Source organism: Mesobacillus stamsii (assembly GCF_030814065.1).
Lineage (GTDB): Bacteria > Bacillota > Bacilli > Bacillales > Cytobacillaceae > Mesobacillus > Mesobacillus stamsii.
Window position 1 is genome coordinate 57,672 of the sequence record NZ_JAUSUN010000001.1, and the last position, 57,671, is coordinate 115,342.

At 40.8% G+C, this 57,671-nt stretch carries 60 protein-coding genes, 1 pseudogene and 2 other annotated features (2 of these 63 cut by a window edge); of the genes and pseudogenes, 17 read left to right on the forward strand and 44 right to left on the reverse strand.

What is annotated here, in order from left to right; all coding sequences use genetic code 11:
- Positions 1–677: pseudogene (locus J2S25_RS00285) on the reverse strand (recombinase family protein); its annotated part reaches 478 nt to the left of the window's first position; the annotation flags it as partial.
- Between the two features lie 417 nt (positions 678–1,094).
- The gene (locus J2S25_RS00290; RefSeq protein ID WP_307190933.1) at positions 1,095–1,532 is read right to left on the reverse strand and encodes a peptidylprolyl isomerase; all 438 of its coding nucleotides are present in this window, start codon (positions 1,530–1,532) and stop codon (positions 1,095–1,097) included.
- A gap of 449 nt (positions 1,533–1,981) precedes the next feature.
- On the opposite strand from J2S25_RS00290, the gene J2S25_RS00295 reads away from it, so the two are divergent.
- A complete protein-coding gene (locus tag J2S25_RS00295; protein WP_307190934.1) occupies positions 1,982–2,473 on the forward strand; it encodes a VanZ family protein in 492 nt (163 codons plus the stop codon).
- Entirely contained in the window at positions 2,463–2,942 is a 480-nt protein-coding gene (locus J2S25_RS00300) for a GNAT family N-acetyltransferase (RefSeq protein WP_307190935.1), read from the forward strand. The genes J2S25_RS00295 and J2S25_RS00300 overlap by 11 nt, the downstream gene beginning before the upstream one ends.
- 102 nt (positions 2,943–3,044) lie before the next feature.
- Here J2S25_RS00300 and mug read toward each other — a convergent pair whose 3' ends face one another.
- The 5 genes from mug to fdhF (J2S25_RS00325) all read right to left on the reverse strand — a co-directional run bounded on the left by mug (position 3,045) and on the right by fdhF (J2S25_RS00325) (position 8,336).
- Positions 3,045–3,563 carry a G/U mismatch-specific DNA glycosylase gene (gene mug / locus J2S25_RS00305; RefSeq protein WP_307190936.1) on the reverse strand — a complete coding sequence of 173 codons (519 nt, stop codon included), beginning with the start codon at positions 3,561–3,563 and terminating at the stop codon, positions 3,045–3,047.
- A 52-nt stretch (positions 3,564–3,615) separates the two neighbouring features.
- The gene (locus tag J2S25_RS00310; protein ID WP_307190937.1) at positions 3,616–3,834 is read right to left on the reverse strand and encodes a hypothetical protein; all 219 of its coding nucleotides are present in this window, start codon (positions 3,832–3,834) and stop codon (positions 3,616–3,618) included.
- Between the two features lie 57 nt (positions 3,835–3,891).
- Positions 3,892–4,713, reverse strand: a complete 822-nt coding sequence (gene fdhD, locus J2S25_RS00315; protein WP_044394737.1) for a formate dehydrogenase accessory sulfurtransferase FdhD — start codon at positions 4,711–4,713, stop codon at positions 3,892–3,894.
- A gap of 130 nt (positions 4,714–4,843) precedes the next feature.
- Positions 4,844–5,398: a helical membrane plugin domain-containing protein gene (locus J2S25_RS00320; RefSeq protein WP_044394735.1), complete on the reverse strand. Its 555-nt coding sequence runs from the start codon at positions 5,396–5,398 to the stop codon at positions 4,844–4,846.
- On the reverse strand, positions 5,391–8,336 hold the full coding sequence (fdhF, locus tag J2S25_RS00325; protein WP_439117477.1) for a formate dehydrogenase subunit alpha: 2,946 nt from the start codon (positions 8,334–8,336) through the stop codon (positions 5,391–5,393). Before fdhF (J2S25_RS00325) ends, J2S25_RS00320 begins: the two co-directional genes overlap by 8 nt.
- A gap of 201 nt (positions 8,337–8,537) precedes the next feature.
- Here fdhF (J2S25_RS00325) and J2S25_RS00330 point away from each other — a divergent pair, with 201 nt between their 5' ends.
- Positions 8,538–8,684 carry a hypothetical protein gene (locus tag J2S25_RS00330; protein ID WP_307190939.1) on the forward strand — a complete coding sequence of 49 codons (147 nt, stop codon included), beginning with the start codon at positions 8,538–8,540 and terminating at the stop codon, positions 8,682–8,684.
- Between the two features lie 56 nt (positions 8,685–8,740).
- Here J2S25_RS00330 and J2S25_RS00335 read toward each other — a convergent pair whose 3' ends face one another.
- From J2S25_RS00335 to J2S25_RS00355, 5 genes are all read right to left on the reverse strand, one after another.
- Positions 8,741–8,983, reverse strand: coding sequence for a hypothetical protein (locus tag J2S25_RS00335; protein ID WP_044394728.1), 243 nt, complete (start codon positions 8,981–8,983; stop codon positions 8,741–8,743).
- Between the two features lie 121 nt (positions 8,984–9,104).
- Positions 9,105–9,293 carry a hypothetical protein gene (locus J2S25_RS00340; RefSeq protein ID WP_044394726.1) on the reverse strand — a complete coding sequence of 63 codons (189 nt, stop codon included), beginning with the start codon at positions 9,291–9,293 and terminating at the stop codon, positions 9,105–9,107.
- A 191-nt stretch (positions 9,294–9,484) separates the two neighbouring features.
- Positions 9,485–10,417 carry a c-type cytochrome gene (locus J2S25_RS00345; RefSeq protein WP_307190940.1) on the reverse strand — a complete coding sequence of 311 codons (933 nt, stop codon included), beginning with the start codon at positions 10,415–10,417 and terminating at the stop codon, positions 9,485–9,487.
- 332 nt (positions 10,418–10,749) lie between these two features.
- Entirely contained in the window at positions 10,750–11,595 is an 846-nt protein-coding gene (locus J2S25_RS00350) for a YihY/virulence factor BrkB family protein (protein ID WP_307191038.1), read from the reverse strand.
- Positions 11,596–11,724: 129 nt separating this feature from the next.
- Positions 11,725–12,480: a TraR/DksA C4-type zinc finger protein gene (locus tag J2S25_RS00355; RefSeq protein ID WP_307190941.1), complete on the reverse strand. Its 756-nt coding sequence runs from the start codon at positions 12,478–12,480 to the stop codon at positions 11,725–11,727.
- Positions 12,481–12,630: 150 nt separating this feature from the next.
- Between J2S25_RS00355 and J2S25_RS00360 the strand changes: the two genes are divergently transcribed.
- Positions 12,631–13,401 carry a hypothetical protein gene (locus J2S25_RS00360; protein ID WP_307190942.1) on the forward strand — a complete coding sequence of 257 codons (771 nt, stop codon included), beginning with the start codon at positions 12,631–12,633 and terminating at the stop codon, positions 13,399–13,401.
- A gap of 32 nt (positions 13,402–13,433) precedes the next feature.
- Here the strand turns inward: J2S25_RS00360 and J2S25_RS00365 are convergent, their stop codons facing one another.
- The 3 genes from J2S25_RS00365 to J2S25_RS00375 all read right to left on the reverse strand — a co-directional run bounded on the left by J2S25_RS00365 (position 13,434) and on the right by J2S25_RS00375 (position 19,707).
- On the reverse strand, positions 13,434–14,198 hold the full coding sequence (locus tag J2S25_RS00365) for a LysM peptidoglycan-binding and 3D domain-containing protein (RefSeq protein ID WP_307190943.1): 765 nt from the start codon (positions 14,196–14,198) through the stop codon (positions 13,434–13,436).
- 270 nt (positions 14,199–14,468) lie between these two features.
- Positions 14,469–16,529, reverse strand: coding sequence for a formate dehydrogenase subunit alpha (fdhF, locus tag J2S25_RS00370; RefSeq protein ID WP_307190944.1), 2,061 nt, complete (start codon positions 16,527–16,529; stop codon positions 14,469–14,471).
- A gap of 1,012 nt (positions 16,530–17,541) precedes the next feature.
- Positions 17,542–19,707, reverse strand: a complete 2,166-nt coding sequence (locus J2S25_RS00375) for a PAS domain S-box protein (protein WP_307190945.1) — start codon at positions 19,705–19,707, stop codon at positions 17,542–17,544.
- Positions 19,708–19,992: 285 nt separating this feature from the next.
- On the opposite strand from J2S25_RS00375, the gene yhfH reads away from it, so the two are divergent.
- The gene (gene yhfH, locus J2S25_RS00380; protein ID WP_307190946.1) at positions 19,993–20,118 is read left to right on the forward strand and encodes a protein YhfH; all 126 of its coding nucleotides are present in this window, start codon (positions 19,993–19,995) and stop codon (positions 20,116–20,118) included.
- Between the two features lie 99 nt (positions 20,119–20,217).
- On the opposite strand, the gene J2S25_RS00385 is transcribed toward yhfH, so the two are convergent.
- Together J2S25_RS00385 and J2S25_RS00390 are read right to left on the reverse strand one after the other, a co-directional pair.
- Positions 20,218–20,376, reverse strand: coding sequence for a hypothetical protein (locus tag J2S25_RS00385; RefSeq protein ID WP_307190947.1), 159 nt, complete (start codon positions 20,374–20,376; stop codon positions 20,218–20,220).
- A gap of 11 nt (positions 20,377–20,387) precedes the next feature.
- Positions 20,388–20,591 (reverse strand): YozQ family protein, encoded by a 204-nt coding sequence (locus J2S25_RS00390; protein ID WP_307190948.1) that lies wholly within the window; start codon positions 20,589–20,591, stop codon positions 20,388–20,390.
- Positions 20,592–20,823: 232 nt separating this feature from the next.
- Here J2S25_RS00390 and J2S25_RS00395 point away from each other — a divergent pair, with 232 nt between their 5' ends.
- Positions 20,824–20,994: a XapX domain-containing protein gene (locus tag J2S25_RS00395; protein ID WP_307190949.1), complete on the forward strand. Its 171-nt coding sequence runs from the start codon at positions 20,824–20,826 to the stop codon at positions 20,992–20,994.
- A 237-nt stretch (positions 20,995–21,231) separates the two neighbouring features.
- On the forward strand, positions 21,232–21,831 hold the full coding sequence (locus tag J2S25_RS00400) for an SCO family protein (protein ID WP_044395694.1): 600 nt from the start codon (positions 21,232–21,234) through the stop codon (positions 21,829–21,831).
- Between the two features lie 79 nt (positions 21,832–21,910).
- On the opposite strand, the gene J2S25_RS00405 is transcribed toward J2S25_RS00400, so the two are convergent.
- Positions 21,911–22,048: a hypothetical protein gene (locus tag J2S25_RS00405; protein ID WP_198528213.1), complete on the reverse strand. Its 138-nt coding sequence runs from the start codon at positions 22,046–22,048 to the stop codon at positions 21,911–21,913.
- A gap of 306 nt (positions 22,049–22,354) precedes the next feature.
- On the opposite strand from J2S25_RS00405, the gene J2S25_RS00410 reads away from it, so the two are divergent.
- The 3 genes from J2S25_RS00410 (at position 22,355) to modB (ending at position 25,825) form a co-directional block, all read left to right on the forward strand.
- On the forward strand, positions 22,355–23,974 hold the full coding sequence (locus J2S25_RS00410; RefSeq protein WP_307190950.1) for an ABC-F family ATP-binding cassette domain-containing protein: 1,620 nt from the start codon (positions 22,355–22,357) through the stop codon (positions 23,972–23,974).
- Between the two features lie 405 nt (positions 23,975–24,379).
- Positions 24,380–25,153: a molybdate ABC transporter substrate-binding protein gene (gene modA, locus J2S25_RS00415; protein ID WP_044392537.1), complete on the forward strand. Its 774-nt coding sequence runs from the start codon at positions 24,380–24,382 to the stop codon at positions 25,151–25,153.
- Between the two features lie 6 nt (positions 25,154–25,159).
- Positions 25,160–25,825 (forward strand): molybdate ABC transporter permease subunit, encoded by a 666-nt coding sequence (gene modB, locus J2S25_RS00420; protein WP_307190951.1) that lies wholly within the window; start codon positions 25,160–25,162, stop codon positions 25,823–25,825.
- Between the two features lie 82 nt (positions 25,826–25,907).
- Here the strand turns inward: modB and J2S25_RS00425 are convergent, their stop codons facing one another.
- Together J2S25_RS00425 and J2S25_RS00430 are read right to left on the reverse strand one after the other, a co-directional pair.
- Positions 25,908–26,558, reverse strand: coding sequence for a DUF4352 domain-containing protein (locus J2S25_RS00425; RefSeq protein WP_307190952.1), 651 nt, complete (start codon positions 26,556–26,558; stop codon positions 25,908–25,910).
- A gap of 64 nt (positions 26,559–26,622) precedes the next feature.
- Positions 26,623–28,011 (reverse strand): alkaline phosphatase, encoded by a 1,389-nt coding sequence (locus J2S25_RS00430; RefSeq protein WP_044392531.1) that lies wholly within the window; start codon positions 28,009–28,011, stop codon positions 26,623–26,625.
- Between the two features lie 298 nt (positions 28,012–28,309).
- On the opposite strand from J2S25_RS00430, the gene pflB reads away from it, so the two are divergent.
- From pflB to yidC, 5 genes are all read left to right on the forward strand, one after another.
- Positions 28,310–30,535, forward strand: a complete 2,226-nt coding sequence (gene pflB / locus J2S25_RS00435; RefSeq protein WP_307190953.1) for a formate C-acetyltransferase — start codon at positions 28,310–28,312, stop codon at positions 30,533–30,535.
- Between the two features lie 75 nt (positions 30,536–30,610).
- Positions 30,611–31,351, forward strand: coding sequence for a pyruvate formate-lyase-activating protein (pflA, locus tag J2S25_RS00440; RefSeq protein ID WP_307190954.1), 741 nt, complete (start codon positions 30,611–30,613; stop codon positions 31,349–31,351).
- A 92-nt stretch (positions 31,352–31,443) separates the two neighbouring features.
- Entirely contained in the window at positions 31,444–32,178 is a 735-nt protein-coding gene (locus J2S25_RS00445; protein ID WP_044392526.1) for an urease accessory protein UreH domain-containing protein, read from the forward strand.
- A 264-nt stretch (positions 32,179–32,442) separates the two neighbouring features.
- On the forward strand, positions 32,443–32,727 hold the full coding sequence (locus J2S25_RS00450; protein ID WP_044392525.1) for a hypothetical protein: 285 nt from the start codon (positions 32,443–32,445) through the stop codon (positions 32,725–32,727).
- 25 nt (positions 32,728–32,752) lie between these two features.
- Complete coding sequence (gene yidC / locus J2S25_RS00455; RefSeq protein ID WP_044392524.1) at positions 32,753–33,532, forward strand: membrane protein insertase YidC; 780 nt, start codon at positions 32,753–32,755, stop codon at positions 33,530–33,532.
- A gap of 18 nt (positions 33,533–33,550) precedes the next feature.
- On the opposite strand, the gene J2S25_RS00460 is transcribed toward yidC, so the two are convergent.
- The 9 genes from J2S25_RS00460 to J2S25_RS00500 all read right to left on the reverse strand — a co-directional run bounded on the left by J2S25_RS00460 (position 33,551) and on the right by J2S25_RS00500 (position 38,808).
- A complete protein-coding gene (locus J2S25_RS00460; RefSeq protein ID WP_307190955.1) occupies positions 33,551–33,901 on the reverse strand; it encodes a fluoride efflux transporter FluC in 351 nt (116 codons plus the stop codon).
- Entirely contained in the window at positions 33,898–34,287 is a 390-nt protein-coding gene (gene crcB, locus J2S25_RS00465; RefSeq protein ID WP_307190956.1) for a fluoride efflux transporter CrcB, read from the reverse strand. The genes J2S25_RS00460 and crcB overlap by 4 nt, the downstream gene beginning before the upstream one ends.
- 16 nt (positions 34,288–34,303) lie before the next feature.
- Positions 34,304–34,885, reverse strand: coding sequence for a GNAT family N-acetyltransferase (locus tag J2S25_RS00470; RefSeq protein ID WP_307190957.1), 582 nt, complete (start codon positions 34,883–34,885; stop codon positions 34,304–34,306).
- A 109-nt stretch (positions 34,886–34,994) separates the two neighbouring features.
- A complete protein-coding gene (locus tag J2S25_RS00475) occupies positions 34,995–35,201 on the reverse strand; it encodes a DUF6501 family protein (RefSeq protein WP_307191039.1) in 207 nt (68 codons plus the stop codon).
- Positions 35,202–35,270: 69 nt separating this feature from the next.
- On the reverse strand, positions 35,271–35,474 hold the full coding sequence (locus tag J2S25_RS00480) for a hypothetical protein (RefSeq protein WP_307190958.1): 204 nt from the start codon (positions 35,472–35,474) through the stop codon (positions 35,271–35,273).
- A gap of 104 nt (positions 35,475–35,578) precedes the next feature.
- The gene (locus J2S25_RS00485) at positions 35,579–36,247 is read right to left on the reverse strand and encodes an SOS response-associated peptidase (protein WP_307190959.1); all 669 of its coding nucleotides are present in this window, start codon (positions 36,245–36,247) and stop codon (positions 35,579–35,581) included.
- A gap of 106 nt (positions 36,248–36,353) precedes the next feature.
- A complete protein-coding gene (locus J2S25_RS00490) occupies positions 36,354–36,623 on the reverse strand; it encodes a hypothetical protein (RefSeq protein WP_044392515.1) in 270 nt (89 codons plus the stop codon).
- A gap of 190 nt (positions 36,624–36,813) precedes the next feature.
- The gene (locus tag J2S25_RS00495; protein ID WP_307190960.1) at positions 36,814–37,383 is read right to left on the reverse strand and encodes an NAD(P)/FAD-dependent oxidoreductase; all 570 of its coding nucleotides are present in this window, start codon (positions 37,381–37,383) and stop codon (positions 36,814–36,816) included.
- 291 nt (positions 37,384–37,674) lie between these two features.
- Entirely contained in the window at positions 37,675–38,808 is a 1,134-nt protein-coding gene (locus J2S25_RS00500; protein ID WP_044392511.1) for an MBL fold metallo-hydrolase, read from the reverse strand.
- A 291-nt stretch (positions 38,809–39,099) separates the two neighbouring features.
- Between J2S25_RS00500 and sda the strand changes: the two genes are divergently transcribed.
- Entirely contained in the window at positions 39,100–39,234 is a 135-nt protein-coding gene (gene sda / locus J2S25_RS00505) for a sporulation histidine kinase inhibitor Sda (RefSeq protein ID WP_044392509.1), read from the forward strand.
- Between the two features lie 49 nt (positions 39,235–39,283).
- On the opposite strand, the gene odhB is transcribed toward sda, so the two are convergent.
- From odhB to J2S25_RS00570, 13 genes are all read right to left on the reverse strand, one after another.
- Positions 39,284–40,528, reverse strand: coding sequence for a 2-oxoglutarate dehydrogenase complex dihydrolipoyllysine-residue succinyltransferase (odhB, locus tag J2S25_RS00510; protein WP_307190961.1), 1,245 nt, complete (start codon positions 40,526–40,528; stop codon positions 39,284–39,286).
- Positions 40,515–43,361, reverse strand: a complete 2,847-nt coding sequence (locus J2S25_RS00515; RefSeq protein WP_307190962.1) for a 2-oxoglutarate dehydrogenase E1 component — start codon at positions 43,359–43,361, stop codon at positions 40,515–40,517. The genes odhB and J2S25_RS00515 overlap by 14 nt, the downstream gene beginning before the upstream one ends.
- Before the next feature lie 271 nt (positions 43,362–43,632).
- On the reverse strand, positions 43,633–43,872 hold the full coding sequence (locus J2S25_RS00520) for a hypothetical protein (RefSeq protein ID WP_044392504.1): 240 nt from the start codon (positions 43,870–43,872) through the stop codon (positions 43,633–43,635).
- 110 nt (positions 43,873–43,982) lie between these two features.
- Positions 43,983–45,065, reverse strand: coding sequence for a tRNA 2-selenouridine(34) synthase MnmH (gene mnmH / locus J2S25_RS00525; RefSeq protein WP_044392502.1), 1,083 nt, complete (start codon positions 45,063–45,065; stop codon positions 43,983–43,985).
- A 124-nt stretch (positions 45,066–45,189) separates the two neighbouring features.
- Positions 45,190–45,768, reverse strand: a complete 579-nt coding sequence (locus J2S25_RS00530; protein ID WP_044392501.1) for a hypothetical protein — start codon at positions 45,766–45,768, stop codon at positions 45,190–45,192.
- A 118-nt stretch (positions 45,769–45,886) separates the two neighbouring features.
- Positions 45,887–46,651, reverse strand: coding sequence for a tryptophan synthase subunit alpha (gene trpA / locus J2S25_RS00535; RefSeq protein WP_044392500.1), 765 nt, complete (start codon positions 46,649–46,651; stop codon positions 45,887–45,889).
- On the reverse strand, positions 46,651–47,856 hold the full coding sequence (trpB, locus tag J2S25_RS00540) for a tryptophan synthase subunit beta (protein WP_044392498.1): 1,206 nt from the start codon (positions 47,854–47,856) through the stop codon (positions 46,651–46,653). Before trpB ends, trpA begins: the two co-directional genes overlap by 1 nt.
- Positions 47,857–48,474, reverse strand: coding sequence for a phosphoribosylanthranilate isomerase (locus J2S25_RS00545; RefSeq protein WP_044392496.1), 618 nt, complete (start codon positions 48,472–48,474; stop codon positions 47,857–47,859). It abuts the gene before it with no gap.
- Positions 48,464–49,258 (reverse strand): indole-3-glycerol phosphate synthase TrpC, encoded by a 795-nt coding sequence (gene trpC / locus J2S25_RS00550; RefSeq protein WP_044392494.1) that lies wholly within the window; start codon positions 49,256–49,258, stop codon positions 48,464–48,466. Before trpC ends, J2S25_RS00545 begins: the two co-directional genes overlap by 11 nt.
- Before the next feature lies 1 nt (position 49,259).
- On the reverse strand, positions 49,260–50,285 hold the full coding sequence (trpD, locus tag J2S25_RS00555) for an anthranilate phosphoribosyltransferase (RefSeq protein ID WP_044392539.1): 1,026 nt from the start codon (positions 50,283–50,285) through the stop codon (positions 49,260–49,262).
- Positions 50,269–50,871: an anthranilate synthase component II gene (locus tag J2S25_RS00560; RefSeq protein ID WP_044392492.1), complete on the reverse strand. Its 603-nt coding sequence runs from the start codon at positions 50,869–50,871 to the stop codon at positions 50,269–50,271. Before J2S25_RS00560 ends, trpD begins: the two co-directional genes overlap by 17 nt.
- A complete protein-coding gene (gene trpE / locus J2S25_RS00565; RefSeq protein ID WP_044392491.1) occupies positions 50,855–52,249 on the reverse strand; it encodes an anthranilate synthase component I in 1,395 nt (464 codons plus the stop codon). The genes J2S25_RS00560 and trpE overlap by 17 nt, the downstream gene beginning before the upstream one ends.
- A 59-nt stretch (positions 52,250–52,308) precedes the next feature.
- Positions 52,309–52,564, reverse strand: a binding site (T-box leader).
- 73 nt (positions 52,565–52,637) lie between these two features.
- Positions 52,638–52,889: a binding site (T-box leader), on the reverse strand.
- 54 nt (positions 52,890–52,943) lie between these two features.
- Complete coding sequence (locus J2S25_RS00570; RefSeq protein WP_307190963.1) at positions 52,944–53,585, reverse strand: MOSC domain-containing protein; 642 nt, start codon at positions 53,583–53,585, stop codon at positions 52,944–52,946.
- 161 nt (positions 53,586–53,746) lie between these two features.
- Here J2S25_RS00570 and J2S25_RS00575 point away from each other — a divergent pair, with 161 nt between their 5' ends.
- Positions 53,747–55,024, forward strand: a complete 1,278-nt coding sequence (locus tag J2S25_RS00575) for an MFS transporter (RefSeq protein ID WP_307190964.1) — start codon at positions 53,747–53,749, stop codon at positions 55,022–55,024.
- Positions 55,025–55,093: 69 nt separating this feature from the next.
- On the opposite strand, the gene J2S25_RS00580 is transcribed toward J2S25_RS00575, so the two are convergent.
- Positions 55,094–56,953, reverse strand: a complete 1,860-nt coding sequence (locus J2S25_RS00580) for a PTS fructose transporter subunit IIABC (RefSeq protein WP_307190965.1) — start codon at positions 56,951–56,953, stop codon at positions 55,094–55,096.
- An 11-nt stretch (positions 56,954–56,964) separates the two neighbouring features.
- Positions 56,965–57,671, reverse strand: the 3' portion of a protein-coding gene (gene pfkB, locus J2S25_RS00585; protein WP_044392485.1) for a 1-phosphofructokinase. It continues 208 nt past the right edge of the window; only the last 707 of its 915 coding nucleotides appear in the window; its start codon lies off the right edge, out of view; its stop codon occupies positions 56,965–56,967.

Sequence of the window (57,671 nt, forward strand, 5' to 3'; positions counted from 1 at the left end):
TCCATTCCATTCAGCTCCTGAGCTATTGTAGAGCCTCCCATACTTCTCTCAATAGTCCAGTCAAATATTAGCTTTACAATCTTAGCCTCATTTGGATTGATTACTAGCTTTTTTACTGTCTTATCTTTTTTACTATTTCTTTTCTCTCCTGTATCCTCAATCTGATAACCAAAAGGAATAGTACCTCCAAGATAGTAACCTTCCTCATTAAGCTGTTGCATTGCATCCTTTACCCTCATTGAGGTTTTTTTGCTTTCACCCTCTGATTGCCAATACCTAATAAAATTCATAAGAGCATTTCCATGCTCCTGATTTTTTAGCTCTCCTTCTTTAACAGACCATACTTTTACTCCTAGCTCATACAATGATGCTATCCATAAACTGTACTCCATTTGTCTGCCCAATCTATCAGAATGGTAAACAAGTAATACATCAAACTCTTTAGCCTCAGCTCCTGCTTTAATCACTTTTAATGTATCTCTATCCTCAATAGCAGTTTTGTAACCTGAGAGCTTTTCTGTGAGTTCCTTTTCTATTGTCCATCCCATTTTGTCAGCAAAGGCATGACATTGAGAGGACTGCATTGGAATATCATCTCCCTCTGCTCCTTGCCTATCAGTAGATACTCTATAAGATGTCCATGCTCTAATTTTATTTTCCATATTTATGCTCCTCATTTAGGGTGACTTTTGACTCTATACCTGTGTTATTTCATATCCACTATTATAAACTAAAATATATTCTTCTACAATGAAAATAGAGAGTAGCCCTCAGCTCCCTTAAAATGTTTTTCAACAATGGACTTTCTAAGCAATTGTTCAAAATCCTTAACAGCTTTTTTACTCTGTTCCCCATCCTTTATAAACTCTAAAATAACCTTTCTTCCTTTTGTGCTTTCAAGAGATGTTAGCCTAATACACTCTCCTGCTTCCTCTAATAAAAATGGTCTCCCATGATATAATGTTCATCTAAGTTAGCCTCCTGTAAAAGTTCTACAGAGTGGCATTTAGATTGCTTAACTGTGACAGGAGAGTTGTATGTAAAAAAAGACAAAAAAAAGAGCAGGAGCTATGCCCCTACCCTGTTGTTAAGGTTTAGGCATCAAATACCTCTACCTTTTCCATTACATCTCCATTTTTCATGTTCTTAGCTGTTTCAAGACCTGATGTTACCTGCCCAAAAACAGTATGCACTCCATTAAGATGAGGCTGTGGCTCATGTACAATAAAGAATTGACTAGAACCAGTATCTCTACCTGCATGAGCCATAGACAAAGAACCTGCTAAATGCTTATGAGGATTGCCCTCAGTTTCACACTTGATTGTAGTTCCACTTCCACCTGCTCCTGTTCCTGTTGGGTCTCCTCCTTGTGATACAAAGCCTGGAATAACCCTGTGAAACACTACTCCATTATAAAAACCTGAGTTAGCAAGTTTTTCAAAGTTAGCAACTGTGTTAGGAGCTTCATTTGGGAACAAATCAAACTCAATTTTCTCCCCGTTTTGCATAAGGATATAACCTTTTTTAGCCATGTTTTAACATCTCCTTTTATGTAAAATCAGTCTTAATAATAACATTATTGAATGCAAAAAGAAAAGACAGAGCCTTTTAAAAGCCGTGCCTCAATTCTGATGCAATTGAAAAAGGGCAAAAAAAAGAGCTTATCAGCTCCCCTATCTTGCTTACCTCAAGAATACTCTTTGTAAGCTCCCAAGAAGCCATAAGCTCAACCATATCAAGACTTTTAGCATCTTTAGTATAAGGGAGGTCTTTTGTTACCTTGAAATTGTATTTTTTTATAAAGTATGTGTTAAAATATAACTGCCTCTGCCGAACATTCGCTTGTTGCGGGACACTTAACCACTGTACGGACGGCAGAGGCCCTGCTTTGCAGGTTCACCGCAATAATCTGTGAAGCCTTGCCGTGGTAAGGTTTTTTATTTTGATGACCAAAATATAGATTGTGATATTAGGAGATTACATGATTAATCAAATAAATTTCAAATACAAAAAGTGGATATCAGCCACATCTTACGGCCTTTTCATCCTATACATCATCCTTGTTGCAGTTTTGTTATTCCTCAGTCCCTACAGGCAGGCAGCATATGAGCTTAACACAGCGGGATCAAATCCCTATAACATCATTCCATTCAAAACAATTATAGACTATATCAAAGCGTCCTCCCATATCAATCAAAGCATATGGATTTCCAACCTGTTTGGCAATATTTTGGCATTCCTGCCATTGGGCATCTTCCTCCCATGGTTGTTTGAGCGATTCATCGGATTCTGGAGGACATCCGGAACTATTCTTCTCGCAACTTCACTTGTCGAGAGCCTTCAGTTTCTTACCAGGGTCGGCAGTTTTGATATTGATGATATCATTCTTAACACACTGGGCGGAGCAACAGGCTATGTGCTAATCAGAATTACTTATCAGCTTTTTATGAGGGGGAATCAAGGTGGAAATTAGGGGGCTAACTCCAGGCGAACAGCCTCCCTGGGATCTGCTGCTTCTTGCCGATCCTTCACGGGACATGGCATCTCAATATTTAGAAGAAGGTTTGTTTTATATAGCTGTATCGGATGCCAGTGAAACCCTGGGAGTAATCGTGCTGCTTCCCGTAGGAGGACACAGCATAGAAATAAAAAACCTGGCAGTCGCGGAACCTGCTCAAGGCAAAGGCATCGGAAAAAGCCTACTTGCGCATGGAATCCAAGTGGCCAGGAAAAAAGCTTATAAAACCATCGAAATTGGGACAGGCAATTCGAGCATCAACCAGCTTGCTCTTTACCAGAAAGCCGGCTTCAGGATTATCGGCATCCTCCACGACTATTTTTTGAAGAATTACCCTGAACCCATATACGAAAACGGGATCCAGTGCAGGGATATGATCAGACTGACGATGTGTTTGAGTAATGAAACAAAAGAAAAATTGTAGTATAACGCTTAATTTAACTTACATTATTATTTAGAAAATTCTTGTTGGTCACCAATCACGCTTATTGGTGACCTCTTTTTCTCTTTTTCAATATTTTGCTCGCTAATCTGTTTTTAATTGTTCAATCCAATCTGGCAATTGTTTATAAATAGCGACTATTTCATCTAGCTTCATTCTGACAAGGCCACTTGAGGATGGGGCGACGAAATCGATTGTTCCTGCAACAACAGATTCGTTCTGCTTTCCCCATGGTAAATCTTTCTTTCCGCTGTATTGCTGATAAACTCCTTTCCCAACAAAGCAGACAATTTTTGGACGGTATTCCTCGATTTTCTGCCGGAGTGCCGGCTTTCCCTCCTGGTATTCGTCTTTCGTAATTTCATCTGCTGCCTTGGTCGGTCTTGCCACGATATTTGTCATGCCGAATCCTAGTTCCAAAAGCTTAAAATCCTCTGAGGAATCATATTTGATAGGGGTAATCCCGGCTTCAAAAAGAATCTTCCAAAACCTGTTATTTGGATTGGCGTAATGATGCCCTGTTTCGGATGAGCGGATGCTTGGATTGAAACCGACAAAGACAATATCTAGATTTTTCTTTATATGGTCTGATATTGGCTGCATAAGCTCTCCCCTCTTTCTCTTTATATCTCCCTGTACAACAAGGTCTAAAAATTCATAATTGGAACAGAAAATCATAGTACATCGTTTCGGCATTCTCAAATGAATATGCATCTGCAACGTGATCTAACAGTTCGGCATCGATGCTGTCTTCAAGCGCGCTGATCCACATATTGTAGCCATGTTGATCATAAACAGTGGAGAAGCCTGCACGTTCGAACATCTCTTTTTCACCCATTCTATCACCCTTCCGCTCTCCCCTCCATTTTCCCATACTTTCACATCCCTTATACTATCTCAAAGATGGAAGGAAAAAAGAAAAGCCAGGGGTTTATACCTGACTTTCTATGACATTATTGTTTGCTTCTACAATGCGTTCTGGATGGGTATAAACATTCAGTGAACCATTTCTGATAAAACCTATTGTTGTTATTCCTAGTTCATCGGCTAGCTTAAGGGCAAGCTCGGTTGGAGCGGACTTCGATAATACGATCGGGCAACCGATCTTGGCAACTTTCAACAGAATCTCAGAGGAAATCCGGCCGCTGAAAACAATCACTTTATCCTGAATCGAAATATCATTCTTCAGGCAATGCCCAAAAATTTTATCGAGTGCATTGTGGCGTCCTATATCCATTCGTGACACGACTGGGCCAAACAGACTGCAAAGAGACGCGTTATGGACTCCCCCTGTATTTTGAAAAAGTTCTGCGGATTCTTGCATTTCCTCCATAAGCCTGAAGCAATCTTCAACTTCGAGCTCCGTCCTTACCCCGTGAAGTTTTTTTGCTATCATAGCATCTGTCGCAAATACAAATCCAGATCTGCTTGCTCCACAGCATGATGTTAAATAACGTTTCCCCTGTAGATCCTTATAAATAGAATTGGATCGAGAAGTTTTTACATGAACAAATCCCTCTTTTTCCTGAATCCATAAATCTTCTATATCGGTATATTTTTTGATGATTCCTTCCGAAGCGAGATACCCTATGACCATTTCTTCGATATAATCTGGCGTGCAGACCATTGTCACGAGTTCTTCTCCATTCACTTTCACAGTGATAGTGAATTCTGTAACAATGCTGTCTTCCAGTCTTTCGGCTTGGCCATTCCCGAAACGAAGGATTTCCCTTTTCACTTCGACTGGTTTCACAACAGCCATCCTCTCTATTTGAGTTTACCTTATCGTCCTTTACTTTTATCCCATTAAAAAATTTTAAAACTTGAAAAAGCAGGGAGCACTGATTTCAAATGAGATCAGGATGCCCCCTGCATTATCTTTTTTACCGATTCTCCAGCCTGCCATCCTTGCTCTGATGAAGATCCTGATTTTCCGGAAGCTGGGTCGTCCTTTCCAGCCCTTCCGTTTTTTCCCCCATGCCTTTGAGGAATTCAAAAAGCAGAGACAGAGCGCGATTGATTTCCGGATCCTTCAATGAACGGACGATGTCGAAGTAACCAAGCTTGTCATCATCACTATCCCTGTATTCTGCCACTCTGGCAACCCCGGAATTCAATTTCAACAATAGCGGCTCAAGCTGCTGGACATTGATGGTTCCGAGAACACCTACCATCAGCAATAAGTTTTTTAAGGTATTGGTAGCTTCAGCATTATCCGCTGCTTTAACTAAAACATTAAGGACTTTATCCCCTTCGCTGAACAATCCATCAAGAAGCGACAGAACGCCGCGCTCCTTCATATGCTTGATGATGTCTAGTGATTGTAATATGGATTCTTTGTTATCAATTAATGCCGTCTCGATTTCTTCCAGATCTAACTTTCTTTTCTGTTCCGCTGTCAACTCGATCCGGTTAATAGTTGTGATTGCTTTAGCCATGCTGTGCCCTCTCCTTTTTCACAAGATCCCCAGGGAAAATATAATCTGGACGAGCCCACTTTTTCTGGACTTGGACACCGATTTGCGGCTGTGGATTTCCGTACCTGAAGTTGGTCCTTGGCAATGGATTGACGCCTTCATATTGAAGAATTTCCATTTTCGCTTTCGTTTCCTTATAAGCAGGTGTGTCTGTGTCCTTATCTGCAAAGCTGCTTGTTAGGAGATTGATTGCCGCATCGCCCTGATCGTTCATTGGCAGATAGACTTCCTTTCCCTTAACTCTGTCTGTTACCACACATCTAACTTTGGCATTTCCATAGGGAGAGGTTAATCTGACTAAAGTTCCATCTTTCAAGCCTCTTTCTTCGGCAAGCTTAGGTGAGACTTCAAGGAATGTTTCTGGTGTTTTTGAAGAAATTCCTTTTGATTTATAAGTAAGATTTCCTTCATGGAAATGCTCCAACAAACGGCCATTATTGACATGAATGTCATATTGTTCACCAAACTGAATAGGAATGGACCATTTTACTGGGTATAGCCTTGCCTTTCCATCAGGAAACGGAAATCCATCCAAATAAAGAACGGGACTGTCAGTACCATCCGGTTGTACCGGCCATTGAAGGCTGTTGTATCCTTCCATACGTTCATAACTGACACCAGCGTAGATCGGCATTAGGCTTGCTGCTTCTGCCATAATTTCACTTGGGTGTTCATACGTCCACCCTGCACCGAGGCGGTTTGCCACTTCCATCAAAATCTGCCAATCTGGTTTTGACTCACCTGCTGGCTCAAACACCTGGTACAAGCGCTGAATTCTGCGCTCCGTATTCGTGAATGTGCCTTCTTTTTCAAAACTAGGGCTTGCCGGCAGCACTACATCAGCGAATTGTGCTGTCTTTGTGAAAAAAACATCCTGGACAACAAAGAAATCTAGCTTTTCATAGCCTGCCTGGACATGATTAATGTTGGAGTCGACAAGTCCCATCTCTTCCCCTTTAACATAAAGCGCTTTGAGCGAACCATCATGCATGCCTTCTACCATTTCATGATTGTTAAAGCCTGGCTTTGCTGGTAGCACTGTGCCCCATGACTGTTCGAATTTTTGCCGCACTGCATCATCATATACCTTTTGATACCCTGGCAATGAATCTGGTGAACTGCCAAAATCGCCTGCACCCTGTACATTATTGTGCCCTCGAAGTGGGTACGCACCAGTGCCGGGGCGACCATAGTTTCCTGTGATCAACAATAAGTTGGAAATTGCAGTACTAGTATCACTTCCACCAAGATGCTGTGTAACTCCCATTGCCCATAGTGCACATACCCTTTTGGCATCATGAATGTTTTTAGCGATTTCAATGAGTGTATCTTTTGATAGTCCGGAAGTTTTTTCGGCATAATCAAGGGTAAAACCACCTAGGCTGTCAACGTACTCACCAAGACCATTTACTTTATTTTCCAAAAACTCTTTATCAGCCCAGCCTTGATCAATAATATATTTCGTTACCGCCGAGATCCAAACTAAGTCGCTCCCTGCTTTTGGTCTAACGAACAGATCCGCACGGCTTGCCATTTCATGCTCACGAAGATCTGCTACAATCAGTTTTTGCCCATTTAATTTTTGAGCACGTTTTACCCTTGTAGCTAGGACCGGATGTGCTTCAGCTGTATTCGATCCGATGATGATAACCAAATCAGCCATTGCGATATCTTCGAATGATCCTGCATCCCCTCCATACCCAACTGTTCTGAACAACCCTACTGTAGCAGGCGTCTGACAGTATCTGGAGCAATTGTCGATATTATTTGTACCGATTACCGATCTGGCAAGCTTTTGCATTAAATAAGACTCTTCGTTTGTGCATTTGGATGAACTAATGAAGCCTAGGGAATCAGGACCATATTCCTTTTTGATTTCAGTGAATTTCTTCGCCATCAGGTCCAATGCTTCCTCCCATTCAGCCTCCCGAAAACTGTCACCTTCCCGAATAAGCGGCTTCGTCAAACGTTCCTCGCTATTGACATAATCCCAGCCAAACTTCCCTTTTATACAAGTTGAAATGCCATTTGCAGGTGCTTCTGCGGGTGGTTCCACCTTCAGGATGTGCCGTCCTTTCGTCCATACGTCGAAACTGCAACCAACACCACAGTAGGTGCAAACAGTCTTGGTTTTCTTAATTCTTGAGTCCCTCATCTCCGATTCTATATCGGAAATAGTTAAAATGGAACCATATCCCGTTTCTACTCCTTTGGTAATCTCAATCATCGGACGTAGAGTTTCTTTTGCAATTCCTGTCAAGAAACCAGCTTCGCCTTCCATTCCTTTTTCCATCATCGCATTACAAGGACAAACTGTTGAACAATGTCCGCAAGATACACAGGATGATTCATTGATCGGAACACCATTGTCCCAAATAACTCTCGGACGATCACTGTCCCAGTCAATTCTCAAGGTTTCCGTTACCTGGACATCCTGGCATGCTTCGACACATCTTCCGCATAAAATACATTGATCCGGATCATAACGATAGAAAGGGTTGGATTCATCCTTTTCATATGGTTTCTGATCAAATGGAATACTCTGATGGTTGATTTTCATTTCTTTAACTGTGTTATGTACCTCACAAGTCCCATTATTGTAATCACAGACTGTACAGTACAGTTCATGGTTATGAAGGATGTTATCCATTGCGATCGTTTGTGCCTGCTTGACGTCAGGCGCAACTGTGTCAATGACATCCCCATCTTTTAGAACGGTTGAGCATGATCTAACCAATTGTCCATTTACTTCTACAATACAGGTATCGCATGTCTCGATCGGTCCAAGACTTGGATGAAAGCACACACTTGGTACCTCAATCGAGCTGTCTGAAAGGTATTGAAGAATTGTTTGATTTCCATCAGCCATCACTTCGGCTCCGTTGATTGTTACGTTCATTTTGCCAGACAAAGCTTCATCTTCCTTTCTGTATATAAATCACTCTTTTTTTTCCTACCCTTTTAGTAAGCATTCCTAACCAATTTTTTTTGTTTTTTTTAAAGATTGTTGGAATTGGAATATTAATGATGAGAAAAATGGAGTTGTGTTTGCATGATTTTTATCAGAAAAGGGAAAAATCCAATGAGGAGGTTGATCCGAGTGAAAAAAGAGCAAAACAAAGACGATGCATCGGAGCAGGACCAGCAGCACAGCATGGTATGCAATGATCAATTATTTTTCCAAGAACTTAGAATTGCCGCTGAAGAGGCAGAACGTGATCATATGGAAGAGGTTGAGAATGAGTGAAAATATTTACAAAAAAAGAGAAAGGTCATTTGTAAAATGGCCTTTCTCTGTCACGATCAGTTAAGAAATCTGTCCCTTTGTGCAGCTTCTTCTTCTCGCTGAGCTTCACGGTCTTCATACCAAAATTTTATGTGGGTTAAAATGGAGAACACCAGAAAAAAATTCATTGTCCAGACACTAACAAACGGGGCAATCCCTCCAAAATCAATAGCTTCATATTTTTTCAGGCTCATAACAATATAGGACTCAATAAACACTAGGACAAATCCGGCTACGCCTGCAATCGACATCCGCATCATAATCAATAACCACCTTATCGTTTATTCAGATTATTTAAATAATACGATTAATTATTGATTGCTGCAACTGTTTTGTTCACTTTATTGTCACTTTTATTTATTGACAATTTGTCATATTAATTTATCGATTTAACCGCTTCTGTTTCAGCATGATTTCATATGATTTTTCGATAATATCTGATAAAACATCCCCTTTGTATATTCTGCCAATCTTCGTATGTTCTTGATAGTATTCCACGATTTCATCAAGCTTGTCCGAGGTTTCCCTAGTGACCCTGACGTTTAATTGAATCCTCTGAGTTTCATTCATTTGCCAAACTTCCCTTCAAAATTAAAACACTTATCTATCAGCTAGCAATTTGATAGTATGCAGTTATATACTGCTATTGATTCTTAGTCACTGTTTATTTTAGCATATTCACATACTTACATATCATTTTATTTAATGATAATATAGAGAAACCCAGCACCTACTTAAAAGTGCTGGGTTTCTCTATGTCCTTATTTCTTTACCGTAACCATTGCCTCCCAATCGATTGTCCCGTTCTTAATTTGCTCTCGTTTTTCGTTATTCATAATATCTGCTGGTCTGCCGCCTTTTGGCCAGTCCTTTTCATGCCCTTTAAACTCTGGCCGATCATGGCTAAGGATATATGCAGCCACATCGATTGCCTGCTGATCCGTCAATGTTCCTCCCTGTCCCTTAGGCATATTTTTTTGAACATATCCTGCCATGTTCGTCAGTCTTGACATGCCCGCTCCATCATTAAAGGAATTTTCTCCCCATAGAGCCGGTCCCGTGTTAGGACCAGTACCTCCTCCATCTGCTGCATGACAGCTTGCACAGGATTGTGCATACACCTTTTCTCCATCCTCTATACTTGGAACTGGAAATTGTTTTTGCTCTTTGGCTGCTCTCCAGGGAATATCCGCCCCTGCTGGTATTCCTTCAGACAAATAATGCAAATAAGCAATCATTGCCCTCATTTCTTTACTGTCTTCAGGAATCATTTGGCCATTCATACTTCGGATCATACATCCGTTAATTCGATCCTCAAGTGTAAATACTTCTCCTTCACGAGGCCTATACTCTGGGTAAACAGCAGTTAGGCCGATCATAGGGGCCCCATTTTGGACTGTGCCTCCATTTGCGTGACAGCTTGCACAGGATAAATTATTGCCTACATATTCATCGGCTATTGTATTCGTATCCATCATTAAATCATAACCATATTTTATGCTTTCACCTAGTGGCCCATCTGGAACATCCTCGATGCTTGGCGGATTAAACTCAATTGTATTGCTAGCCATTCCTTCTGACTGCTGTGGCGCAGTCGTTGTTTCTGAGGCTCCAAGATCTTGACTGATTTTCCAGCCGATAAATAACGATCCTAAGATCAAAAATCCAATAATAATTGCGAGACCGTTCTTCATTTCTATTCCTCCCTATGTAGATTTTCCAATTTAGAAATTCATTTTCCCTATACCCATTCTAGTGTAAAACACACTAGAATTTTCTATTAAATGTGTAGAAACAGTGAAAACTTAATGGCTTTGAATTTTTTTTAAAGTATAAAAAAAGAAACTGGAATAATCCAGTTCCTACTTCTCTTTCTCATAGAAATAAATTACGGTTTTAAAACAACTTTAATGCAATCGTCCTTTCTGTCGTTAAATAACGTATATGGAATCTTTGCCAATAATTAACTTACTCTCTACAGTCCTTCAAGTTAAACAAAAACAGCAGGAATGTTTCCCTGCTGTTTTTACCCGTTCACTGAAATTTTTTGAACAATTTGTTTTTCCCCCATCTTGTCTCTATGGTAAATCGCATTTATTTCACCACCTAGTACGAGTGCCAATCCTGTCAGAAACAACCAAAGCATTAACACGATCACTCCGCCAAGACTACCGTATGTTGCCGAGTAGTTTGAAAAATTGCTGACATAAAAAGAAAATCCGAGAGAAATCAGCTGCCAAACAATAGTAGCAAAAATTGCTCCTGGCAATACATGCGTAAATGGATAATGCTTGTTTGGAGCAATTCGATACAATCCTGTCAGTACAATTACCATAACAGCAATCCCTGTAATCCACCTGATCACTTGGAAGATTATATCATATGGTTCCGGAATGGGAATGATCGTTTGGATCATATTTAATATGACATTCCCGAAAACCGGGAGCAATAACGCAACTACAAAAGCGAGGATTAACCCAAGTGTCAATAGAATCGAGACAAGCCTTGCCTTAAGGAAGGATCGCGTTTCCTTTATATCATAGGCAACATTTATCGCTTTCATAAATGCGTTCATCCCATTTGACGCAGACCAGATCGTACCGATGATCCCGAAAGTAAGCAGTCCGCCATTTCGTTCACTTACGAGCTTTACTACATTATCTCTTAATAATTGTGCGGATTCTTCTGGCAACATTTGATTGATTACATCGATTGCCTTTTGCTGGTCGATATTTAAGTAGGGAACGATGGCAATTAACAAAATCAGCAATGGAAACAAGGCAAGCATATAATAATATGCCTGTTGGGCAGCAAGACCGGTTACTCGATCTTTTTTCAGCTCGCCGAACAAACTTTTCCCATAACGTTTCATTTTCTCTTTCACTAAACGCACACCTCATTTCTCCATTTACAATATGCTTGTCTATTCCCCGACTTAAGCGATTTTAATCATCGTCGACAGCCAAAAAAAAGACCAGCTTGGTCTTTTTTTTGGCGTTCTCTACTTATCTTTTTCAACATACGGATCGTGTTCGTAAGCAGGTAGGTCTCCAAATGACGTCATGATATTTTCTTTGTCCAACTCCTCTTCGTATTTTTCGTGCTGTTTATTTGGATATATCTTTATTTCTTTTCCGGTGATATCATTGCCAACAAAGTTTTCAAAATCCTCGACATATCCAATGTTTTCTTCCGATTCAATATACATTTCATTATAATCTGCTTTCGGTTCAATGAAATCGGAGGGAGTCTCTGAAGTGCCCCAACTGGCTACTTCCTGCCACGTATCTTCTGCGTCAAACCCAACATTTTCCTCTTTATCATCTAAATCAAATTTCCCAAATGGCGGGATTAATACTCCTTCTTCAATCGGACGATTATGTGAAACGGTCCTGTCAAGTGTGTGTTCTATACAAAACCTCGTATCCGGCACTGCTTTTAACCGTTCAAAAGGAATGTCGTTTCCGCATGTTTCACACTTTCCATAACTTCCTGTCTCGATCGCCTGTAATGCTAAATTGATATTATTTAGCAGGTATTCCGCGTGATCGTTAAGTGCAATATCTTTCTCACGTTCAAATAACTCTGTTCCTTCATCACCTGGGTGGTTATCATAACTAGAAAGCTCTCCTGTTGATTCATGGGTATGGCCACTCCTTAAATCGAAATGGTCGTTGGCAGCTAGATGGCCTTCTAGCTCCTTTTTATTTTTAAGTAGTTCTACTTGTAATTCCCTTACCTGCTCGTCTGGTAGCATATTTGCCGCCCCTTTCCTTGTCCCAGTTTTTATTAGCTTGCTGCATCTGCGTTTTTTCATGAACGGTAATTAGTGTTATCTTTCGCAAGTACCAATTAAAGGGGAAAACACATAAGATGTAAGAAACTTATTTTATGGAGTGATTATCCTATGCCTTTATTTGTCAATGATTTTGTCTCCCCACAAGTTTTCAGCAACCAACAAAAAGTTGAGGAACCTGAAAATCAGGCAAAATTTCACATAAATTACCTTCATGAAGTGTTAAATGAACAGGAAAAACTTAACAATGAGTTGTCTGGAAGTGTTATAAAATTTGAAAATACATTTCAAGAGAACAGACAGGAACAACTGCAACAGTTTAAGTCACTGTTTTCCACACTTGCAAAGCAGGAAACAATATCCGAGAAAGTGATCGAGAATATATATGAGCAAAAAGAATCGACTTCTGATCTGGACGAAAAATTAATGAAGTTAGAAAAAATGCATGAACAGCTTTCAAAAACACTCTTAAGCGAGGAACTGACAAACCAGGCAATTTTGGACCAGCTGGCCTATCAGCAGTCGATGATCGTCGACTTAAACAGAAAACTGCTCGAATACGAGGATGTCACCAAGTCACTTGTTATTCAGGAGCAGAAGCAGGAACTACTACAAAATATGGTTAAAAATCATATGGACTTGCAAGGAGTTTACCATGAAACCGTTATGGAACAACTCTGTAAGCAGGATGCTGTCGGAGAAAGAATTTCAGATCAATTGAGTGAAATAAAAAACGTCCATTCAAATATGGCTAAAGATTTCCTCGAAAAGCTTGAAAACCATTATTCCAAATGGACCAGTTTTCTTTTCAGCTTCATCCTACCAAACATCCGCCAACAGAAAAAAATAATAAAAAAAGAAAAGAGCCAGAAAGAGCATTGACTACGGTCAATGCTCTTTTATCCTAATCATTATTAATCGAGAATTGTCACCTTTACTTGCTTTCGGCCCCATTCGACTGCTCCGTCCTGCGAAGGTATAAATACATCTATGCGATTGCCTTTGATCGCTCCACCGGTATCTTCAGCTGTTGCGTAACCGTATCCTTCCACATAAACTTTTGAGCCAAGTGGAATCACAGAAGGATCAACAGCAATAACTTTCGCATCAGAATTTGCCTTCAGATTTACTCCAGTCTTGGTAATCCCTGAGCATCCGGGGCAATTTGCTGTATACGCAGTCGCCTCAACGGTTAATCGGTTCGTTGTAGCAGCAGGCTTTACTGCGGTTGTCGTTTTTTCAACAGGTGCTGACACCGGAGTTACTACTGGAGCAGCTGGTTGCTTTTTAGCAGAAGATTTCTCTGTCTTTATTTCAATTGGAATATCGGTATAAACTTCCAGCTTCATCCCAGGATAGATCAGGTCAGAAGATAATTTATTTGATTTTTTTAGTTCCTCAACAGTAACGTTATATGCTTTCGATAGTTTCCAAAGGGTATCCCCTTTTCGCACTTGCACGTATTTTATAGGGGAAACTTCTAATAAATCATTTGGGTGGATTACATTATTCGAAAGATTATTCCATTTCTTTAATGAATTTACTGACACGCCGTATTCCTTCGAAAGACCCCAAAGTGTATCCCCTTTATGTACGACGATCTCCTCTGCCTGTGCTTGTGTCCCGGCAGCCACAGAAATTGCCGCAGCTGCAACCAAAGATACTATTGATTTTTTCATTTGTTTGCCTCCCATCGGCTAATTTTTATCACGTGAATTATCGTACCATAGAATTTCAGGAGAAAAAGAACAATCACATATAAGTTTGATGACGAGAATAACAGTAATATAACGAGAACATGTCAAAAAGTCTGAATAGTTTGATTATTAATAACGTTTTCTGTTATATTTCTCCTTTTCATACTAATATATACAGAATTCACTGCTACTTTTAGGAAAAATAGCATTAAAAAAAGCAAAAATCCCTTAAATAAGGGATTTTTGCTTTCATCAGGTAATGTTTTCGATTTTAACCGCACATGCTTTAAATTCTGCTGTTCCAGAGATTGGATCAAATTCATTCAAAGTTAGCACATTGGTAGGTACCTCCGACCAGTGGAAGCTCATAAACACAAGTCCAGGGACTACTTGTTCCGTTATTTTCACTTTTACAACAAGTGTGCCTCTCCGAGAAGTTACTCGAACGAGTTGACCATCGACCATTGATAACCGCAAAGCGTCTTCAGGATGGAGATCCAATGTTTCTTCTGTTTGTTTTATTTTTACACCAGGTGCGTAATAACGAGTTTGGGTATTGGTATTATACGACTCATAACGTCTGCCTGTTGTCAGTGTAAAAGGATAGTCTTCATCTGGAGTTTCCAGCGGTGGTGTGAAGTCAACAGGAACAAAACTAGAGCGTTCGCTGTTGTCTGTTCCAGCATAAAATCGCTCATGCATGATTTTCGTACCAGGATGATTTTCATTAGGGCATGGATAATGTACCCCATATTCCTCTTCCAAACGTTCGTAGGAAATTCCGCCGTACATCTCCCATGCAAGTTCTCTTACTTCATTCCAAATCTCTTTACTGGAATGATAACTCATTTGATAGCCCATCTTCGTAGACAGTTCTGATAATATTTCCCAATCTTCTTTTACACCAGACTGTGCCTTAACTGCTGTTCGGACCCGCTGGATTCTGCGATCCGTATTTGTATAAGTTCCATCAACCTCTCCCCATGATTTCGCAGGGAGCACCACATCTGCCATTTCAGCCGTTTCGGTCAGGAAAATATCCTGGACAATAAGTAAATCGAGTTTTTCTAATAATCTCCTTGTATGATTCATGTGGACATCTGCTACCAATGGATTCTCACCAATGCAGTATAAAGCTTTAACCTCTCCAGTTTCCATTTTATCCAATGCCCTTGTTTGGGTATCACCAATTTTTTGGCTGATTTCTGTTTCCCACGCTGCCTCAAATCGTGCCCGGTATTCCTTATCCAGCAAACTGACTGCACCTGGAAGCTGATTAGGCAGGCACCCCATATCACCTGCACCCTGGACATTATTTTGTCCGCGAAGAGGCATGATACCTGCTCCTTTCTTCCCAATATGTCCTGTCAACAATGCCAGATTTGCGATATCAAATACATTGTTTACACCACAGTGGTGCTCGGTGATCCCAAGTGTATAGGCAATCATCGAACGATTTGACACAGCATACAGACGTGCCACTTCGATGATGTCTTCTGCCTTTAATCCCGTGATTTCTGCTGCATATTCAGGGGTATACCTATTGACTTTTTCCAGCAGAGCATCAAACTCTTCCGTGTTCTTACCGATGAAATCCGGGTCGAATAAATTTTCAGTTATGATAATCCGGATCAGCGCATTGATTAAGGCAATGTCTGTACCAACCTTAATTTGTAAATGTTTATGTGCGGATTTAACCATATCAATTCTTCTAGGATCAATAACCACGATTTTAAGTCCATTTTTGGCGGCCTTCTTCATTTTATTCCCAATGATTGGATGAGCTTCAGTCGTATTTGAACCCATTAGCAATAAAACCTCAGCCTCATCGATATCTTCTAAAGTATTGGTAGGGAAACCACTGCCAAAAACAGTCGCCAGACCGGCGACACTTGGAGCGTGTCAGGTTCGGTTACAGCCATCAATATTATTGCTGCCGATAGCTGTTCTCATGAATTTTTGGGTAACATAATTAGATTCGTTAGTAGTCCTTGCACAAGCAAACATAGAGATGACTTCTGGGCCAAATCGATCTTTAATCGACGTTAAATGGCTAGCGATATACTCATATGCTTCTTCCCATGTTACCTTAACAAGCTCGCCTGCTTTTCGAATCAACGGTGTATCCAATCTTTTTGGTGAATGAACATATTGATAGGCAAAAGCCCCTTTCACACAAGTTTGCCCTTTGTTAACAGGCGCCTCTTTATCTCCTCTGATTTTAACAATCTTATTATCTTCCACCTCCAAAATCAGTCCACAACCTGTACCGCAATAACCACAAACGGTTTTAACCTGACTAATTGATGACATACTTTCCCCTCCGTTATGTTTTTTATACAAACCATTACTTTCATATTAGTCTAAATCTTTGTAACGATGTGATAAAGGAAAGAGATTTTTTTGTCATTTTCCCAACAATTTCTCGAAAATGCGCTAGAAAATTCACAACTCTTTAAGTAAAAAAAACCGGGCAAAAACCGCCCGGTCCTTTTTGGTTTGGCTGATAATCGATTTCCACTCCAGACACTTGCTTTCCTCGGGGCGACAGGTGAGCCTCCCCTCGCTTCTCTCAAAACTTTCCGAAAGCAACCGCGCCTATCACCATCCAAATAAATAATTTCACCCCAAACCATCACAGGATCGGTTTTTTTGATAAGAACATAGAACCTGTCAAGATAACCGGGCTTTCTTGACAACTTTCCGCTCTACACCCTCAAACCTGTCAAAATAACGGGGCTTTCTTGACAACTTTTCGCTTTACACCCCCAAACCTGTCAAAATAATTTGTCCAGCATTAGCACCTAGCCCAACGCTTAGGCAAGCCGTTTGTCGCTGACTCCTCGAGACGTTTTTCTCCTTCGTGTCTATCAACAAAAAAGATTCGGTTAAGAATATTCGGCTCTATGCCGCAATTGCAAAAAATGGTCAACATATAAATTCTGATATTATAAAAAAAGACAGAATCAATTTCTGTCTTTTTTAAAAGAAAAGTATGAAATTCACTTCGATAATTGTCTAGCTCCAGTTCCTATGAGTCTGTCCGATAAAAATTTTTTAACTTATAATTATGTGAGAATGCTTCCTATTCATCCGTTTTATTGTATAAAAACATTCATTTTGAATAAAAATACGTGGATTTCATTCCGTCGGACAGACTCCTAACCCCTCGAGTCGCTTCGTTCCTGCCAATGAAGTCAAAGAACGACTTCACTGTCAGGACCTCCGAGGCACAGGATGTGCTAGACCCACCAGCCATAGGACGTGGCCGTTTTAGGCGGGCAGCGCTTGTCGGGGCTGACCAAGGCGCCCTGAGCTTTTCTTACTATGATTGTATATTTTTGACTGGTAGCAAAATTTTAAAGGTTGTTCCTTTGTTCTGTTCACTTTCAATATAAACCTTACCTTGATGACTCTCGATGATTTTAAAGCTAACCATAAGACCAAGACCATTTCCGTTTTTCTTTGTCGTATAGAAAGGTTCACCAATCTTTTTAAGTATCTCTGGCGCAATTCCAACACCGGTATCCTTAATCGAGATAACAACATTGTCATCTTGAATCTCCATTTTCACTATTAGCTGTCCACCATCTGGCATAGCTTCAATTCCATTTTTAATAAAATTCAGGAATACCTGCTTAAGTCTATTTTCATCACACTCAATCTCGATCCCTGCTTCTGGGGCGTCCATTTCTAATTTTACTTTTCTCTTTCTAGCTTCGAAAGTTAACATTGAAACTACATTTTGGACAATAGGGATAATATTTTTTGTCTCCAGTTCCACTGCCTTCGGTTTAGCAAGGACCATAAATTCCTCTACTATATTATTGACGCGGTCTATTTCATCGAGAATGATTTCGATAAATTCCTGACGCTGAGGGTCTGTTTCATCCAGCTGGAGGAATTCTGCATACCCTTTCATCGAAGTTAGAGGATTTCTAATCTCATGTGCTACACCTGCAGCAAGCTGGCCGACAGCAGCTAGCTTATCTTGACGGTGAAGCATTTCCTCAGACTTTTTTTTCTCAGTAATATCATTCCGGATGGCAAGGTATTGATAAGGCTTACCGTTTTCGTTCAAAAACGGAACAATTGTTGTATCGACCCAATAATAAGAACCATCCTTCGCCCGATTACGGATTTCTCCCTTCCACACCTGTCCGGAACCAATCGTTTTCCAAAGCATTTTAAAAAAGTCTTTAGGATGCAATCCGGAATTTAAAATCTTGTGATCATTTCCAATCAATTCTTCTCTAGTATATTTAGATATTTCACAAAACTTATCATTGACACTTTTAATGATTCCTTTTCCATCCGTAAATGCGACAATCGAAGACTGATCTAAGGCAAAATTAATATCACTTACTTCTTTCAGAGTATCCTTCAAGCTTGCTTCTGCAAGCTTTCTCTGTGTAATGTCTGAACGGATCGAGACATATTGATACGGTTTCCCTTGACTGTTTAAAAACGGAACAATCGTCGTATCCACCCAATAATAAGAACCATCTTTCGCCTTATTCCGGATTTCAGCTTTCCACACTTTCCCTGCCCCAATTGTCCTCCACATTCCCTTGAAGAAATCTTTAGAATGGAGTTCAGAATTAAGGATGGAGTGATTTTGACCCAACAATTCGTCTTCTCGATATCCAGAAATTTCAACGAATTTTTCATTTACATACGTGATATTCCCTTTTGGATCTGTAATAGCGACAATCGCTGATGTATTAAGTGCATCCGTAATATCCTTTAAATTCGTGTCAGTGACGGCGAGCCTTTTACTGATTAATGCACTGGAGCCTATCAATCCAGCAAGTATCAGGATGGAAATAAATGCAATCAGATAACTGATCAAGGACTCTGGTATTGCCGTTTGCTCTATTAATCCATTGGTAAGAGTGATCATAGAAGCTCTAGATAATAGCAAATGACCTTCTACTATAGCAGCAGTAACAAAAAGAGCACTTAAAGGCTTAATCCATCCGTGGGAACCTGGCGAAAAATTTTTGGATAAGAAAAGCATCCAGAAGGAAAAGTAAAATGATACGAATACAAGTGCAAGTCCGACAAGAAGGATTGCTGGCTGATAAGTAAAGTTTAGCCTCATTGAGTACATACCTAGAATATGGGAAGACATGACTGCTAGGGTCATAAAAAAACTGCCTACTAGTAAATCGGTCTTTTTCACATTCTTATCTGCCATCGTGTAAAATGCCATTGCAGTAAATGAAATAGCCAGGATGATGGATAGGATCGTAATCGGAATACGGAGCGATAGATTGACGTTTAAATTTAATGCAAGCAATCCGAAGAAATTCATCACCCAAATCCCTATCCCAAGCGAAAAAGTTCCGCTCAGAAACAACAAACGTTTATTGCGATCCGATGATTTAATGAGACTAAACAAGTCCAAAGCAGTATAAGCTGACATGATTGTCAATAAAATTGCAACGAATAATAATATTGGATTAAAGGATAATTCTAAATTATCCATTTTGCATCATTCCTCTTTTACAGTTTCATATCGATTGTATGTTAAAAACGCTAAGATTAAAAGAGATTATTAATTAATTTGTAATAAACTTGTCATTTTTATCTATTGACTAAATTGTAAACCACACTTATATACCATTTTCCGTTTTCCCTATTAAAAAATAGGTGAAAATACCTGATTTTATAAATTTTTTAAAAAGGTCTTCACAAAATAAAAAAGTACGTTTATACTGTACTATAACAGATTAATTAAATTTATATTGTACTATAAAAGGAGGAGTTTTTAATGATGAGTCCAGTTGATTTTTTTCGCCACTTGAAGGTTTGCCCAGAATGTGGGGAAAGCATGAATGAGCAAGTAGAATCTTACATGATGGAATGCGATCGCTGTTTATCTAAAAAGGAAGAGTGAAGGCATTATTTAAAACTATTGCAAGAAAAGCAACACTTCCATTAAAAAGGGAGTGTTGCTTTCTTTCGAGAAACCAAGCCTCTTATAAAGAAGGGTTTATCAAAGATCAGATCTTTTGATTGGTTCCACTTCATTATTCGTTTGATTCCCCGTACTGGATGTATAGCCTACACGATACACAAAATCTTTCTTTTTCTTTAATGCCTCAGGCATTTTATATTGTAAATCGTTCGATTGAAATTCTCCTTTTTCGGACACTCTGATCCCTCCTATTGGTAACCTCTTCTATTCAATTCATCACTTGCCTCTGATGTGTGTTCTATTTCTCCGCCCGCTTCGCCCTCTACATAACTGTCGTTTGCTTGTTCATGGGTCAAAGCAAGTCCATTAGAAAGCTCGTCCTCCCTTTGATAATCAGCCGGCTCATACATCCGTCCAGCAACTTCTGCCCTTTTTCTGAAATCCTTTTTCACTATAGTGATCCCTCCTTTCGTTTCAAGGATTATTTTTTGACATTTATTCATAATCCATACTCAAACATTTCAAACGGATCTAGAATAGAAAAAGGTCGATTATACAAAATAAAAGAGCGGATAAAGCTTTTTCATTTAAAATATTTCATGTTAAAATAAGTATGCCTTAAAGTGATCAGACGTCTGCTCACCTATCGATTTAATCTATCATGCAATATGAGGCGGTGAATTTATGAGAGAAATTATATTGAGTCTAACTGCGGGGCTACTCGTTGGAATTTTATTTAAATTCCTTAAACTTCCGTTGCCTGCACCACCAGTACTTGCCGGTGTACTAGGAATTGTCGGCGTTTATCTAGGCGGAGTTGTTGGAGAATGGATACTGAATACCTTTAAGGGTTAAAAAATGGTAATCCGATGAAAAAAATCTGCGCAATATCCGCAGATTTTTTCTTATTTTTTTATTGTGTAAACTTTCCTCTCGTTACATTCTCTACCGCACGAAGGAAGCAGGAAATTGCTCCAACGAAGAATTTCGTGGCAATGATCATCCTTCCGAAAAGAATAAACATAGTTCACACAATGTCCATATGATTTTCCCTCTGATTCTTATATCTTATATAGGGGGAGGTTTGCAATTATGAAAAAAATCTATATAATCAGCACACTTATTATTTTAATTGGTATTGGATCCGGTATTTCCTTTTTTTTAGTGAGGGATGCCAATGCACAAATTCCAAGTGGTATTACCTTGTTAACAATGAATGAGGAGAAATATACATTTGGGGAAGACCCTGGCAAGATCAAATTAGTCGAATTTATTTACACCCATTGCCCAGATATCTGCCCGACGACTACACAGGAAATGAACCTTCTGCGGTCAGATTTAATGAAAGAAGATGTTTTTGGTAACAAAGTTCAATTTATTACGATTACCATAGACCCTTACCGGGACAGCCCAGAGGTTTTAAGAAAATACATGGAAAATTACGGACTTGAAAATGATGGTAATTGGATATTCCTTACAGGAGACCCCGCCAATACACTTGAAGAACAACAAAAAATCAAAAATGTTGCCGATACATTTAAATTCCAGTTCCGCGACCCGGGAAATGGCTTTTATGTTCACAGTACATTCACTTACTTGATCGATGAGAAAAATAAATTCATAAAGAAATTCCCTATGGGCGAAGATTTTCAAAAGGATGAAGTGTTTAAAGCCATCATGAATGAGCTGTAATAAAAATCAAAGAAAGCGGTGGCTACATCGCTTTCTTTGATTTTTATTAACCTTTAGTGTAAAAGGCGTCTATTTTTCCTTAATGTGAATTTACCGTGGTGGGATGTTTCTCTGTTTTTTGCAGGGAGAAAAATTCTGATTTTGGCTTAGTAAAGCTAACTTTTATCCCTGCGTCCTTTAGGCGGTTTACAAAATCAACCAGTTGCTTTTTAGCCATCTCAAAAACTCCTTTTTATGCATCTTTTTCTATTTTTATTCTACATGAAAATTAAGAAAAATGTGTGAAAAATAAGCAAAAAAATTAATATTTAGTGAGGAAAAGCATATCAATTCCCATTTTTATTCAGAGATGTAGATAAACCTTCAGATTAGTTACTCCTGCTTTTCCCATTCTTCCCGCGATGAAACATCCATAGGGACAAAATGTTTCTCTTTAAGCCTTTTGATTATAAAAGAATTCGCGCAAAATGTTAAAAACATGTTATAATTTTTGAGATGTCTATTAATGGAGGCTACTAAATACATGATTACAGTTGAAAATGTTGGCCTGAGATATGGTGACCGAAAGCTTTTTGAAGATGTTCAAATTAAATTTATACACGGAAATTGCTATGGATTGATCGGTGCAAATGGGGCCGGAAAATCCACTTTTCTTAAAATATTGTCAGGGGAAATAGAACCACAGACAGGGAATGTTTCTATGACACCCGGTGAGCGAATGGCTGTGCTGAAACAAAACCACTTTGAATACGAAGACGTTGAAGTATTGAAAGTCGTCATCATGGGGCACACCCGTTTATATGAAGTTATGCAGGAAAAAGATGCGATTTACATGAAAGCTGATTTCACCGATGAAGATGGCATGAAAGCAGCAGAACTTGAGGGAGAATTCGCTGAATTAAATGGTTGGGAAGCAGAATCCGAGGCTGCAATCCTTCTTAAAGGTCTTGGAATTGGCGAAGAACTGCACGCAAAGAAAATGGCAGATATTAGCGGTGGAGAGAAGGTAAAAGTCCTGCTTGCCCAGGCGCTTTTTGGCAAACCGGATGTTCTCCTCCTTGACGAACCTACTAACCACCTTGACATTGCTGCAATTCAATGGCTGGAAGAGTTCCTGATCAACTTTGAGAACACGGTGATTGTCGTTTCCCATGATCGTCACTTCTTAAATAAAGTATGTACACATATTGCCGATCTTGACTTTGGCAAAATCCAGCTTTATGTAGGAAACTATGATTTCTGGTATGAGTCAAGCCAACTAGCGTCAAAAATGCAGCAAGATACCAACCGGAAAAAAGAGGAGAAAATCAAGGAGTTACAGGCATTCATTGCAAGGTTTAGTGCGAATGCCTCAAAATCAAAGCAAGCTACATCCCGAAAAAAACTTCTTGATAAAATTTCTCTCGATGATATCCGTCCATCTTCCCGCAAATATCCCTATGTAGGATTTACTCCGGACCGCGAAATCGGCAATGATTTATTACGGGTTGATGGGATTACAAAAACGGTCGACGGCATCAAAGTACTTGATAATCTCAGTTTCATCATGAATAAAGATGATAAAATTGCCTTAATTGGAAAAAATGAAATGGCGATAACAACTTTATTCAAAATACTCACTGGGGAAATGGAACCAGACAGCGGTTCATTCAAGTGGGGAGTCACCACTTCCCAAGCATATTTTCCTAAAGACAACTCAGAGTACTTTGAAGGCAGCGATCTTACTCTTGTTGACTGGTTGCGCCAATTCTCGCCAAAGGATGACAGCGAGAGTTTTCTGCGAGGATTCCTTGGCCGGATGCTTTTCTCTGGTGAAGAAGTGTTGAAGAAAGCAAGCGTGCTTTCTGGTGGTGAAAAAGTCCGCTGTATGTTATCTAAAGTGATGCTTTCTGGGGCGAACGTGCTTTTGTTGGATGAACCAACGAACCACTTGGACCTTGAATCGATCACTGCTTTGAACAACGGAATGATCAACTTCAAAGGTTCCATGATCTTTTCGTCTCATGACCATCAATTTGTTCAAACTGTTGCAAATAGGATCATGGAAATCACACCAACAGGATTAGTCGATAAGCAAATGACTTATGATGAATATCTTGATGACGAAACACTCCAAAAGCAAATTGCTGAGATGTATGAATAAGGAACAAAAAGCGCAAGCGCCTCGAACAGCCCCGACAAGCGCTGCCCGCCTAGAACGCCACGTCCTGTGGCTGGCCGGGTCTAGCACATCCTGTGCCTCGGAGGGCCGACCGGTGAAGTCGTTCTTTGACTTTATTGGGCGGACCGAAGCGACTCGAGGGGCTAGGCGCTGTAGCTGGATTAGGAAACTACAAGTAGTTATTCACAACTAAATAATTTTATAATTTCCAGCTAAACAGCATAAAATCCCCGGATGCTCTCCGGGGATTTTTGCTTTCCCCTGCCCCGTTATCGATGTTATTTTCGTCAACTTGTGATATTTTTAATAGATAGACTCCTCCTCTATCCTATATAATCAGTTATAACCATTGCTTATGATTAAAAACTGTAAGGAGATGTTCATTGTTTGAGAAAATTACTTCTATTTTTGTTGGTTGCCTTGGTGGGGATTATCACCGGTTGCAGTGTCAACAATGGTACGAAAGAAAGCGAGCTAACCGTTTCTGCCGCTGCAAGCCTTCAAGAGGCTTTAGAGGAAGTGAAAGAAACCTATTCAACTCAATATCCAGACATTAACATTGTCTATAACTTTGGCGGTTCCGGCTCTCTGCAACAGCAGATCTCCCAGGGAGCACCCGTAGACTTATTTATTTCCGCAGCACAGGATCAATTTGATACACTACAAGCAAAAAAACTTATAGATCAGCAACATACTGTCAAACTACTAAAAAACGAGCTTGTGTTGATTACCCAGAAAAATAACAAAAACCTTCTTTCTTCCACATCACTAACAGAAGATGTCATTTCAAGGATTGCAATTGGAACTCCGGAAACGGTCCCGGCGGGAATGTATGCTAAGCAAGCTTTCGTCTCGTTAGGTTTATGGGAAAAGGTTGAACCTAAGCTTATCCGCACAAAAGACGTCCGCCAGGTACTGACCTATGTTGAAACCGGAAACGTAGAAGCTGGTATTGTTTATAAAACCGATGCCATGATATCTGATCAAGTAAGGATTATCCCTTTTGAGGAAGAAGCTCAGCATGATCCGATCCTTTATCCAGCAGGGGTTATTTCGGGTTCTAAACACAAGGAAGAAGCGAGCAAATTCCTTGAATTCCTGAGAGGCAAAGAAGCAACGAAAATTTTTGAAAAATATGGCTTTCAAGCAGCATTGGAATGATTCTTTATGAGCAGTGATTTTTGGACGCCGGTAAAATTATCGCTAGAAATTGCCTCCATATCAGTAGTGCCTGTTTTTCTATTGGGGCTATTGTTCGCTCGATTCATGGCACGAAAGCAATTCTTTGGCAAAACAGCAGCAGAAACACTGCTTATATTGCCTTTGGTCCTCCCACCGACGGTAGTTGGTTTTCTATTAATCATCTTATTTGGGATTAATAGCCCAATTGGCAGAATAGTTGAAAGCTTATTTGGGAGCACGATTATGTTTACCTGGTGGGCCGCTGTAATCGCAGCATCGGTAGTAGCATTTCCCTTGATGTATCAGTCAGCCAAAACTGGCTTCCTTCAAATTGATCAAGGTGCAGAAGAAGCGGCAAGAGTAGATGGAGCAAATGAATGGAAAGTGTTTTGGTATGTAACATTGCCTCTTTCTTCAAGATCGCTTGTTACAGGAGGAATCCTCAGTTTTACCAGAGCTCTTGGAGAATTCGGCGCAACTCTTATGTTTGCAGGCAATCTGCCCGGAAAAACACAAACAGCTCCAACTGCTATCTATATGGCAATTGAATCAGGTCATCTGAACACCGCCTGGCTTTGGGTTATTGTTATGGTGACCATCTCATTTCTCCTGTTGCTGTCCATATCCCTTTTAAAAAGTGACCTTTCCTAACGCAAATCGATTGATTAAAATAAACAAAAGGGGAAGCCGATTTCTATTGGCTTCCCTTTTTGTTCTGTTTAGAGTTCTTGTTTTAATTTCCGTTTACAACCAAGCTGACAGGATCTGCGACTTTCTTTTTGTTGTCATCAACGATATCTCCAGACAGCAGCTCTACTTTATCCAAGCTATCTAGCTCTTCCACAATAAAACCAAGACTGCCGAGTTTCGTTTGCCCGGCGGAAATTTCGCCATTTAGATTTTCTAGATAAAAATCATCTTCCCACGTCTTGTGGATTGAACCATTGATTTTCACCATAGCTACAGGACCGAAATGATAGTTTTCATTCGAATGATTCTTCAGCTCTACACTTATTTTTACGAAATCAAATTCTTCCTCATGCGTATAGGCATGAAAAAAATCAATCAAGCTGTAGGCAGGAACAAAGTGCAATAATTTCACATCTTTCACTGTATACTCAATACCATTTACTTGAAAAGTCTTATTCACTTCTTTCATTGATTTGAGGGTTAATTCGCCTTTATCATCAATGATTGAATCGCCAACTTTATGGAGGCTTATATCTTCTGAAACTTGTGGGTTTGGAACATAAACGTCTGTGTTTTTCTTCGTTGGACTGCCATTAATTACGGTAGATTTTTCCGTTTTGTTTGAATCAGCTTCTGCAAATGAGCAGCCGGTCAGCAACGAAGCAGCCAGGAATAATTGCAGGTATTTCCTCATTTCGAAAACCCCTTTTAATAAATCTCCCGCTGGCCAAGGTACCTGCGGGAGATTTTTAAATGAATTATTTTCTTTTGCCATTTTTCAAAATATCAAAAATGTTTTTCGCATTGTCCGTATTATCAATTTGTCCATAGAAAAGTTCTTTTCCAGGACCGAATGCATAGACTGGAACGTCTTCACCAGTATGCCCGCCAGTTGTCCAACCTGTGTTGGAACGCTTGTCAAAAATCTTTTCAATCGCATTGTCAATACCCACAGCTTTGTTAGTTGTTGCTGCCGCTTTCACAGACTCGATTTCTTCGGTTGTAAGCTCTGGAAGTCCAACAGATGGAAAATCGATATATTTCTTCAGTGTTGCTTCTACATCTGCACCTTTTGCAATTTCAGCTGCCATGAAGTCAGGTGTACGCTCCGCAGCTTTAATCGGAGCTCCAAACCAATTATAGATTCCGTTTGCGCCAATGGAATATCCGCCAGTCGAGTGGTCAGCAGTCGCAACAACTAATGTATGCTTGTCCTTTTTCGCAAATTCGATTGCAGCTTTATATGCCTTCTCGAAATCTTCCATTTCACTCATAGCGGCAACAATATCATTGTCATGACCCGCCCAGTCAATCTGGCTACCCTCTACCATTAAGAAGAAGCCATCCTTATCCTTATTCAAACGCTTGATTGCCGAATTCGTCATTTCTTCCAAAGATGGAGTTTCTTCCTTGCGGTCAATCATTTTGTCCATGCCTCCTTTTGCAAAAAGGCCAAGAACTTGATCATTCGTATCCTTAAGCATATCTTCTTTATTGTCTACATAGCTAAAGCCATCTTTTTGGAATTCTTCGACTAAGTTTCTGTCATTCCTGACAAAGTTGCTCAATCCCCCACCAAGCATAACATCTATTTTATGGTCGCCATTTACCAATTCATCATAGTAATCATCTGCGATCGCATTCATATTTTTACGGCTCTCATCGTGTGCGCCAAAGGATGCCGGAGTAGCATGTGTAATTTCTGAAGTAGCAACAAGACCAGTTGCTTTTCCATTTTCTTTTGCAGCTTCAAGGACTGTCTTTACTTCTGTTCCATCATTGTCAACAGCAATTGCATTGTTATACGTTTTGATACCTGCTGACATTGCCGTTGCTGCTGAAGCAGAGTCAGTTACATTTTGGTTTGGGTCCTCTGGGTAAGTCATTTGGTTACCTACCAAGTATTTATCCAGCTCTGTTCTCTCTGCTTCTGGCGTCTTTGGATTATCCTTTAAGTAGCGGTATGCTGATGTATACGTGACTCCCATACCATCACCAACCAGGAAGATCACATTCTTAATTTCTGCACGATTTTTTTCCTCGTCATCTTTTGCCTGGGCGTTAAAGGTTCCTACTAAACTGCCGAATGCTACAGTTGATAGGACAGCGAGCGGTAGAATCTTCTTTTTCAAGTTAGCTTTCATCATTGCAATACCTCCTGATATGATATTTAATACTTGTTTACTATAGCAGTGGTCTATTAACTTCTTATTAAAAGAATGTAAAGTTGTTTTAAATTGTTTGTAAAGTCTATTAGTCTCTTATATAAAAAGCATCAGACAGTTATAGTACAGTTTAATACATTATTTTAAATTAAAAGATGTAATGCGTGATTTAATCATATTGTTCATTATTTCACAAATCCGTCACACTCATTCTGTTCTATTCGTAGTATGATAATACTGTGATAACTGTTATATAAATTTCCACTAGAGGTGAGTAAAAATGAAACAATGGAATGGTTTTAATAATGGCACTTGGCAAGAAGAAATCAATGTTCGTGATTTTATCTTGAAAAACTTCTCTGAATTCACCGGGGATTCAAGCTTTCTTGAAGATGCAACAGAGGAAACGCTCCAATTGTGGCAGCAAGTAATGGAATTGACCAAACAGGAGCGCGACAATGGCGGAATCCTTGACATGGATACTAAAGTGGTTTCCACCATCACTTCCCATGGCCCAGGCTATTTAGACAAAGCAAAGGAAAAGGTTGTCGGTTTCCAGACAGATCAGCCATTTAAGCGCTCTATGCAGCCTTTTGGCGGTATCCGTATGGCAAAAGCTGCATGTGAGGAATATGGGTATGAATTGGATAAGGAAGTAGAAAAAATCTTCACAGACTTCCGCAAAACTCATAACCAAGGTGTATTCGATGTTTATACAAAGGAAATGCTTCAGGCTCGTAAAGCCGGTATCATCACTGGTCTGCCAGACGCTTACGGCCGCGGCAGAATCATCGGTGATTATCGGCGTGTAGCTCTATATGGTGTTGACTTTCTGATGGGGCAAAAGAAGAAAGATCATTCAATGACTAGCAGCGTCATGACCGAGGATACAATGCGTCTGCGCGAAGAAATTTCTGAGCAATACCGCTCATTGAATGAATTAAAGCAGCTTGCACAGAGCTATGGTTACGATATTTCGAAGCCAGCAGCAAACGCGAGCGAAGCATTCCAATGGGTTTACTTTGCCTATCTTGCAGCAATTAAAGAGCAGAATGGTGCAGCAATGAGCCTTGGACGTGTCGCGACATTCCTCGATATCTATATGGAAAGAGACTTGCAAAATGGAACACTTACTGAAAAAGAAGCCCAGGAACTTGTCGACCATTTTGTCATGAAGCTTCGTCTCGTGAAATTTGCACGTACTCCAGACTATAATGAGTTATTCAGCGGCGACCCTACTTGGGTAACAGAATCACTAGGAGGTATGGCACACAACGGGCAATCACTTGTGACGAAGAACTCTTTCCGCTTCCTTCACACACTTGATAATCTCGGACCAGCACCAGAGCCAAACCTGACAGTTTTATGGTCCCCTTCCCTGCCTGAGAACTTCAAGAAGTATTGTGCTGAGATGTCGATCAAAACGAGCTCTATCCAGTATGAAAATGACGATTTAATGCGCTGTGAATACGGCGATGACTACGGAATCGCATGCTGCGTATCAGCGATGGAAATCGGCAAGCAAATGCAGTTTTTCGGAGCGCGAGCCAACCTGGCAAAAGCATTGCTTTATGCGATCAATGGTGGCGTCGATGAAAAACTTAAGATTCAAGTTGCTCCGGCTTTAAGCCCAATAACTTCCGAAGTGCTTGACTATAAAGAAGTAATCGCCAAATTCGATACTGTGATGGAATGGCTAGCCGGACTCTATATCAACACTCTCAATGTCATTCATTACATGCATGATAAATACAGCTATGAAAGAATCGAGATGGCGTTGCATGATACAGAAGTGCTTCGAACAATGGCCACGGGAATTGCAGGCTTAAGCGTAGTCGCAGATTCATTGAGTGCAATTAAGTATGCAAAGGTAAAAGTAATTCGTGACGAAAACGGCATTGCCATTGATTTTGAAACAGAAGGCGACTACCCTAAATACGGAAACAACGATGATCGTGTGGACAGCATCGCCGTCGAACTCGTGAAAACCTTTATGACGAAGCTGCGTAAACACCCGACTTATCGCAACTCTGTCCATACCATGTCGATCTTAACGATTACTTCAAACGTCGTTTATGGTAAAAAGACAGGGAATACCCCGGATGGAAGACGTGCTGGTGAACCATTCGCGCCAGGTGCTAACCCAATGCATGGCCGCGATACGAAAGGAACACTCGCATCCCTTTCATCTGTAGCAAAACTTCCGTATAGTTATGCTATGGACGGAATTTCAAACACATTCTCCATCGTGCCAAAAGCGCTTGGAAAAGATGAAGACAGCCGTACAAACAATCTTGTTTCCATCCTTGATGGCTATGCAATCAAAGACGGTCACCACCTAAACGTAAACGTGTTTAACCGGGAAACTCTGTTAAATGCGATGGAACACCCGGAAGAATATCCGCAGCTAACAATTCGTGTATCTGGATACGCAGTAAACTTCATCAAGCTTACACGCGAACAGCAGATGGATGTAATTAACCGTACTTTCCATGAAACAATGTAAATAGTAAACATATGCCGAAACAGGAGTTGCCTCCCCCTGGCGGGAACTCCTGTTTTAAAGAAAGGGGATATCATCATGATCGGAAACATTCATTCTATTGAAACCTTCGGAACGGTAGACGGACCTGGAATCCGCTACGTCATCTTTACCCAGGGATGCCTGCTGCGCTGCCAATTTTGCCATAATGCAGACACCTGGGAGATCGGCACAGGCAAACAGATGTCTGTTTCCGAATTAATCGATGATTTAAAATCCTACCTCCCTTTTATTGAAGCATCTGGCGGCGGCATTACAGTCAGCGGTGGAGAGCCACTGTTACAAATCCCATTTATTACGCAACTTTTTAAGGAGTGTAAAAAACTAGGCGTGCACACCACGATTGATTCTTCTGGGGGATGTTATTCCACTGCTCCTCTTTTTCAACAACAGCTGGAAGAGCTATTGAACTATACGGACCTGATCCTATTAGATTTAAAACATATCAATCGCAAAAAGCATATTAAATTGACTGGTATGGCCAATGATCACATCTTGGAGTTCGCCCACTTTTTATCCGACAACCAAGTTCCCATTTGGGTTCGCCATGTACTAGTACCTGGAGTCACAAATGAAATCGAGGACCTAACAAAATTAGGTGAGTTTATTGGCAGCTTGACGAATGTTCAAAAACTTGAAATCCTCCCGTATCATAAGCTTGGCGTTTATAAATGGGAAGCATTGGGGCTCGAGTACCCCCTGAAAGGTATTGAACCACCTTCCCACGCAGAAGTAGAAAATACTTATAAGCTATTAACCGCCCATATTGCAGTGAATTAACAGCAGGAATTTATGCCCGCTGTTTTTTTCTGCATACTTTTTTGATATTGTTTTAGTATCATAGTGATAATATTTTTTTGTGGAGGTTCTTTATGTATCAACTGTTTACAGAAATAAGTAATTTTTTAAGCGGCCCATTTTTCACTCTTGTCAATCAAACTGAACAAATCCCTTTATTGGCAAGCTTCCTCTTAGGCCTTGTCGGGGCTCTTGCACCATGCCAACTGACAGGAAATCTTGGTGCGATAACCTACTATGGCAACAGAAGTCTGCAAACGAAAAGTCAGTGGATTGAGATTGTATTTTTCATCCTGGGAAAAATACTTGTCTTTACACTGTTAGGCCTTACAGTTTGGCTAGTTGGTCATAGCTTCCAGCAAATCTTACCAGGCTTCTTTTCTTGGTTCCGCAAACTAATTGGTCCTCTTTTCATCGTGATCGGCCTTTCACTTATTGGGCTCTTTGCATTTAATTGGGTCAATCGCTTAACTTCTGTTCTACCACAATGGACAGGAAAAGGAAAAACAGGCTCTTTCTTAATGGGGGTAAGCTTTTCCATCGCGTTCTGCCCTACGATGTTTTCATTATTCTTCTTCACTCTTATGCCGATTGTTCTGAGCACATCCTACGGAGCCATCCTTCCGTCTGTTTTTGCCGTTGGCACTTCCATCCCGCTGATTGTGTTTGCAGCAATTATTTCATACGTCGGCTTGAATGGAACATTGATGAAAAAAAGTCGCAACCTGGGTTCAGTAGTACAGAAACTTGCCGGTTACATATTAATCATTGTTGGAGTTTTTGATACAGTTACCTATTGGGGGATGTGAATTTTCCGGTTGTTTCTTGACAAGCCTCTTTTTGTTGATACCATCTTATCATGAGAGCTGTCAAAATATCTAAATCACAACCTTCTTCATGATTGCCACTCCTCTTTATTGGGAAGTTTTTTATCTACTTTGCCCCTAATCCCATTTTTGAAATCCCACTATATGGGAAATGAAACTTTTTACAGGTAGGTCCGTATATATTAATAGTTGCTAAGGTTCGATTTCTCAAATATAATGAAGCAATGACAGAAGAGAGGTGATGACATGCTATCAGAAATTTATGTTCAGTCAGTTGATGCAACAACCGTATATAGTGTTTATTTGACTTTGCTCATCAGCATGTCGATGGCCATTTTCTGGGTATTGCGTGACACCTCTATAATCGATTCAAACTTATTTGGAATCAAGCTAAAGCCATCATCCTCTGAAATAGCTTTTAAAAATAAGGCTGAACTAGGAATAAGTCTTCGTCTACAAATTCTTAAGCGTGTAAAAATAAAAATCAATCCTGGTGAGGAAGATAGCAATTTTTTCTCCTTTCGTTTTTAATCCAATTTCATTTAGGAGGAGAAAAATGAAGAAGCTGTTCACCATGATGATTGTTCTAATGATACCTGCACTATTAACAGGATGTCAGTCGTTGACAAGCGACGGATCCTTTTTCCAGACAACCTTTATCAATCCTTTCACCTGGCTTATCAAGTTTTTTGCCGGCATTACAGGAGATAGCTACGGTCTGGCGATCATTTTCATCACTTTACTCATTAGGCTGATCTTGATGCCCTTAATGTTAAAGCAATACAAAAGTCAGCAAAGCATGAAAGAGAAAATGGAAGTGCTCAAGCCTGAAATGGATGAAATTCAGAAGAAGCTCAAAGACACGAAGGATTCTGCTGAACAAAAGAAATTGCAGCAGGAAATGATGGGGCTTTATCAGAAGCACGGCGTCAATCCCCTGTCTGTCGGCTGCCTGCCAATGCTGATACAAATGCCAATATTGATGGGCCTTTATTATGCGATAAGCAATTCCACCGATATTGCCAGCCACTCCTTCCTCTGGTTCAATCTGGGGCATTCTGATGTATGGATCACTGCTGCAGCCGGTGTGATCTACTACCTGCAGTTTAAGGTATCCATGTCTAATGTGACAGAAGATCAGAAAAAGCAAATGAAATTGATGGGACTGCTGTCACCAGCTATGATCGTCCTATTTTCCTTGAATGCACCTTCCGCCCTTCCACTTTACTGGACAGTTGGCGGGATATTCTTGATTGTACAAACATTACTGGCAAAAAAAGTTTATGCTCAAGATTCACTAAAAGTGGAAAAGCTAGAAAAAACACCAATTCAGTAGAATTGGTGTTTTTTCTTTCTACAATAACCTGCCAATAATTAAGCCTGCACAGCCACTTGCGAGACCGCCGAAATAGGTTATTATCATATATACTGTTAGAACTTTATATTGTTTATTATTGATCAGTTTTACTAAGTCCACATTCAATGTTGAAAAAGTGGTGAATGCTCCCATAAATCCGGTAGCAGCGAAAAGATATAGATCCCCTTGGATTCCTTGACCGACGATCCATCCGAGCAGGAAAGACCCCAAGAGATTTACTGTGAGCGTAGCAACGGGCAGAATAGTCTTCGGGATTACCCTTTGAACCATGAAACGGGAGGTAGCTCCGGCCATTCCTCCTAAAGCTATCAATATAAACCCACTCATTTTCCTGCCTCCCCGAAAGGAACTGCGCCTAGCCTATAACCAACTGCTGCAAGGAACAGTCCGCCAACAGCACTGACAAGCACATAAAATATGGCTATTCCGATCCTGCCATCCTCTATATAAACTATTGTTTCCATGCTGAAGGTCGAAAAAGTGGTGAATGAGCCTGTAAGACCAGTAGCGATGGAAGTAGACAATACAGGATTCAGGATATTTTTCCCGATAATACGAGACGTGAACCATCCTAGGAACAAAGATCCAGCTAAATTCACTATTACAGTTCCAACAGGAAAGCCATTCGTTAAGAAGTTGCTTGTGCTAACACTAACGAAGTACCGCAGGAGGCTTCCTACCACTCCTCCAAGTCCTACTCCTAGATATACCAATGAAAAAACCTTCCTTTTATCTATTTAACTTTTCATATAAATTTGATTTAATAACTGGCCATTCTTCTTTTAGGATACTATAGACAACGGTATCTCTTATATAACCATCAGCGATAATTCGATGTTTGCGAAGCACTCCTTCTCTTTGCGCACCAAGGCGGGCGATCGCCGTTTGTGAGCGTACATTTCTTGAATCTGTACAAAACTGCACTCTATTGACACCCCTATTTTCAAAAGCATGCTGGAGCATGAGCAATTTCGTTTCCGTATTCACACTAGTTCTCCAATACTCAGGGCTGTACCAAGTCCAGCCAATTTCAAGCGTATTATGTAGCTCTGAAATGTCGAGAAATCTTGAACTACCCACTATTTTTTCAGTTTTCTTGTCAAGAACAACAAAGGGCATTTGCGTCCCTTTCTCTTTTTCTGCGATCGCAGATTCAACAACCTTTTTCATCTCGCCTTTATTTGTGACCTTCGCTGATGTAAATTCCCAAATTGACTGATTCTGCCCGGCCTCCCATAAACCATCCAGCTGACTGGAATCCATAGACACCAACTTTACCGTCTTACCTTCCAAAGTGACTTTTTTATCCATGTCTCCAACTCCTTACCCTATATTTCCTTATCCTACCACAGGAAATTGAGTTAAGGTATACATTTAATAGAAAAAAGGCTGAACGGTTTTCGCCGCCAGCCTTTCTCTTTTATTTTTCCTTTTCAAAATAATCTTTGTAGTAACCGCCAACTTTACCAGAATTATCAATAATAAAAAAGAATTCCTCTGTCTCGTTTTTGACCTCATATTTCTTTCCTGGAGTCAACTTTTTATCGACAATATATTTTTTTGCATCTGTATGAACGCATTTAAGAGTTTTGATTGTTTCGCGTTCCTGCCAGTTCATATGGATCATCATTTGCACTTCCTTTACATGAGTATTATACATTCTAGTATAAAGAAACCATCAAGAAATAAGCAATAGTTAACTGGCATTTGCTTTTTCAGCAGCTACTTTTAAACCACTGACTTCAGATTGTTCAAAAGTCAATGTTTCACCAGTAATGACATTTTTTAAAGTGATATAGCAAACATCACATATTACATCCTTTCGCATAAATTGCAGAAAAGAAAAACGGTCGTTTTTGTGTATCAGTTCATAAAATCCTGATGAAGTATAATCATTCATGAAAATCCCTCTTTCCAGCATGTTTTCATCTTGTTGTTTGACTGTATGTTTCTTTACCACAACCATGACTTGTATCAAACATTGGAACTGAAAGGGGTAATTTCCTACAAGCTATTTAGCGGAACAATAAGTTCCTTTCCTTCATTTTTTGCCGAATTAATGGCGGTTGACACTGGATATACTTCCATGAAGGACCCTTCATAAGGAACTAACAGCTTTTTTAAATCGCTAGCTTGATTCAGTGACCGGTCAAGCCACACCTCAAACTTTTCTTTTGGAAGAATCACAGGCATTCTATCATGGATTTTTCCGACTATTTCATTTGCGCTAGTTGTAATAATAGTACAGGAAGCAATATCCTTCCCATCCTTGTTCCAATTCTCCCAGACCCCTGCAAATGCAAAGGGTTTTTTATCCTTCATTGCAAAACGATACGGTTGCTTATGTTTCCCTTCTTTTTTCCATTCGTAAAATCCATCGGTAAGGATCAGGCAACGCCTTTGTTTAAGTGCGTCCTTAAAGCTTGCTTTTTCTTCGACTGTCTCGGCACGCGCATTAATCATACGATAGCCGATTTTTTCATCATCCGCCCAGAAGGGAATCAATCCCCACCTCATTTTTTTTCCTATCCTGCCCTCGTCATTGTCTATAACTGCCAATATTTCTTGACCGGGAGCAATATTGTACCTCATCTCGATCTCATCTCGGAAGTTGAACTTGAATTGATCCTCCAAGGAACGTATGTCCTCGAATAATGAAAATCTTCCACACATTTGTCTTCCTCCATCACCTTATTTTTTACTATAATTCCCGTCCCTTTTCAGGATGTAACATTTTCAATCAAAAAAATAAGCCAGGCTCTTTTTTAGCCAGGCTTATTTATATCTTTTTCGCATAAATATTCTTTTTTATTTTTTCCCTAAAAACAATATTCGCTGCTACTAGGAATGGAATGATCGAGGCAATCGTAAATCCAAGCGCATAGCCCGATATCCTTTCGTTTAAAACTTTATCGGTAATGCTAAAACCCAGAAATGTTATCCCAATGCCATCCTTATCCACATGGTCGATGACCGACCATAGCTCTATTCCTTTTATAAGGAATAAAACACTTATGATCGACAGCAATAAAACCCATAGCCATCTCATACGACCATACCCCCATAATCTCTATACTTGAAAAAGGCTCAAGTGTATACACTATATTATAGGGAGTTATCGTATTAATTAATATAAAGCTAGAACAGTTGTAACAAAATGTTCAAAATGTCCGTTCTTAATTTCGTCAATAAGATGCTAATTATGGGAAAAATAAATTTTTTTAATATCACATGAAAAATTACTTATCGTGCCACATATAGGTTTTACTTGTTTCTTTTGTAACAATTGAAATACCTAATGCAGCGCCATGCCCTGCAGCAATAACGGATTGACTTGAAAGACCTGCCAGTAGACTTGTGATATAAAGATTAGGCTGGTTTGTTGTTCCATCCGCCTCGATTCCCAGTACTTTTTTAATTTTTCCGCTTGGTACCTTCTCATTGACTGCCAGCTCGAATCCAAGACTTTCAAGCAATGAAGTTTGAAGATTGGTTGCAATAATCAAATGTTTGGTATCAAATTCATTGCCATCAGTCAAAATGACGGAAAATCCATGATCCTTCTTTTTGACGGTCTCCACTATCCCTTCATTCCATTCAGTGCCTGCAGCGATCGCCTGGTCTTTGATATTTTCCAGAAGTTCTACACCGCTAATTTCTTTGATGCCCGGATAATTAAATATCTTTGTAACTTGTTTTATCTGAGATTTTCCAGAATCAATGACTCCAGTTTTCAGCCCACCTTGTGCAGTATAAATCGCAGCAGAACCTCCCGAGATTCCGCCTCCAATCACTAATACATCCAGCATTTCTTACTCCTCCTGATTTGCTATCACTAAAATTTTTTAAAATAATTTAGAGATCAGATAAATGACTCCTACCAGGAGCCATATGTACGTAGCCGGTCATATCGGGGGGAAGCCAGAGAATTTCCCTTTTCCTTCTTCACCAGTACGCTTAGGTCCCATTCCTCAGGAACCGCCTGCACAATGGTTTTTATTTTTTTCTTCTTTTTCCAAAATTTTTCACCTCACAAGCGAATAAGTGCTAGTTTCTCTTTAAACTTGAAAAAGAGGAAAGCTGTGCTCTCCTCTTTTATTTTAATGAGTGTGGTGGACAGCACAGCGGTTAGGACCAATCTCCAGCTCCATTGCTTCTTCAGCTGTCACTACTTTCACCCCGCGGTTGATTGCGACGATGTCTTCGAAGTTAGGTGGTGTCTCGCTTGATGCAGATTGTGCGACTTTGTCAACAAACTCTTCCATCGACTTGCCGGCCATCATTTCATTTTGATCACGAATCAATCCTAATTGACTCCCAATGAAACCTTCCGCATTCACTTCTTCATCAAATGCAGCATAGTGTCCTGGCAATACTATCACATCATCCGCGATTTGTGAAACTTTACTATACACAGTATTATACAGATCCTTTGCCCACTCTGCAGCTTTTCCGCCAAGGTCTGGTCGGCCAAGTCCATTTACAAAGATCGTATCCCCAGAGAATAAAAGTTTATTATTGACAAAGAAAGAAACACTTCCCGGGGTATGACCAGGCGTTTTGACAGCCAATACTTCAAGAGTGATGTTCTCAAATTCAATTTTATCATGCTCTTCCAGCGCTTCAAAGTCAAATATTGCCCCTTCACTTTTCATCAGATAATATTTTGCTCCAGTAACGTCAGCAAGTTCCTTGCCTCCAGACAGGTGATCTGCATGAAGATGAGAATCGACGATGTGAGTGATTTTCACCTTTTCTTTTTCCGCTACGTTTGTGTACCTGTCCGTGAACCTGGAAGGATCGACAACCAGTGCCTCGTTTTCAGACAGGACCATGTAAGAAAGGCAGCCTTTCCCAACACGGATGAACTGAAGTACCTTAATTTTATCATCCTTAAAAACTTCTACTGGATATAGATATTCACTCCACGATTTCATTCCGCCAGAAAGATATGATACATCAAAACCTGCATCAGAAAGCATTTCGGCAACCATAACTGAAGACCCTTCCTTAGCGCAGACCACGACGATATCCTTATCTTTAGGAAGTTGATCAACAACCTCTTCAACGCCATCAATCAATTCAAAGTATGGGATATTCAGGTAATCAATATTTTCACCTTCAACCTTCCAGTCTTCAAAGTCCTTGCCATTTCTTACATCAAAAATAAAAAAGCCCTTCTTGCTAACTACCCATTCATTTAGCTTTTCAGCAGTGATCGCTTGCATACCCATTTAAAAAATTCCTCCCTGTGTATATCGATATGTCTTGATATCAGATCCCCATCCGATACCCTTATGGGTATTATAATAAATGCTTAAAAATAAAAATGCAAGCTTTTTTTGTTAACTAATGTGCGTATGATGTTTTGGTGAATTAGTTCGAGCCACTTCCAAGGCTAGAAAAAATTACTAAAAAAAAATCTTCATAATGGGTTTTCAAAAACTTAATAAACCTTTACAATAGATTAAACTATAAAATTATAGTTTGAAAATTCAATCCATTCTTACCGAGGAGGAATGCAAATGAAAATTATGAGCAATGAACAACTGGTGGTCTCGTATCGTGATGCATTAAAGTCGGAAAGAGATAAAGAATGGGCACAGATTTTAAAAACAGAGATTTCCAAAAGAGGCCTCAAGCCATTTAAAAACCGTTAGAATTACAAAGAGGAAAGCACTGCCAATTTGGCAGTGCTTTTTTCAAAACTTATCCTTGCAATAGCAGTGATTCTGGATCTTCCATGAGCTGTTTAATGAGCTTCAAGAAGGTAACTGCTTCTTTCCCGTCGACGATCCTGTGGTCGTAGGATAAAGCGATGTACATCATTGGTCTGTTTTCCATGCGTTCCTTATCAATCGCTATCGGACGGAGCTGAATGGTATGCATACCGAGAATGCCCACCTGCGGGCCGTTGAGAATTGGTGTCGATAGCAATGAACCGAACACTCCTCCATTGGTAATCGTGAAGGTGCCACCTTGAAGGTCCTTTAAAGATAGCTTATTGGATCTTGCTTTTTCGGCGAGCTCATTGATATCTCGTTCGATCTCGGCAAAGTTTTTCCTGTCTGCATCCCTGATAACGGGAACAACCAGCCCTTCATCTGCAGCAACGGCAACGCCAATATCGTAAAATTTCTTTAGGATAAATTCATCACCCTGTATTTCTGCATTCAAATAAGGAGTCTTCTTTAATGCTGCGACAACTGCTTTTGTAAAAAAGGACATAAAGCCTAGGCGAACATCATTTTCTTCATAAAAACGGTCCTTCCACTTCTTCCGTAATTCCATGACAGCTGTCATATCGACTTCATTGAATGTAGTGAGCATGGCTGCTGTCTGTTGCACCTCTACCAGTCTATTGGCGATTGTCTGCCTTCTTCTAGACATTTTGATACGTTCAATGCGACTGTCAACTTCGATCGCAGCAACTGAGGAGGCCGCAGTTTCCGTCCTGTTAGTTGCAGGAGTTTGTTGATTAGGCGTATACGATTCGACATCCTGCTTCCTGACCCTACCTAGTGGATCATGAGAAGACACTTGCGATAGACTAATGCCTTTTTCCCGGGCCAGCTTTCGTGCTGCAGGAGAAGCAATGAGTCGACCTTGACTGCCGTCATCGGCAGCAGAATGGTCTTGCTTATCAACAGAGTATTCCTTCTCATTTTGTTGTTTTTCAGCTGATGCATTAGGGAGCTCAACTTCCGTTTTGCTGTCAGCTTTTTCACCAACTATCGCTATTGCCTCTCCAACCTTGACAGTATCACCTTCTGCTGCAAGCAGCACTGTTAAAATTCCATCATAATCGGAAATGATTTCAACATTGACTTTATCAGTTTCCAGTTCAACGATGTATTCACCCTTCCGGACTAGATCACCCTGTTGCTTCAGCCATTGGGCAATCGTTCCTTCCGTAATTGATTCGGCCAGTTCAGGTACTTTAATTTCTGCCATCCTCGTTTCCTCCTTTGCTCAAAGCTTCATGCACGATCCTTGCCTGTTCCAATTTATGAATATTTGGATCTCCTTCAGCAGGACTCGATCTTCTTCTGCGTCCGATATAAGCCACTTTAATACCGTTAGGTGCCGCTTCATTGATTCGCGGTTCAACGAAAGTCCACGCTCCCATATTTTTAGGCTCTTCCTGTACCCAAACGATCTCTTTTAAGTTTGGATACTGCGCTAATCTTTCTTTTAGCTCATCAAGCGGGAAAGGATAGATTTCTTCTATTCTTAAAACATGAAGCCAGTCGCTATCCTTCCCGTCAAGTTGTTCAGCAATATCAATGCTCACTTTTCCGGAACATAATACGATCCTTTCGATTTGCTCAGGATTTGATCCAAGTCCAGGCTGTTCGAGAATCGGTTCAAAGCTTCCTTCCGTCAGTTGTGCTGGATCTGCTGCAACGAGTGGGTTCCTTAGCAGACTTTTAGGTGTCATCAAAACGAGCGGCCGAACCGATTCCTGTTTCAAAATCTTTGCCTGCCTTCTGAGGATGTGAAAATATTGAGCGGCAGACGAAAGATTTGCGACCGTCCAGTTATTTTCTGCCGCCAAAGTGAGAAATCTTTCCACTCTCCCGCTCGAATGTTCTGGTCCCTGCCCTTCATAACCGTGCGGCAAAAGGATTACAAGCCCAGACTTTTGGCCCCACTTTGCCCTTCCTGCTGCGACAAACTGGTCAAAGAGGACTTGTGCCGCATTGGCGAAGTCTCCATACTGTGCTTCCCAGAGAACCAGGGTTTCAGGAGCAAAAACATTATACCCGTACTCAAATCCAACAACTGCCGCTTCAGATAACGGGCTATTATGGATGGAGAAAGACGCTTTGGCATCCGGTAAAGTATGGAGCGGTGAAAATTGTGCTCCCGTATTGCTGTCATGGAGCACGAGATTTCGTTGAGCGAATGTTCCACGCTCTGAATCCTGCCCTGTTAATCTTACTGGTATCCCCTCTTGTAAAATGGTGGAAAAAGCCAAAGTTTCAGCAAGACCCCAATCAATTTTCCCATTCTCAGAGAAGGCGTCCTGCCTTCTTTGCAGTATTTTCGCCAATTTGGAAAAAACAGTGAAACCTTCTGGCCAGGTAAGCAACTCGCTATTTATTTTTTTTAAAATATTTGCCGGTACCCCCGTTTTGATCCTCGGTATCCCCATTTCTACCACTTCCGGAATATCCGGTTCTTTTTCTCTCCCTTTCTCTGCTTTCGGAACTTTTTCATTGGCTGATTTCAAGATTGAGTTTATATTTTCTTCGATTTCTTCCCGTTTTTTTTCGGAGAGCACTCCCTGAGCTTTTAGTTTTTTCCCATACAGTTCTTTGACTGTTGGATGATTGTGAACAAGCTTATACATTTCCGGATTGGTTGTCATTGGTTCATCCATTTCGTTGTGGCCGAATCGGCGATATCCTATCAGGTCGATCAAAAAATCCTTGCCGAATCTACTCCTGTATTCAAAGGACAGCCTTGCTGCCATCAAACATGCTTCAGGGTCATCGGCGTTCACATGAATAATTGGTATTTCATATCCCTTTGCAAGGTCACTCGCATACCTTGTAGATCTTGAATCTATTGATTCAGTTGTGAAGCCAATCGTATTATTTGAGATGATATGAATGGTACCGCCTGTCTTGTATCCCGGAAGACGGCTTAAATTTAATGTTTCTGCCACAATTCCTTGACCTGGAAATGCTGCGTCACCATGAATGAGAATCGCCATTGCCTTAACCGGATCATATTTTGCATATCCTCGAAGGCCACGGTCATCCTGTGCAGCACGGGTAAATCCTTCTACCACCGCACCAGCGAATTCAAGATGACTTGGGTTATTTGCCAATGTTAACCGAATATTGGCGGTAGTACCTGATTTGATTTTTCGATCAATTCCCAGGTGATACTTTACATCTCCAGTCCAGCCAAAATTGATCCCAATGGAGCCTTCAGAAGGCACCAACTCCTTGTTTGGCGCATGTTGGAATTCGGCAAAAATCATTTCATACGGCTTACCTAAAACATGGGCAAGGACATTTAGCCTTCCACGGTGAGCCATTCCGATATTGATTGTCTCTACGTCATTATGAACTGCACTGGCTATCACCTCATCTAACAGTGGCACCATAGAATCCAACCCTTCGATAGAGAAACGCTTTTGCCCTACAAACGTCCTATGTAGGAATGTCTCGAAGTTTTCGACCTCAGCCAGGCGTTCATATAAGCCAATTTTCTTTTCGTTTTTGATTTGCGGAATCAGCGCTCCTGACTCTACTTTGTTCCTTAGCCATTCTTTTTCGTCTAATTGACTTATATGTTCAAATTCAGTCGCAATTGTATTCGTATAGACTTTTTTCAGGTATTGAAAGGCTTCCTTTCCAGTTTTGATATTTGGAGGAGCACTTGGACATACGAGACCCACAGGGACCGAATTTAGGTCTTCTTCGGTCAATCCCCACATTTCAAAGTCATCCCATTGATTATCCAAACTTCCCGATGATAATGGATGAATTTTTGCAGACAAATGACCGTTTGAACGAATATAATCTGCATATCTCAGGACGGCGGCAATTTTGGCAGGATTTTCAGACATATTTCCCGTTACAGGCGTTGAAAAATCAACTGCTGGGTTCGTTGCCTTTCGATTATGTTGGTTCTGTTCAAAATACGCCTTCATTTCAGGATCTACAGCGTTTGGATTTTGCAGGAACTGTTCGTACAATTCTTCCACATACCCCTGATTCGCCCCATGAAATCCAGGCCATTCTGTATGTTCCGTAACAGGCTTCTTCATCCTATAACCCCCTTGCTTTTCGTAACGCATGCTAATAATCTGTTACCCTGTCCAATTCCTTATTAACAGTAAAATCAAAGAATAATAATGCAATTCTGATATCAAACGATTACATTGGTATTTTAACATGATATTTCCTTTTAACCAAAAGTTTTGACTATCCTGATAGTGTTAAATAGTTTCCCGTGTTTTGTTATCGTGAAAAAACAATCTTCACAAAAAAAAACTGGCGGGAACCAGTTTGAGTTTCAAAGATTTATTTAGATTGTTATTATTGTAGATTCATCATGGCAATATACATATTCTTGGGGGCAAAAAGATTATTCCTTTTTTCGTTTTGATTAACCTCAATCATATCATTATGTTCTACTGGCAATTCAAAATGTCCACAGGTAATAGCTTTTTGGAACCTTGATCCTGCGTTGAATTTGTTGACTCCATCATTATTGGTGAAACCAACGCTTTCTACATGCAGTGAGAAACGATGATGACAGGTTTTTGATTCGCTCATCTTCCACCCTCCTATTAAATTTTGCCTTACACTATTATACAATGAATCAGCAGAATATTCAGTGATATTAATTCAAAAAAAGAAAGGAAGCAAATGACTGCCTTCCTTTGTTAATAACCTTTTCCTCCAATTTTTAAACCATAATTGGAATCAGCTAGGGAAAGTTTTAGTTTTTTCTCAAGCTGTGCCACTACATCCGGTACATCCGCATCAATTTCAAGAAACGGACCTGGATACTCCTGGAGTGCATGGCCATAACGCGGATCATAATAATGTATTAACAAGATTTCAATCAGTTCATGATAATTTTTCTCTTTCAAGGCTAGTCGCAGGGATGTTGCAGCGTCTCCGGGAATCCGTCTAAGCAGCTTGGTGACTTTTTCTTGTACTTCTTCTTCAAACCAAACCTCTTGTTTAAAAGGATGTACATATTCCTGATAAATTCGCTCCACCCTTTTGGGAATCGAACTTTTGACTAGAAAATGAATTCCGTCCGCCTTTTTCGCAATTATTTCGTCTGGTTGGGCAGCCCGTCCGATTCTCTTGCTCTCCGCCTCTACGATGAAATAATTCGATTCTGTTATTTCAGTAAGGCGATGAAAAAGCAGTGCATCGAAGGTTTTTTGATTGCGGGATTCTCCCATTCCAATCATTCCAAAAATCGATCCTCGATGGTTAGCCATTTGTTCTAGATCGATTACGGGATAGCCCTTTTCCTGTAAAACTTTTAAAATATCCGTCTTTCCTGTCCCAGTCATCCCGTGCAAAACAACTGCCTTGTGAGGCAATAATTCGGGAATTTTTTCTAAAACATATTCCCGATAGGCACGATAGCCTCCCTCTAGTCGATAGGCGGATATTCCGGAATATTCCAGAAATAACGCAACAGACTGGCTTCTCATCCCGCCTCTCCAGCAATGTATAACTGGCTCGGCACCGGTCTTTTTCAAGTCTTTTATTTCACTAAGAAGCTGGGGAAGCTTAGGGGCAACGATTTCCATCGCCCGCCATTTAGCTGCTTTTTCTCCGGATTTCTTATAAAGTGTGCCAATTTCCTGCCTTTCGTCATCGGTAAATAGCGGGATATTCACCGACCCAGGAATGGCTGAATCCTTATGTTCGATTGGTGCTCTAACATCAACAGGGATATATTTTCTTGAACTGATTAATTCTTTTACAGATATGTCTTTCATTTTTCCCAATGACCTCCAAGGTCCATAAAGTAAAACCGCTTCTAAAAAGGCAACTTGAATTCCTTTTACTTACCCTCCATCGTATCATATTTTGAAAAAGAAAAAAACCGCAGGGCGCCTGCAGTCAACACGAAAACTTTATTCCAATGAGCTTGCTGATCGCCCTGCACAATTCGTGCCATTCCTTTGGGAAAGCTTCATGACCTTTGCTTTTATATGTCTTTCCTTTTGTTTTAAGTGTAACCGACCAACTCGTACCATCAACAATGATTCCTTCCGTGTGATAATCATCCTGCCAATCCCACAGCTTAACTGAATACAACTTTTTTTTGAGTTCTCCCACAGACCCGAAGCTTTCCGTCTTTATCGGACCTGGTGCTCTAGAATCAAGATGCCATTCAAAATACGTGAAGGTATTTCTTGTGAAATCTATTCTTACTCTCTGCTCCGGTCCAGGGTATCCATGCAGTTCCACGATTAGCAGCATTGGTTCTTTGTCTGGCCTAATGGATACCGTATCATCATTTAGAACGAACAATTCCGTATTCCGGCTGATAACTGTTTTAATATAGGAAGCTTCTAGTAATCGAGTTCTGTCTTGAGCAAGTTGTAGTGCCTGCTCATTCATTTCCTCACATATGATTGGGATCGTTGCGGTTCCCTTTTTCTGAAGTATAGCGAGAATCGCCTCGTACATTTTCATATCGGTCAACTTCCTTTATAAACTAAATAGTTTCCCATGCAAGCAACACTTTCTATTAGTATATAAAAGGAAAACAAGAATGTACTGTAACAAATCGCACGTTTTTTCAAAAAAATACCTATATTTTTTCAACAGAGAGAATAAGCTTCTTCATTTCTTCTAAATTATCCTGCTCAAACAAATCAATAATTTTACTGCCTACAATTACGCCGTCACAATGCCTGCAAACTTCCTCCACTTGTTCTGCTGTTGAGACACCGAAGCCTGCCAAAACTGGGACGGAACTCACGCTTTTCACATAGGACAAAAACTCCGCAAGATCATCACTGAACTTTGTTCGAGACCCCGTGATTCCTGTAACTGTTACGGCATAGATGAATCCTGTTGCAGTTGCCGCAATCTTCCTTATTCTTTCCTTCGGAGTCGTTAAGGTGACCAGTCGAATCAAGGCCAGATCATTTTGTTCAAAAGGAGCAAGGACCAAATCCTCTTCCTCAAGCGGGAGATCCGGGATAATGCAGCCAGAAATCCCGGCATTGGCAGCATCAGTTGCAAAAGCTTCAATCCCGTAAGCTATTACTGGATTTGCATAGGTCATGAAAATCAATGGTACCTTGATCTCCGTCTTATAGGCTGCAATATCCTTCAGTACTTTTTTCACAGTGGTTCCGTGAGCAAGTGCCCGAAGGCCGGCTTTTTGAATGGTTGGCCCATCAGCAACGGGATCGGAAAAAGGAATTCCGATTTCGATCGCGTCTGCTCCTGAGTTTTGAAGGAAGATCAATCTCTCTTTGAGAGCCTCCAATCCTCCATCCCCCGCCATTATATAAGGAATGAATACTTTTTTTCCTTTTTCAGTCAGAGCCTTTTTGATCCTGTCCATTATTCCTGTCCTCCTATTCGAGCTTGAATGGTCTGTACATCTTTATCGCCTCGGCCAGATAAGCAGACAACAATGTTCTCCTCTTTGCTCATTCCGGCAGCGAGCTTTACGGCATACGCTATTGCATGTGCACTTTCGAGAGCTGGGATGATGCCTTCGAGCTTGGAAAGAAGCTGAAAGGCATCCAGTGCTTCTTCGTCAGTAACCGATTCATAATGGACTCTATTGATGTCATGAAGATGACTATGCTCCGGACCAATTCCAGGATAATCCAGTCCCGCAGAAATCGAATGTGCCTCCTGAATTTGTCCGTCCTCATCCTGAAGAAGGTACATCATCGCGCCGTGTAGCACGCCTGGCTTCCCTTTTGTTAGCGATGCTGCATGCTTGTCCGTTTCCAATCCCAATCCTGCCGCTTCCACCCCGTAAATAGCTACGCTTTCGTCTTCGATAAACGGATAAAACAATCCAATTGAGTTGCTTCCTCCACCAATGCATGCGACGAGCGCATCGGGTAATTTTCCTTCTTTTTCAAAAAACTGTTGTTTCGTTTCCTTACCGATGACGCTTTGAAAATCTCGGACCATTTTTGGAAAAGGGTGTGGTCCCATCACAGATCCGAGAATATAATGGGTATCTCTTACATTTGTTACCCAGTACCTTAATGCTTCATTTACAGCATCCTTCAGCGTTCCACTTCCAGCATCAACACTTACCACTTTTGCCCCAAGCAGCTCCATCCTGAACACGTTCAATTGCTGGCGTCTAATATCCTCTTTGCCCATGAAAATGACACATTCCAATTTCAGCAAAGCACAGACTGTCGCTGTAGCAACCCCGTGCTGCCCTGCTCCGGTCTCAGCAACGATCTTTCGCTTGCCCATCCGGACGGCAAGCAAGGCCTGCCCGACTGTATTATTGATTTTGTGGGCTCCTGTATGATTCAGATCTTCACGCTTCAAATAAATTTTCGCGCCACCACTATGCTCGGTTAAATTGCCTGCCAAGTATAAAGGAGTTTCCCTGCCTACATAATCCTTCATTAGCTTTTGAAGTTCTGTGTGAAAATCTTTATCTATCATTGCCCGATTGTATTCTTTCTCCAGTTCCAGCACAGCCTCCATCAATGTTTCTGGGACAAACCTTCCTCCATAATTTCCAAAATGTCCTTTTTCGTCCGGCAAATTATATGCTTTTGTCGTCATTTACATTTCCTCCCCTGCATTCTTTGCTTTCGTGATAAAATCTTGAATCTTCGTTAAATCTTTTTCGCCGTTTGTTTCGACACCGCTGCTGACATCCACCATAAATGGTTTTATCTTTCTGATCGCTTTTCCAATATTCTCAGGGTTCAGTCCACCTGCTAAGATGATATTTGTCTTTGTCATGCCGATTGCTTCTGCCAGATCCCATTCGAAACTCGAGCCATTTCCTCCGTGATATTCTGCTGGAGGGCTATCAAGAAGAATGTAATCAGCTGTTATAGTATCCATTTTCTCAAGATCTTGAGGAAACTGAATAGAATAAGCCTTTAATAACGGCAGCTCGATTGATTGATAATCCTCTAAGTTTTCATCCCCATGGAGCTGGATATGTGTCAGTCCAGCAGTTTCGGCGATCCGCTTAATTGTTTCAGCATTTTCATTTACAAACACCCCCACCTTCCAGACTTCTTTTGGCAGGGTTTCAATGATATTTCTTGCCTCTAAGGCTGTAATTTGTCTTTTGCTCCTGGCAAACACGAACCCTAGAGCGTCCACTCCGCATTGAACTGCATGGCCAGCTGCCTCGACTGAACGTATTCCGCAAATCTTAACCTTCATGATGACTCCTTATCGATGAAACAGTGAAATTGTTGAATGTTTCAGTAAGATCGGCTGAAGTCATGAATGTCTCGCCAATTAATACTCCGTCTGCACCAGCCGCTGCTGCACGGACAATATCGCTCCTTGTTTTCATGCCGCTTTCACTAATTAGCATTGCCCCTGTCTTTTTCACAAGCGGACCGAGCTTCTCGGTATTTGCCAAGTCAACGACGAATGATTTCAAATCACGATTATTAATTCCAATCATTTGAGCATTGATAGCAAGTGCTTTTTCGAGATCGGTTTCGTCATGAATTTCAACGAGGCACTCGAGTCCTTTTTCAGAGGCATACTCGTATAGTTCTGCCAATTTCGCTTGAGGCAATGCCGCTGCTATTAGCAAAATGACATCCGCTCCGGCGGAACGGGCTAAATCTATTTGAATCGGATCGACGATAAAATCCTTGCATAGAATCGGAAGCTCTACTGCTTCTCTGACTTTTTTCAAATCAGTAAAGGATCCTTTAAAACCTTTTTCATCCGTTAATACAGATATAGCTGATGCACCTGCCGCGGCATAGAGCTTTGCTTGCTGAGCAGGGTCCAATGAAAGATTAATGTCTCCTTTTGAAGGGGATGCCCGTTTGAATTCGGAAATGATAGCGACATTGTTTGCCTCTTTTAATGCTTTGATGAAAGAACGCGGTTCGGAAAGTGATGCTTGTATCGTAATTTTCTGCTTCCTCCACTCCTCCACCTCTCCTTTTTTTCGTTCAATGATTGAATCAAGTATTGTTCGCATTTCAACCGACCGCCTTTTTATTTTGCTTGCTGAGGCTGATTAAATTTTCCAGTTTCGATAGTGCCCTGCCTGAATCGATGCTTTCCGCTGCCAGCTCCACTCCTTGCAAAATCGACTCTGCTTTCCCCGCTGTGTATATTCCAAGACCCGCATTCATCAGAACAGTATCCCGATAAGCACCCTTTTTACCCTTGAGAACATGGAGCAATATGTCAGCATTGTCGCGTGCATCTCCACCTCTAATACTGTCATTGTCGTACACTGGCAAATTCACTTCTTCCGGCAGAAGTTTGATTCGTTTGATTTCTCCTTCCGTAACAATCACCATTTCGTTTTCGCCTGCAAGAGAAGCTTCATCCATTCCACCTGCCCCGTTGACGACAATCGCTCGCTTCCTGTTCAGGTTTGCAAGCACTTGGGCAAACTTATCAAGCATATCCCTGCGGTAAATTCCAAGCAACTGGTAATCAAGCTGAACCGGATTTGTCAGCGGTCCGATCAAATTAAAGATAGTCGGGATTTTTAGATCTCTCCGGACCTTCATAATTTGTTTCAATTTCGGGTGTACATGAGGAGCATATAAAAAAGCAATCCCATTCTGCTCGAGGACTTCTTCTGTTTCTTCTGGAGAGAAGTCTAGACTAATGCCGAGTTCCTCCAATACATCCGCACTTCCAGTCTTGCTCGATACACTTCTGTTTCCATGCTTTGCGACGGTAATTCCAGCACCAGCAATAACAAATGCCGAAGTAGTACTAATGTTAAAACTTTTTGAACCATCCCCCCCTGTGCCGCAATTATCAAGCACATCAGGTATTCTCTTTGGAAAATTTAATGCATGCTTTCTGATCGCTTTGACTAACCCGGAAACCTCCTCTGCCGTTTCTCCTTTTGATTTAAGACCTGTCAAAAAGGATGCGATTTCGCTGTCTGATACTTCTTGCGCAAAAATACCTTGGACAGCTTCCTCCATTTCTTGCTCTTGCAGAGATTTTCCTTCGATCAGCATTTCAAGATAATTTTTCATCATTTACAGTCTCCTTTCTGATTTCAGTAAGAAAATTGAATAACATTTGTTTTCCGCTCTCCGTTCCAATTGATTCGGGATGAAATTGAAGCCCATATACAGGGTAATGATTATGCTTGATTGCCATAATTTCGTCGTCATCTGCAGCTTCGGCGAGAATCTCAAAGTCTTCACTGAGCGTCAGCGGGTCGATCACTAAAGAGTGATACCTCATTACCTCAGGTTGTTCATTCAGATGAATCATGATCGATTTACCTGAATGTCTTAACTTAGATTGTTTGCCATGCATGATTGTCTTTGCTTTTATGATTGAACTGCCAAATGAATAGGCGATTGCCTGATGTCCAAGACATATCCCCAGGATCGGAATTTTTGGCGCGAACTGTTGAACTGCTTCGACACAAATTCCTGCCTGTTCCGGCCTGCCCGGACCAGGGGAAAGGACGATTGCTTCAGGATCCATTCGTGTGATTTCCTGAATCGAAATTTTATCATTCCGGACCGTTTTCACTTCAGCTCCCAGCTCACTTAAATATTGGTAAAGGTTATAGGTAAAGGAATCGTAATTATCAATCAGTAGAATCATTGGCAGCCTCCATCAATGCTTTTAATTTATGATTTGTTTCATCAAACTCTTTCGCTGGGTCTGAGTCATATACAATCCCTGCGCCTGCCTGAAGATAGCCTTTACCATCCTTGACAACCAAAGTTCTGATCGCTAAGGCAAAATCCATGTTTCCACATGCAGAGAAGTAACCGACCGCCCCTGAATAAACACCCCTTTTTTCCGCCTCCAGTTCATTGATGATTTGCATCGCTCGAATCTTTGGTGCCCCTGATACAGTTCCTGCTGGAAGACAAGCCGCTAATCCATCGATCGGATGTGCATCTGATAGCAGCCTCCCGCTTACCTCCGATACGAGGTGCATAACAAACTGGTATCGTTCTACTTCCAGAAATTTATCAATTTTCACACTTCCCACTTCGCATATTTTCCCTAAATCATTCCTTGAGAGATCAACGAGCATTTTGTGTTCGGCCAATTCCTTTTCGTCCTGCGTTAGTTCCCGTTCCAGTTTTTCATCTTCATCTGCTGTTTTCCCTCTCGGCCTGGTACCGGCAATTGGGTTCGTAACCATTATTCCGCCCCGGTACTTGACAAGGCTTTCTGGCGAAGTGCCGGCAACTGCATAGTCTGCAAAATCAATGTAATACATATAAGGAGAGGGGTTATTTATCCTCAATTTTCGATAAAAAGAAAATGGATCTCCTTTTGCAGTCGCCGAAAGTCTTCTCGATAAAACTACTTGAAAGATTTCGCCTTCCTCAATCAAGCTCTTTGCTATTCTGACCGAGTTTTCATACTCGTCTCTGTCTTGAGAGGCTGTAAAATCCGATAGGGAAAAGGGACTGATCGGCTGTTTTTTATTTGTCGATTCAAGTTGTTTTTTCCGATTTTCTATTTTTCTGATCAAATTAGTGTTGCTGTATCCCGGATACTGAATGCCAATCAGGTTAATCTTTTGTTTAAGGTGGTCAAATACGATAATCTCATCGAAGAACATCAAATGCGCTTCTGGCATATCTAGTGGATCATCCTTCAACGGTCCAATTTCTTCAAATTCACGAATGAAATCATAGCTAACAAAACCTATTCCACCCCCGATAAAGGGAATATCTAACTCAGGTTTTATTTTTGGAAGCATCTTTTTCAAAGCCTGTGAAAAAGATATCCCGATGTGCTCCTTAGTCCCTTCTCTAATAAGATACGTCTCGCCTTTTTCATTCAAAAGCTCAAATAAAGGGTCGCTGCCGATAAACGAAAAACGGCCAGAATCTTTATATTTATGAGAGCTTTCCAGAAGGAATTTCTTCTTGCCGGGAATCCTTTGATAAACGGATATCGGCGTTAACGTATCTCCTTCCATTTCTTCTACATACACTTCCGAAGCTTCTACTTTCATGTAAAATCCCCCTTAGAAAATAAAAATGTCCCCTATACATGCACAAAGAAATGTGCTGTATAGAGGACGATTACGATTGGACCGCGGTGCCACCTCAAGTTGGAACTTAAAAAAGTTCCCTCTCTTCAAGTACAGGAAATCTAAAAAGATCTCGATATACCCTATCCTTTTAACGGAGGAGTCCGGGCAGCCCTACTTATTGGTTCAGGCTGCCTCTCACAAGGCCATTCAACAGGTATTACGTACCGGTTCACACCATTTCCGGCTCTCTGAAACGAAAATATCCTGCTTACTCATCTTGTTCAACGAGTTACCATTATTGTTTTTTCGCATTAAATCATTTGGTTCCCAGTTTTAGACAAACAAAAAAGGGCCCCCTCCTTATTTGAATAAGGACGAGAGGACCCGTGGTACCACCTTAATTAGCTGATTAACAGCTCACTTAGCAGCATCAAGCAAGATTTATGCTTTAATGCGTGCCTTTTGTAACGATAAGGCCAGTTCGCCAAAGCCTACTGCCAATTGGGTTCGGTTTGGAAGCTCGGAAGTCCATTCGCTGCAACAGTTACACTGATTTTCACCAACCATCAGCTCTCTTTTAGTACCCGTTTCAGTTACTACTCTTCGTCAACACTGTACGATATATTGTTTTAAATGATAAAGGCAATAAAGAGAAAAGTCAATAAAAATAATTTTAATTTTTCTTCATTAAGAGTTTAGTCACTTCCTCTTTCCACGCTACTGCCAGTCCTTCCGTTCCTATTAGTGATTCAATTGCTTTCCTGTCATTCCTGCGGTGGAAAAGAATTTCATTAGCCATCAGAATAGAAAAGTCCTCTTGTTTACGCTCCAGCAATACGATTTCAGCATCTCCATTGACGATCCCATCCTCCAGGACCCTGAAAAAATATCCTGTATAACCGGTTTGAACTACTCTTTTCAATAACAAATCGATACCATTGTTTTTGGAGATTTTAGAACATGGAATCCTTCCTTGAGAAACTTGAATTGTCGCTTCCCCAAGGCGGTAAATATCTCCTATGTATACGTCGGCCTCTTTCATGCCCAGAGCGGAAATATTTTCACCAAAAGTGGGCGTTTCAATCTTTTTATCAAATTCAGCTGACCATTGTTGGTAATGTTCAAAAGGGTAGAAGCAAACAGCTCTGTCAGGACCACCATGGTATTCTGTTGCTGCTACTTCATCACCCTCGAAGGAATTCTGAGTCAAAAGGGCTTGTTTGACTCCTTTCTTCCCGATTGCGGATTGTTCCGCTTTCCCCTCCCAGTTTTTCAACTCTGGCTTCCCTACATTTAAATACAGTATCTGTCCCATGTCCCTCCACCCTTCCGGACTTTTCCAACTATTTTATCCTTTCCGAGGGAAAAATGCCATATAGATTTTACATGGACAATCATTACCATAAAAAGACACCATCTTTTCAGTCGTTTTTGGTCACACTACAAATAGCATAAATTAAAAGGCAGGTTACAAAAATGAATTATATCGAGAATTTGTTTCCAAAATCCGGGAAACTCTTGGATAAAAAATCTAAGGATACGAAGGTTGATCCTGTCAAAAGTAAAAAATGGGCCATTGTTTCAATCGCCTCTATTCCATTAGTGATGACTCTTGGTAATTCAATGCTAATCCCAGTCTTGCCAGTAATGGAAAAACGAATGGGCATTTCTGTCTTCCAATCAAGTTTAATTATTACTGTTTATTCGATAGTAGCAATTTTTTTAATCCCGATTGCTGGGTACTTATCAGACCATATTGGTCGGAAGAAGGTCATTATTCCAAGCCTGATTATAACAGGGATCGGTGGAATCATTTCTGGATGGGCTTCATGGCAAATGACCGATGGATATTTGATCGTCTTAATTGGCAGAGCCCTTCAAGGCGTTGGAGCTGCTGGGGCTTTTCCGATCGTATTGCCCTTGGTAGGGGATATGTTTAAAGGGGACGATGAAGTCAGTGGTGTGCTTGGCGAAATTGAAACTGCAAACACACTTGGCAAGGTTTTAAGCCCTATTCTTGGTTCGTTTTTGGCGGGATTTATCTGGTTTCTACCATTTTTCTCCATTCCCATTTTCAGTGCAATTTCGGTTGTACTGATGACTTTTTTGGTGAAAAGCCCAAAAAAGGAGGAAAATCCATTGCCTTTTAAGGATTTTATCCAAAAAGTGAAACTAATTTTCACTGAAAATGGGCGTTGGCTGTATGCCATCTTTTTTATTGGGATAATTGTCATGTTTGTCCTTTTCGGAGTATTATTTTACCTGTCCGATCTCCTTGAGAATAAATACGGAATCCACAACTTACAAAAAGGACTATACCTGGCCATTCCATTAGGGGCACTTTGTACTGCATCGTATATTATTGGGAAACTCATTAAGAAAAATAGAACGCTGATGAAATGGATCACTTTTACCAGTTTATTGATACTTGGGATTGCAGTAGGTCTGCTGAGTTTTTCTAATGAATTATGGTTCTTATTAACCATGTTCCTAGTTGCAGGGACTGGAATCGGCGCAAGCCTTCCTCCTCTTGATGCGCTAATTACCGAAAGCATTGAGAAGGAGGAGAGAGGTACAATCACCTCCATATATAGTTCAATGAGATTTATTGGCGTCGCAGCCGGTCCCCCTGTCATCGCCTTGATGATGAAGAATTCAAATTCGAACCAACTTATTTTTATCCTTCTAGCGTCACTAAGTATCGCAGCATCCCTCGCCACCTTTCTGTCAATCAAGCCAGACAAAAACACATAGGAAAATACATTTCTCGAGGAAGAAAATCCGTAAAAAAGCCTGCAGATCCAATTTCTGCAGGCTTTTCTATTACTTTGATAACGGTTTCTTCAATAGTCCAAGCAGGATCGCTGTGACAGCTGATCCAATTAAGATTGCGGCGAGGTATAAAAGCCACCCGCCATCCACAAGTGGAACTACGAACAAACCGCCATGAGGAGCTCTCAATCCGATATGGAACATCATTGACAATCCGCCAGCAACAGCCGCTCCAGCCATTGCGGATGGAATGACCCTAAGCGGATCAGCCGCAGCAAATGGAATTGCACCTTCCGTGATGAAGGAAAGTCCCATGATATAATTCGCTTTTCCGGCATCTTGATCTTCTTTTGAAAATTTATTCTTAAAAATTGTAGTCGCTAGTGCGATTCCTAATGGAGGGACCATGCCAGCAGCCATAATAGCAGCCATTGGCTCATATACACCATTTGCAAGCAATCCTGTTCCAAAAACATAAGCAGCTTTATTTACTGGTCCACCCATGTCAAATGCCATCATTAGGCCAAGGACAATTCCTAGCAAGACAGCATTTCCTGTTCCTAAACTTGACAGCCAGTCTGTTATTGCCTGGTTCAAAGCACCAACCGGTTTATTTACCAGGAATAACATAATGAATCCTGTAAGGGCAATTCCGAATAATGGATACAAAAGGATTGTTTTAATCCCTTCTAGTGACGCAGGAAGACCAGCGAATAATTTCTTCAGACCGAGAACGAGATATCCTGCAAGGAATCCAGCGACCAAACCGCCAAGGAAGCCTCCGCCTCCTATTGCCGCAAGCACACCGCCTACCATACCAGGAGCAAATCCAGGTCTGTCTGCAATACTTAAAGCAATAAAACCGGCAAGAATAGGTACCAGCAATCCAAATGCTCCCGCTCCGCCGCCAATATCCATCAGCGCTTTTGCGATGGGATGGTAGGATGGATCTTCTGGATTGAAGGCATTATAGCCGAACATGAAGGAGATCGCGATCAGGATACCACCTCCGACAACAAAAGGAAGCATATTTGAAACACCATTCATCAAATGCTTATAGATTCCTCCACGGCTTGCTTTCTTTTCTGTCGGGACATTGCCTGTCGACTTATAAAGCGGCGCATCCTTCTTAACCGCTTTTTCAATCAGATCTTTTGGCCTGCGGATTCCGTCGGCAACTGGTACATCGATCAATGGCTTACCTGCAAATCTTTCCATATTAACTTTTGTATCGGCAGCGATAATGACAGCCTCAGCTTTTTCAATTTCTTCTGGCGTCAGGACATTTTTTGCGCCCCCTGACCCATTCGTTTCTACCTTGATATCTACGCCCATTTCAGCCGCTTTCGCTTTTAACGAATCAGCTGCCATGTACGTGTGGGCAATCCCTGTTGGGCAAGCAGTGACAGCAACGATGAATTTTCTATTTTCGCCAACAGATGGCTCTTCTTTTTCTTCCTGGTCATAAATGTCTATAATATCCATGACTTCATCTGCAGATTGAGCAACCAACAGCTTCTCCCGTGCATCAGCCTTCATTAAGATGGTTGATAATCGTGCTAGTGCCTCCAGATGCGTGTTATTTGCACCTTCAGGGGCTGCAATCATGAAAAATAAATGCGCCGGCAGACCATCTAGAGATTCATAGTCGATCCCTAACTCTGAGCGGCCAAATACGATGGCAGCTTCTTTTACAACGCCAGTTTTTGCGTGTGGGATAGCGATCCCATCCCCAACACCTGTCGTGCTTTGTTTTTCGCGATTCAAAATCTCCTTCTTGAATATTTTTTGATTGGTTAATTTACCGGTTGAATCAAGTACATCGACAAGCTCATTGACAGCATCGAGCTTCGTTCTGGCAGTCATAGATAAATGAATGGTTTCTTTTGTCAGCAATTCTATGATTTTCATGGTTCTCCCCCTCACTGAAATTTGTGAATTTTCACTTCCGGAAGAAGTGATTCTATTTTTTCTGGTGTACAAAGCCCGATGGAAAAAGCTGTTGCGCTTCCCGATGCAACACTGTATCGAAATGCGTTTGCACGGTCATTCGTTTTTAAGTACTGTGCCAGGAAGCCTGCTACCATTGAATCGCCGGCTCCCACAGAGCTTTTCACTTCCCCTTGTGGAACGCTCGCATGAATGGCACCGGATTCATTTATATAGACAGCACCCATTTCAGCAAGGGAAACGATGACATTTTTTGCTCCTGCCTCAACTAGCTTTTGTCCATAAAAAATGGCGTCCTCCACTTCTGAAATTTCTCTACCGAAAAACTGTCCTAATTCGTGATTGTTTGGTTTTATCAAAAAAGGTTTATACTCAAGCACGGTTTTCAGCAACTCACCTTCTGCATCTATCATCACTTCTGCCCCTGTTTCTTTGCAGATTTGAACGATATCCTGATAAATCGTTTGTGGCATGCTAGATGGAATGCTCCCGGCAAGGATCAGGTAATCTCCTTTTCCAAGCTGTTTTATCTGATCTTTTAATAATCCAATTTCAAGGGTGGAAATTTCAGGTCCTCGTGCATTAATTTCCGTTTCTTTTTCTGCCTTCAGTTTAATATTGATTCTTGTATCTCCCCCAACTTTGACAAAGTTGGTATATATGCCTTCCTTATGGAGGA

Coding starts and splice junctions, on each gene's coding strand:
- odhB (WP_307190961.1), bottom strand. CDS start 40,528: ATGGCAGAAATTAAAGTACCTGAACTGGCCGAATCAATTACGGAAGGA.
- J2S25_RS00470 (WP_307190957.1), bottom strand. CDS start 34,885: ATGGATAAAAAAGTCACTTTGGAAGGTAAGACGGTAAAGTTGGTGTCT.
- J2S25_RS00335 (WP_044394728.1), bottom strand. CDS start 8,983: ATGATGCGGATGTCGATTGCAGGCGTAGCCGGATTTGTCCTAGTGTTT.
- J2S25_RS00360 (WP_307190942.1), top strand. CDS start 12,631: ATGCCTTTATTTGTCAATGATTTTGTCTCCCCACAAGTTTTCAGCAAC.
- J2S25_RS00430 (WP_044392531.1), bottom strand. CDS start 28,011: ATGATGAAAGCTAACTTGAAAAAGAAGATTCTACCGCTCGCTGTCCTA.
- J2S25_RS00580 (WP_307190965.1), bottom strand. CDS start 56,953: ATGAAAATCATAGAATTGCTGACAAAAGAAACCATTCATTTATCTATG.
- J2S25_RS00485 (WP_307190959.1), bottom strand. CDS start 36,247: ATGTGTGGAAGATTTTCATTATTCGAGGACATACGTTCCTTGGAGGAT.
- trpB (WP_044392498.1), bottom strand. CDS start 47,856: ATGACGACAAAAGCATATAATTTGCCGGACGAAAAAGGACATTTTGGA.
- J2S25_RS00345 (WP_307190940.1), bottom strand. CDS start 10,417: ATGAAGAACGGTCTCGCAATTATTATTGGATTTTTGATCTTAGGATCG.
- trpC (WP_044392494.1), bottom strand. CDS start 49,258: ATGCGAACAATACTTGATTCAATCATTGAACGAAAAAAAGGAGAGGTG.
- J2S25_RS00515 (WP_307190962.1), bottom strand. CDS start 43,361: ATGAAGAAGCCTGTTACGGAACATACAGAATGGCCTGGATTTCATGGG.
- J2S25_RS00410 (WP_307190950.1), top strand. CDS start 22,355: ATGATTACAGTTGAAAATGTTGGCCTGAGATATGGTGACCGAAAGCTT.
- J2S25_RS00475 (WP_307191039.1), bottom strand. CDS start 35,201: ATGATCCATATGAACTGGCAGGAACGCGAAACAATCAAAACTCTTAAA.
- J2S25_RS00355 (WP_307190941.1), bottom strand. CDS start 12,480: ATGCTACCAGACGAGCAGGTAAGGGAATTACAAGTAGAACTACTTAAA.
- J2S25_RS00295 (WP_307190934.1), top strand. CDS start 1,982: ATGATTAATCAAATAAATTTCAAATACAAAAAGTGGATATCAGCCACA.
- J2S25_RS00545 (WP_044392496.1), bottom strand. CDS start 48,474: ATGAAGGTTAAGATTTGCGGAATACGTTCAGTCGAGGCAGCTGGCCAT.
- J2S25_RS00320 (WP_044394735.1), bottom strand. CDS start 5,398: ATGGCTAAAGCAATCACAACTATTAACCGGATCGAGTTGACAGCGGAA.
- J2S25_RS00480 (WP_307190958.1), bottom strand. CDS start 35,474: ATGAATGATTATACTTCATCAGGATTTTATGAACTGATACACAAAAAC.
- J2S25_RS00520 (WP_044392504.1), bottom strand. CDS start 43,872: ATGAGCGAATCAAAAACCTGTCATCATCGTTTCTCACTGCATGTAGAA.
- J2S25_RS00575 (WP_307190964.1), top strand. CDS start 53,747: ATGAATTATATCGAGAATTTGTTTCCAAAATCCGGGAAACTCTTGGAT.
- J2S25_RS00400 (WP_044395694.1), top strand. CDS start 21,232: ATGAAAAAAATCTATATAATCAGCACACTTATTATTTTAATTGGTATT.
- J2S25_RS00350 (WP_307191038.1), bottom strand. CDS start 11,595: ATGAAACGTTATGGGAAAAGTTTGTTCGGCGAGCTGAAAAAAGATCGA.
- modB (WP_307190951.1), top strand. CDS start 25,160: ATGAGCAGTGATTTTTGGACGCCGGTAAAATTATCGCTAGAAATTGCC.
- J2S25_RS00340 (WP_044394726.1), bottom strand. CDS start 9,293: ATGAATGAAACTCAGAGGATTCAATTAAACGTCAGGGTCACTAGGGAA.
- J2S25_RS00500 (WP_044392511.1), bottom strand. CDS start 38,808: ATGGGTATGCAAGCGATCACTGCTGAAAAGCTAAATGAATGGGTAGTT.
- fdhF (WP_439117477.1), bottom strand. CDS start 8,336: ATGAACGTAACAATCAACGGAGCCGAAGTGATGGCTGATGGAAATCAA.
- J2S25_RS00310 (WP_307190937.1), bottom strand. CDS start 3,834: ATGGGAAAATGGAGGGGAGAGCGGAAGGGTGATAGAATGGGTGAAAAA.
- sda (WP_044392509.1), top strand. CDS start 39,100: ATGAAAATTATGAGCAATGAACAACTGGTGGTCTCGTATCGTGATGCA.
- trpA (WP_044392500.1), bottom strand. CDS start 46,651: ATGGACAGGATCAAAAAGGCTCTGACTGAAAAAGGAAAAAAAGTATTC.
- mug (WP_307190936.1), bottom strand. CDS start 3,563: ATGCAGCCAATATCAGACCATATAAAGAAAAATCTAGATATTGTCTTT.
- J2S25_RS00450 (WP_044392525.1), top strand. CDS start 32,443: ATGCTATCAGAAATTTATGTTCAGTCAGTTGATGCAACAACCGTATAT.
- J2S25_RS00375 (WP_307190945.1), bottom strand. CDS start 19,707: ATGGATAATTTAGAATTATCCTTTAATCCAATATTATTATTCGTTGCA.
- J2S25_RS00425 (WP_307190952.1), bottom strand. CDS start 26,558: ATGAGGAAATACCTGCAATTATTCCTGGCTGCTTCGTTGCTGACCGGC.
- J2S25_RS00570 (WP_307190963.1), bottom strand. CDS start 53,585: ATGGGACAGATACTGTATTTAAATGTAGGGAAGCCAGAGTTGAAAAAC.
- J2S25_RS00365 (WP_307190943.1), bottom strand. CDS start 14,198: ATGAAAAAATCAATAGTATCTTTGGTTGCAGCTGCGGCAATTTCTGTG.
- J2S25_RS00290 (WP_307190933.1), bottom strand. CDS start 1,532: ATGGCTAAAAAAGGTTATATCCTTATGCAAAACGGGGAGAAAATTGAG.
- trpE (WP_044392491.1), bottom strand. CDS start 52,249: ATGAAAGTAGAAGCTTCGGAAGTGTATGTAGAAGAAATGGAAGGAGAT.
- J2S25_RS00405 (WP_198528213.1), bottom strand. CDS start 22,048: ATGGCTAAAAAGCAACTGGTTGATTTTGTAAACCGCCTAAAGGACGCA.
- yhfH (WP_307190946.1), top strand. CDS start 19,993: ATGATGAGTCCAGTTGATTTTTTTCGCCACTTGAAGGTTTGCCCAGAA.
- J2S25_RS00560 (WP_044392492.1), bottom strand. CDS start 50,871: ATGATTCTACTGATTGATAATTACGATTCCTTTACCTATAACCTTTAC.
- pflB (WP_307190953.1), top strand. CDS start 28,310: ATGAAACAATGGAATGGTTTTAATAATGGCACTTGGCAAGAAGAAATC.
- J2S25_RS00530 (WP_044392501.1), bottom strand. CDS start 45,768: ATGAAAATGTACGAGGCGATTCTCGCTATACTTCAGAAAAAGGGAACC.
- trpD (WP_044392539.1), bottom strand. CDS start 50,285: ATGAAAAATTATCTTGAAATGCTGATCGAAGGAAAATCTCTGCAAGAG.
- J2S25_RS00495 (WP_307190960.1), bottom strand. CDS start 37,383: ATGCTGGATGTATTAGTGATTGGAGGCGGAATCTCGGGAGGTTCTGCT.
- J2S25_RS00395 (WP_307190949.1), top strand. CDS start 20,824: ATGAGAGAAATTATATTGAGTCTAACTGCGGGGCTACTCGTTGGAATT.
- J2S25_RS00445 (WP_044392526.1), top strand. CDS start 31,444: ATGTATCAACTGTTTACAGAAATAAGTAATTTTTTAAGCGGCCCATTT.
- mnmH (WP_044392502.1), bottom strand. CDS start 45,065: ATGAAAGACATATCTGTAAAAGAATTAATCAGTTCAAGAAAATATATC.
- J2S25_RS00460 (WP_307190955.1), bottom strand. CDS start 33,901: ATGAGTGGGTTTATATTGATAGCTTTAGGAGGAATGGCCGGAGCTACC.
- yidC (WP_044392524.1), top strand. CDS start 32,753: ATGAAGAAGCTGTTCACCATGATGATTGTTCTAATGATACCTGCACTA.
- J2S25_RS00490 (WP_044392515.1), bottom strand. CDS start 36,623: ATGAGATGGCTATGGGTTTTATTGCTGTCGATCATAAGTGTTTTATTC.
- pflA (WP_307190954.1), top strand. CDS start 30,611: ATGATCGGAAACATTCATTCTATTGAAACCTTCGGAACGGTAGACGGA.